This is a genomic window from Pseudomonas sp. P9_31 (genome assembly GCF_034008235.1).
In the GTDB taxonomy this organism is placed as follows: domain Bacteria; phylum Pseudomonadota; class Gammaproteobacteria; order Pseudomonadales; family Pseudomonadaceae; genus Aquipseudomonas.
The window spans coordinates 5,033,795-5,091,251 of sequence record NZ_CP125375.1; the positions used below are offsets into that span (position 1 = coordinate 5,033,795).

Below are 57,457 nucleotides of genomic sequence, written 5' to 3' on the forward strand. Positions count from 1 at the left end.
AGTTTGCGCGCAAAATAGGCGGCGGTGGGAAGGTTCTCTACTTGCCGTGAGACGAACGAAAAAGCAAACGAAGGACGCTCCAGAAAACGCCCCTCAAGGGCCGCCGCCACGGTGCCGGAATACAGCACATCATCTCCCAGGTTCGCCCCCAGGTTGATACCGGAAACCACCATGTCCGGCTCGAACTCCAGCAAACCATTAAGGCCCAGGTGTACGCAGTCGGTGGGTGTGCCGTTGAGGCTGATAAAGCCGTTGGCCAGGGTTTGCGGGTGCAACGGACGGTCGAGCGTCAGCGAGCTGCTGGCGCCACTTTTGTCCTGGTCAGGGGCAATAACCACGCATTCGGTGTAATCCGCCAGCGCAGCATAAAGCGCGGCGAGACCGGGTGCGGCTACCCCATCGTCGTTAGAAATCAGAATACGCATGGGCTGTCCGTCTGCCCCACCGGCACCAGATCGACGAGTTCACGCACCAATACGGTGGCGAAGCATCCGGCCGGCAGGACGAATTCCAGTTGTAGAATGTCCAGCGAGGGATAATGCCACGTCAACCCGCCAATGGGCAGCCGCAGGATGCGACGTTCGTGGCTCATTCCGGCGTTGATCAACCAATCGCGCAGATCCGCTTCGCGCGCGGCGATCGCCTGTTCCAATTCATGGACAGCGCCCGCTGCGGGCGAGTCACCTTCGCCCCACTGCGGGCCGGTTGGGTGCAGGTCGAGAATCGCCAAACGCGGGTCGCTGCACTCGGCTTCACCCGCCGGGAAGAAGCTGCGGCTGTCGGTGAACGCCAACAGATCGCCCACCTGAGCGCGCTGCCAGGTGCCATCGGCGACGCGCGCCGCCAACACTTGATTGAACAGAAAACTGCGCGCAGTGGAAAGCAGCCGCGAACGCACATTGCGTTGCTCCGGCAGGGCCTTGCGCGCCGCCCAGGCACGGGCATCGACGACGTTGCCGCCGTCAAAGCCGAACCGCTGGGCGCCGAAATAATTGGGAATACCTTTCGTGGCGATCAGTTGCAGACGCTCTTCGATCGCCGCCTTGTCACCGCTGAACTGGGTCAAACGCAAGGTGAAACCGTTGGCCGAATGGGCTCCGCGTTGCAGTTTGCGTTTATGCCGACCGGTCTTGAGGATTTTCAGCGTATCGTTTTCCGCCGCCGACAGATCTGGATCGGCCTTGCCCGGCAGTTGCACGCTGAACCACTGGCGAGTCAGCGCCTGACGGTCCTTGAGCCCCGCATAGCTGACGGTACGCAACGGCACGCCCGCCGCCTTGGCGATCCACCGCGCCGCTTCTTCGGTATTCAGACCGCGCTTTTCCACCCAGATCCACAGGTGTTCGCCGTCGCCGCTCAGGGGAATATCGAGGACTTCGTCGACCTGGAAATCTTCCGCCGTGGCTTTCAGAACCGCGCTGCCGAGGGCTTGACCATAGGCCCGCGGGCCGAGCAATTGCGCCTCGTTCATGCGCGCAGCAACAAGGCAACGGAGTGCACGGCAATGCCCTCTTCGCGACCGACAAAGCCAAGCTTTTCGGTGGTGGTAGCTTTCACATTCACTTGATCCAACTCAACTTGAAGATCTGCGGCAATCAGCGCGCGCATCGATTCGATATGCGGGGCCATTTTCGGGGCCTGGGCGACGATGGTGTTATCGACGTTGCCGACTTTCCAGCCCTTGGCGTGGATCAGTGCGACGACATGACGCAACAGCGCACGGCTGTCGGCGCCCTTGAATTGCGGGTCGGTGTCCGGGAAGTGCTTACCGATATCACCCAATGCGGCAGCACCGAGCAAGGCATCGCTCAAGGCGTGCAGCAGGACATCACCGTCGGAATGGGCAAGCAGCCCGAAGCTGTGTGCAATCCGCACACCGCCCAGCGTGATGAAATCGCCTTCACCGAAACGGTGCACATCATAGCCGTGGCCAATACGCATAAAAAAACGCCCCGATTTTTGTCAGGGCGTGATTCTACCTGCTTTGTCGGACATTAGGGTCTGTTGACGTTTGGTGGCGCGCAACGCGGCCGTCACCGAACGTCAACAGCCCCTACGCGCTTAGCGCGCGCCCATGATGTTGCAAGTGGTCCTCGACAAAGCTGGCAATGAAGAAATAGCTATGGTCGTAGCCGGGTTGCAAGCGCAACGTCAGCGGATGACCAGCCAGTTTGGCCGTCTGTTGCAAGGCCTCAGGCTTGAGCTGGGTAGCCAGGAAATCGTCTCGATCACCTTGGTCGACCAACAGCGGCAGCTTCTCGTCAGCCTCGGCGATCAGCGCGCAGGCATCCCATTCGCGCCATTTCGAACGGTCTTCCCCCAGGTACCGGGAAAAGGCTTTCTGACCCCATGGGCAATCCATCGGATTGTTGATCGGCGAGAACGCCGACACCGACAGATAGCGCCCCGGATTGCGCAACGCGCAGACCAGCGCGCCGTGGCCGCCCATGGAATGGCCGCTGATGCCACGCTTGTCCGATGCCGGGAAATGCGCTTCGACCAATGCCGGCAATTCCTGCACGACATAGTCATGCATCCGATAGTGCCGGGACCACGGTTCCTGCGTGGCATTCAGATAAAACCCGGCACCGAGACCGAAGTCCCAGGCGCCGTCCGGATCACCCGGCACGTCGGGACCGCGTGGGCTGGTGTCCGGTGCGACGATGATCAGCCCAAGCTCGGCGGCCATGCGCATGGCGCCGGCCTTCTGCATGAAGTTCTCGTCGGTGCAGGTCAGGCCGGACAACCAGTACAGCACCGGCAATTTGCCGCCCTGTTCCGCCTGCGGCGGCAGGTACACGGCAAACACCATGTCGCAGCCAAGTACATCGGAGCGGTGCCGGTAGCGTTTGTGCCAGCCGCCGAAGCTTTTCTGGCAGGAGATATTTTCCAGGCTCATGACCGACCTCAGAAATGGATGACGCTACGGATGCTTTTGCCTTCATGCATCAGGTCGAATGCCTTGTTGATATCTTCCAGCCCCATGGTGTGGGTAATGAAGGTATCCAGCGGGATCTCGCCGGTCTGGGCCATTTCAACATAGCTTGGCAACTCGGTACGCCCGCGCACACCACCGAACGCCGAACCGCGCCAGACGCGACCGGTCACCAATTGGAACGGACGGGTGGAGATTTCCTGACCCGCACCGGCCACGCCGATGATCACCGACTCCCCCCAACCTTTGTGGCAGCACTCAAGTGCAGCACGCATCAACTGAACGTTGCCGATGCACTCGAAGGAAAAGTCAACGCCGCCATCGGTCATATCGACGATCACTTCCTGAATCGGACGATCGAAATCTTTCGGGTTTACACAATCGGTAGCACCCAACTGCCTGGCGATCTCGAACTTGGCCGGGTTGATATCGATAGCGATGATCCGCCCGGCCTTGGCTTTGACCGCACCGATCACAGCCGACAGACCGATGCCGCCCAGACCGAAGATGGCAACCGTGTCGCCCGGCTTGACCTTAGCGGTGTTGATCACCGCGCCAATGCCGGTGGTGACGCCACAGCCCAGCAGGCAGACCTTTTCCAGCGGCGCTTCTTTAGGAATTTTGGCCACGGAGATTTCCGGCAGCACGGTGTACTCGGAAAATGTCGAGGTACCCATGTAGTGGAAAATCGTTTCGCCCTTGTAGGAAAAACGCGAAGTGCCATCCGGCATCAGGCCTTTACCCTGCGTCGCACGAATGGCCTGGCAGAGGTTGGTTTTGCCCGACAGACAGAATTTGCACTTGCCGCATTCCGGGGTGTACAGCGGGATTACATGGTCACCGACCGCGACCGACGTCACACCCTCGCCGATCGCTTCGACCACCGCGCCACCTTCATGCCCCAGAATCGAAGGAAAAATGCCTTCCGGGTCCGCGCCCGAGAGGGTGTAGGCATCGGTATGGCAGACACCGGAAGCGACCACGCGCAGCAGAACTTCACCGGCCTTGGGCATGGCGACATCGACTTCAACGATCTCGAGGGGTTTCTTGGCCTCGAAGGCTACGGCGGCGCGCGACTTGATCATGCTGACTCTCCAGTGAATAAAAACAAGACAGGGAGTGTAATACAGCTGCTTGCGATGAATAATCGACACAAAAGCAAAACATTATTGCCATACAGGGATAATCCTGATGTCCGAAAACCGCTGGGAAGGTATCGACGAGTTCGTCGCCGTCGCCGAATGCAGCCAATTCACTGCCGCGGCTGAACGCCTTGGGGTGTCGTCCTCCCACATCAGTCGCCAAATCGTACGGCTGGAAGAGCGCCTGCAAACCCGTTTGCTCTATCGCAGCACCCGTCGGGTCACGCTGACCGAGGCCGGGCAAACCTTTCTGCAACATTGCCAGCGCTTGCAGGACGGTCGCGAAGAAGCGTTGCGAGCCGTCGGTGATTTGACCAGCGAACCCAAAGGTATGTTGCGCATGACCTGCGCCGTGGCTTACGGCGAGCGATTCATCGTGCCTCTGGTCACTCGTTTCATGGGGCTGTATCCGCAACTGCGCGTTGACATCGAACTGAGCAATCATCCGCTCGATCTGGTGCATGAAGGCCTGGACCTGGCCATCCGTCTCGGCCGTCTGCAGGATTCAAGATTGGTCGCAACCCGTCTGGCGCCACGGCGCATGTACCTGTGCGCCTCGCCGTCTTACCTGGAGCGGTATGGTCGCCCACACAGTTTGTCGGAACTGAGCCGCCACAACTGCCTCATCGGCAGTTCGGATATCTGGCAACTGGAACAGAACGGGCGGGAATTTTCCCAGCGAGTACAGGGAAACTGGCGCTGCAACAGTGGGCAAGCAGTGCTGGATGCGGCGCTACAAGGGGTTGGTTTGTGTCAGCTGCCGGATTATTACGTCTTGGAGCACCTGAAAAACGGCGAATTGATTTCGCTGCTGGAAGCCCACCAACCGCCGAATACAGCCGTGTGGGCGCTTTACCCACAGCAACGGCATCTGTCGCCGAAGGTGCGCAAGTTGGTGGATTACTTGAAGGCGGGGTTGGCCGAACGGCCGGAGTATCGAACTTAAGATAAAAAGATCGCAGCCTGCGGCAGCTCCTACAGGTATCGAGTACACCCGTTAATCCGAGGCGCACACGATCAATGTAGGAGCTGCCGAAGGCTGCGATCTTTTAACGGCGGTTAGCCCAACGCTGCCGCAACCACTCAAGGTCTTCGGGGCGAGTGACCTTGACGTTATCGGATCGACCTTCGATCAGGCGCGGCGCCTGGCCCGACCACTCCATGGCCGAGGCTTCATCGGTGATCACAACGTCCGCCACCAGACTGTCTGCCAATGCCCGATGCAACGCGCCAAGGCGAAACATCTGCGGTGTGTAGGCCTGCCAGATCACACTGCGATCCACCGTCTCCAGCACACGCCCATGCTTGTCGACCCGCTTGAGGGTGTCACGCGCAGGCACCGCCAACAGCCCACCCACCGGATCGTCGACCAGCTCACTGAGCAATTTATCGAGATCATCACGCGCCAGATTCGGTCGCGCAGCATCGTGAACCAACACCCAATCCTCATCGTCAGCGCCTTGGGCATGCAGATGCAGCAAGGCATTGAGCACCGACCCGGAACGCTCGGCGCCACCTTCAACCCGCTGAATACGCGGATCGGCAGCACACGCCAGGTTCGGCCAGTAAGGATCGTCGATAGCAAGACTGACCACCAACCCCTTCAGGGAAGGATGATCGAGAAAACAGCCAAGGCTGTGTTCCAGAATAGTGCGCCCGCCCAGCTGCAAGTATTGCTTGGGACGGTCCGCGGCCATACGGGCACCGACACCCGCGGCAGGAATCACGGCCCAGAAGGCCGGTAACGACTCCATCATTGGGCCAACTGGTAAAGGGTTTCACCGTCCTTGACCATGCCCAACTCATGGCGAGCCCGCTCTTCAACGGTCTCCATGCCTTTTTTCAATTCACTGACTTCGGCGTCCATCACCCGATTGCGCTCCAGCAACGCCTCGTTCTCGGCATGTTGGTCCGCAATCTGCTGCTTCAGCTCGGCCACTTGCGCCAGACTGCCATTACCCACCCACAGGCGGTACTGCAGGCCAGCCAGCAGCAAGAGCAAGACGAGGAACAACCAATTGGGACTGCGCATCGAATATCAGGTATCCAGTGAAAAAAGACAGCCATGCCAAAACTTTGAAGCGTCTGATAGCACGAAGCCTGGAAGAACCAGGCTTGTGCTCTTAAGGCATCAGATTAGTGGCAAATCCATCGCTGCTGCGATTTCTCCGACACAATCCGGTGTCTTTTTATCGTTTACCACTCAGCCGCGGAACTCGCTACGGCCGTTGTACTTGGCTTTGCCATTCAACTGCTCTTCGATACGCAGCAGTTGGTTGTACTTGGAAACGCGGTCGGAACGGCACAGAGAACCGGTTTTGATCTGGCCAGCCGAGGTGCCCACGGCCAGGTCGGCAATGGTCGAATCTTCGGTTTCGCCGGAGCGGTGCGAGATCACGGCGGTATAACCAGCGGCCTTGGCCATCTGGATGGCTTCCAGGGTTTCGGTCAGAGTGCCGATCTGGTTGAACTTGATCAGGATCGAGTTGGCGATCTTTTTGTCGATGCCTTCTTTCAGGATCTTGGTGTTGGTCACGAACAGGTCGTCACCAACCAGCTGAGTCTTCTCGCCGATCTTGTCGGTGAGGATTTTCCAGCCAGCCCAGTCGGACTCGTCCAGACCGTCTTCGATGGAGATGATCGGATAACGCTCGGTCAGACCTTTCAGGTAGTCGGCGAAACCTTCAGCGGTGAACACCTGGCCTTCGCCGGACAGGTTGTACTTGCCGTCTTCGTAGAATTCGCTGGCCGCGCAGTCCAGCGCCAGGGTCACGTCGGTGCCCAGCTTGTAACCGGCGTTGGCCACGGCTTCGGAGATCACTTTCAAAGCGTCTTCGTTGGAGGCCAGGTTCGGCGCGAAACCACCTTCGTCACCAACGGCAGTGCTCAGGCCACGAGCCTTCAGAACGGCTTTGAGGTGATGGAAAATCTCGGTGCCCATGCGCAGACCTTCCGAGAAAGACTTGGCGCCAACCGGCTGAACCATGAATTCCTGGATGTCGACGTTGTTATCGGCGTGCTCGCCACCGTTGATGATGTTCATCATCGGAACCGGCATCGAGTAGACGCCTGGGGTGCCGTTCAGGTTGGCAATGTGTGCGTACAGCGGCAGGTCCTGGTCCTGTGCTGCTGCCTTGGCCGCGGCCAGGGAAACGGCGAGGATCGCGTTGGCGCCCAGGGTCGCTTTGTTTTCGGTGCCGTCGAGCTTGATCATCGCGTGATCCAGCGCTTTCTGGTCGCTTGGGTCTGTACCCAGCAACAGGTCGCGAATCGGACCGTTGATATTGGCTACAGCCTTGAGCACGCCCTTGCCCAGGTAACGGCTCTTGTCGCCATCACGCAGCTCGAGCGCTTCACGCGAGCCAGTGGAAGCACCGGACGGCGCGCAAGCGCTGCCGATGATGCCGTTATCGAGAAGCACGTCTGCTTCCACAGTGGGATTGCCACGGGAGTCGAGAACTTCACGACCTTTGATGTCGACGATTTTTGCCATTGTTGTAAACACTCCAAAGTTGACGAAAACGACGCAGCTGAAGGAAATCTTTTATCGTCGGCAAGTGACAGACAGCGGGCAAGCTTGCGGACGATAAGGCTCAAGCCCGAGGGCCTGAGCATTAAACCGTGCGGTACTTTACCGGAGAATCGAGGTTTACGCGGTTTCTACCGTCGGAAAACTCTTCACCAGTTCGTCCAGTGCTTTGAGCTGGGCCAGGAAGGGTTCCAGTTTGTCCAGACGCAAGGCGCAAGGGCCGTCGCATTTGGCGTTGTCCGGGTCCGGGTGGGCTTCGAGGAACAGCCCGGCCAGGGACTGGCTCATGCCGGCCTTGGCCAGGTCGGTGACCTGGGCACGACGACCGCCAGCGGAATCGGAGCGACCGCCAGGCATTTGCAGCGCGTGGGTCACGTCGAAGAACACCGGGTATTCGAACTGCTTCATGATGCCGAAGCCGAGCATGTCGACGACCAAGTTGTTGTAGCCGAAGCTCGAACCACGCTCGCAGAGGATCAACTGATCGTTACCGGCTTCTACGCATTTGTTCAGGATGTGTTTCATTTCCTGAGGCGCGAGGAACTGGGCTTTCTTGATGTTGATCACCGCGCCGGTCTTGGCCATCGCAACCACGAGGTCGGTCTGACGCGAAAGGAAGGCCGGCAGCTGGATGATGTCGCAGACTTCAGCCACGACCGCAGCCTGATCAGGCTCGTGGACGTCGGTGATGATCGGCACGCCGAAGGCTTGCTTGATGTCCTGGAAAATTCGCATGCCCTCTTCCAGGCCAGGGCCACGGTAAGAGGTCACAGAGGAACGGTTGGCCTTGTCGAAACTGGCCTTGAACACGTAAGGGATACCGAGTTTCTCGGTCACCTTTACGTACTCTTCGCAGACCTGCATCGCCATGTCGCGGCTTTCCAGTACGTTCATGCCACCGAACAGCACCATCGGCTTGTCGTTAGCGATCTCGATGTTGCCTACACGGATGATTTTCTGCGCCATGAAGTTCAAGCCTTCTTCTGATGTTGAGCCAAAGCGGCTTTGACGAAACCGCTGAACAACGGGTGACCGTCGCGTGGAGTAGAGGTGAACTCAGGGTGGAACTGGCAAGCGACGAACCATGGGTGATCCGGTGCTTCGACCACTTCAACCAACGCGCCATCACCGGAGCGACCGGAGATTTTCAGACCGGCTTCCATTATTTGCGGCAGCAGGTTGTTGTTCACTTCGTAGCGATGACGGTGACGCTCGACGATCACGTCCTTGGCGTAGCAATCGTGCACCAGGGAACCTGGCTCAAGCAGGCAATCCTGAGCGCCGAGGCGCATGGTGCCGCCCAGATCGGACGTTTCGGTACGGATTTCGACTGCGCCGGTGGCGTCTTCCCATTCGGTGATCAGACCCACGACCGGGTGACCGCTGGTGCGATCGAACTCGGTGGAGTTGGCGTCTTTCCAGCCCATGACGTTACGAGCGAACTCGATGACGGCCACTTGCATGCCCAGGCAGATGCCCAGGTACGGAACCTTGTTTTCGCGAGCGTATTGAACGGCAGTGATCTTGCCTTCGACACCACGCAGACCGAAGCCGCCTGGTACCAGAATCGCGTCGACGCCTTCCAGCAGCGCGGTGCCCTGGTTTTCGATGTCTTCGGAATCGATATAGCGCAGGTTGACCTTGGTGCGGTTGCTGATGCCGGCGTGACTCATCGCTTCGATCAGCGACTTGTAGGCGTCCAGCAGTTCCATGTACTTGCCGACCATGGCGATGGTGACTTCGTGCTCCGGGTTCAGCTTGGCGTCAACCACCGCTTCCCACTCGGACAGATCGGCGCTGTCGCATTGCAGGCCGAAACGCTCGACGACGAAATCATCCAGGCCCTGGGAGTGCAGAATGCCCGGGATCTTGTAGATGGTGTCGGCGTCTTCCAGCGCGATCACCGCACGTTCTTCAACGTTGGTGAACTGCGCGATCTTGCGACGCGAAGAGATATCGATCGGGTGATCGGAACGGCATACCAGCACGTCTGGTTGCAGGCCAATCGAACGCAGTTCCTTGACCGAGTGCTGGGTCGGCTTGGTTTTGGTTTCGCCGGCAGTGGCGATGTACGGCACCAGCGTCAGGTGCATCAGCATCGCGCGCTTGGCGCCCACTTCGAAACGCAATTGACGGATCGCTTCGAGGAACGGTTGCGACTCGATGTCACCCACGGTGCCACCGATCTCGACCATGGCCACGTCGGCATCGCCGGCGCCCTTGATGATCCGGCGCTTGATTTCGTCGGTGATGTGCGGGATCACCTGAATGGTTGCGCCAAGGTAATCACCACGGCGCTCTTTGCGCAGGACGTGTTCGTAGACACGGCCGGTAGTGAAGTTGTTGTTCTGGGTCATGGTCGTGCGGATGAACCGCTCGTAGTGGCCCAGGTCCAGGTCGGTCTCGGCGCCGTCGTGGGTGACGAACACTTCACCGTGCTGGAACGGGCTCATGGTGCCCGGGTCAACGTTGATGTACGGGTCCAGCTTCAGCATGGTGACCTTAAGTCCCCGCGCCTCCAGGATGGCCGCCAATGAAGCCGAGGCAATGCCTTTCCCCAATGAAGAAACAACACCGCCCGTGACGAATATGTAGCGCGTCATGAAAAACCCTAGAAGTCTGCGTTAAAGCGGTCCGAGCCGCCGGGGAAAGCGAAGGAAGGCCGAAGCCCCCGATCACCTGCATTAATCACAGTGCACCTTTCAAAAAAACCGCCGCGTTGGGACAGACCGGCAGATGAAACACCGGTAGGTTGCTCGCTACACATTTTTTGGAATCGCCCAGCAAAGACTGCTTGGTAATCGGCAACTCCTGCGATTCAGGCGAATCCACAGAAGTTGTATCAAGAAGGGAGCGTAGTCTACCGGAAAGCCCCTTTCAGCTCAAACCTAGATCTTCGATCAGCGGCTGCCAATGCAAATACCAGCCACCCTGTACATCGCCATTTAGCCCCCGCAGGTTCGCCACCGCCAGCAATTGCTCGCCTCTGTAGACCAGCGGCAATCTGCCACGGGCGAAGCTCGGCAGGCCGCTTTCGTTGAGCAAACGCTTCAAGTCACGGTGGCCGCGATCAGGCAGATTCATGACCTCGCCGCCCTCACGATAGCGAATCTGCAACGGGCCATCGGGGATCTGACCGGTGAGTGTGAGCACACCGTTATCCGGCAACGCCAGTGATACCGAGGGATCAGCCCAGGATACCGGAGAGGATAGCGTACGCAGCCAACCACCTGACAACCACCAGAGACGCCCACCGGCCCGATGCAGCTCACCCGTCGCCAGCCGCCAGACGGGACGCGCATCACCGGTCGCATCGCGCAAACTCTCCCAACCCGACCAATGGTCACTGTCTGGCAAAGATGTCAGCGGTTTGAGCCAATGACTTAACGCGTTGCGCTGGCGCGCATCAGAGAGTGTTTCCAGTGGCGCCAGCTCCAGCGATGGCAAACCCAGCCAATCGAAATCACTGACGGTACTGGCGTGGGCCAGATCGATTTGTGCCAAGTCGTCGAGTAAGCCCTGGGCTTCACTCAGATGCGCGGCGCTGCGAGCCATGGTCGCCACCGCTTGCGGCCAGCGTGCGGTCAACACGGGGAACACCTGATGGCGCAGGTAATTGCGCGAGAACTGTCGGTCCTGGTTCGAAGGATCTTCGATCCAGCTCAACTGATGTTCAGTTGCGTAGGCCTGAAGCTCGGCGCGAGTGACATCAAGCAGCGGCCGTAGCAGATGCCCCCGCCCCAACGGACGCTCGCTCGGCATTCCCGACAAACCTCTCACTCCAGCCCCACGCAAGAGCCGAAACAACAGGGTTTCCGCCTGATCGTCACGGTGCTGGCCAGTGAGCAGCATTTCACCGGCGCAAGTTGCCGCGATGAAGGCGCCATAACGCGCATCCCGCGCCGCACGCTCAAGGCTTGCGCCAGGCTCAACCTGAACGCGCACAACCTCCAGCGGCACTCCCAACGCATCACAGACCGACTGACAATGATCCGGCCACGCATCAGCCGCAGCCTGAAGGCCGTGGTGGACATGAATGGCGGTCAGCGCCGGCAGGGATTGGGCTTTCGCAAGGTGCGCGAGAAGGTGCAGCAGGACGGTGGAATCAAGACCACCGGAGAAAGCGACGCGCCAGGTTGTAGCGTTGCGCCACAGAGCCAGATTCAGGAGAAGCTTGGCTGGCAGATCAATCTTCTTTGGACTCATAGACATCAGTCACTTCACATAGACCCACTGTGGGAGCGAGCCTGCTCGCGAAGGCTGCTTAACACTCAACATATTTGTTGAGTGTTATACTGCAATCGCGAGCAGGCTCGCTCCCACATTGGTTTTGCGTCGTTTGCCCAAGCAGTCAGATCAGAGACCGTAGCTCATCAGACGCTCGTAACGGCGGGCCAGCAGCGCGTCGTTGTCGAACTTCTTCAGCATCGCCAGTTGCGAGCTCAGCTCGGCACGGATCGAGGCAGCGGCAGCGGCCGGATCACGATGAGCGCCGCCCAACGGCTCGCTGATCACTTTATCGACAATGCCCAGGCCTTTCAGGCGCTCGGCAGTGATGCCCATGGCTTCAGCGGCATCCGGAGCTTTCTCGGAAGTTTTCCACAGAATCGAGGCACAACCTTCCGGCGAAATCACCGCGTAGGTCGAGTATTGCAGCATGTTCAGCTGATCGCAGACGCCGATTGCCAGTGCACCACCGGAACCACCCTCACCGATCACGGTGGCGATGATTGGGGTTTTCAGGCGAGCCATGACGCGCAGGTTCCAGGCAATCGCTTCGCTCTGGTTGCGCTCTTCGGCGTCGATGCCCGGGTAAGCGCCCGGGGTGTCGATGAAGGTCAGGATCGGCATTTTGAAACGCTCGGCCATTTCCATCAGGCGGCACGCCTTGCGGTAGCCCTCAGGGCGCGGCATGCCGAAGTTGCGGCGAACTTTCTCGCGCACTTCACGGCCTTTCTGGTGACCGATGATCATCACCGGCTGGTCGTCCAGACGGGCAACACCGCCAACAATGGCAGCGTCGTCGGAGAAGTGACGGTCGCCATGCAGTTCATCGAACTCAGTGAAGATGTGTTCGATGTAGTCCAGGGTGTACGGACGTTTCGGGTGACGCGCCAGACGCGCGATCTGCCAGCTGGTCAGCTTGCCGAAGATGTCTTCGGTCAGCGTGTTGCTCTTGTCCTGCAGGCGGGAAATCTCATCGCCGATATTCAGCGAATTGTCATTACCGACCAAGCGCAACTCTTCGATCTTGGCTTGCAGGTCGGCGATCGGCTGTTCGAAATCCAGGAAATTCGGGTTCATAGGCGTCCGTCTTGGGTCGACGTCCAAGAGAGCTTGGGCCGGCCGGTTGTCTATTCGCGCCCTACCTTAAGGGACAGGCGCGTTCAGGTCGAGATTAAAAATTCGGGTCGGGATCAGGCGCGTTCCAATGGTAAAGAATGGCACCTGACCGTCAACGGTATTGGAGGAAGACGTTGTCTCGCCCGAACTGGTCACGCAGGGCTTGAATCAAGGCATCCGCCGGGTCGATCCGCCAGGTCTCGCCGAACTGCAACAAGGCCTTCGCATCGGGACTGGTGTACTCCATGGTGATCGGACACGCGCCGCGGTGACGCTTGAACAGCTCCCCCAGCCAGCGTAGCTGATCGCCTTTCAAATCCTTGGTGTGCAATTTCAGGCGCAGGCTTTCGGCCAGGTTGGTGCGCGCATCTTCCATGCTCATCACCCGCTTGACCCGCAGCCGCAGGCCGCCAGAGAAGTCGTCGTTGCTGACTTCACCTTCCACTACCACCATCGCATCGGTCTGCAACAGCGACTGCGCGGAATGGAAGGCGTCGGCAAACAACGAAGCTTCAATCCGCCCGGAGCGGTCGTCGAGGGTGATAAAGCCCATCTTGTCGCCCTTTTTGTTCTTCATCACTCGCAGGGCGATGATCATGCCCGCGACCGTCTGGGTATCGCGAGCCGGCTTCAGGTCGATGATGCGTTGACGGGCGAAGCGACGAATCTCGCCTTCGTATTCGTCGATCGGGTGGCCGGTGAGGTACAGGCCCAAGGTGTCTTTCTCGCCTTTCAGACGTTCCTTGAGGGTCAGTTCCTTGGCCTTGCGGTGATTGGCGTAGACATCGGCGTCTTCTTCAACGAACAGACCGCCAAACAGATCGGCATGACCACTGTTGTGAGTGCGAGCGGTTTGTTCGGCTGCCTTGATCGCTTCTTCCATGGCCGTCAACAAGACCGCGCGGTTACGATCGATGTTGGCCTGATAGGCTTTCTGCTCATCGTGAAAATACGGGCCAAGGCGGTCCAGGGCACCACTGCGGATCAAGCCGTCGAGGGTTCGTTTATTGATGCGTTTGAGGTCGACCCGCGCGCAGAAATCGAACAGGTCCTTGAACGGCCCGTCCTGCCGCGCCTCGGTAATCGCTTCGACCGGCCCCTCGCCCACCCCCTTGATAGCGCCCAGACCGTAAATGATGCGGCCTTCGTCGTTCACCGTGAACTTGAACTCCGAGGTGTTCACGTCCGGTGCGTCGAGGCGCAGCTTCATGGTCCGCACTTCTTCGATCAAGGTCACGACCTTGTCGGTGTTGTGCATATCCGCCGAGAGCACCGCGGCCATGAACGGCGCCGGGTAGTGGGCTTTCAGCCACGCGGTCTGGTACGACACCAGGCCGTAGGCGGCGGAGTGGGATTTGTTGAAGCCGTAACCGGCGAATTTTTCCACCAGGTCGAAAATGTTACCGGCCAGGTCAGCGTCGATATTGTTGGTGGCGCAACCTTCAATAAAACCGCCGCGCTGCTTGGCCATTTCTTCGGGTTTTTTCTTACCCATGGCTCGACGCAGCATGTCCGCGCCGCCGAGGGTGTAACCGGCCATGACCTGGGCAATCTGCATCACCTGTTCCTGATACAGGATGATGCCGTACGTCGGCGCCAGGACGGGCTTGAGGCCTTCGTACTGGTAGTCCGAGTGCGGGTACGCGAGCTCCGCGCGACCGTGCTTACGGTTGATGAAGTCGTCCACCATGCCCGATTGCAACGGGCCCGGACGGAACAGGGCCACCAGTGCGATCAAGTCTTCCAGGCAGTCGGGCTTGAGCTTTTTGATCAGCTCTTTCATGCCGCGCGACTCGAGCTGGAACACCGCGGTGGTTTCGGCTTTTTGCAGCAACGTGTAAGTCGGTTTGTCGTCCAGCGGAATAAAGGCGATATCCAGCGGCGGTTCGTTGACCTTGGCGCGCTCGCGGTTGATGGTTTTCAGCGCCCAGTCAATGATCGTCAGGGTCCGAAGCCCCAGGAAGTCGAACTTCACCAGACCGGCAGCCTCGACGTCGTCCTTGTCGAACTGGGTCACCAGACCGTCGCCCGCTTCGTCGCAATAGATCGGCGAGAAGTCGGTCAGCTTGGTCGGCGCGATTACCACACCACCGGCGTGTTTACCGACGTTACGCACAACGCCTTCGAGCTTGCGCGCCATTTCCCAGATTTCCGCGGCTTCTTCATCGACCTTGATGAAGTCGCGCAGGATTTCTTCCTGCTCGTAGGCTTTTTCCAGGGTCATGCCGACTTCGAACGGAATCATCTTCGACAGACGATCCGCCAGGCCGTAGGACTTGCCCTGAACTCGCGCCACGTCACGGACCACAGCCTTGGCCGCCATGGAACCGAAGGTGATGATCTGGCTTACCGCATTACGGCCGTACTTCTCGGCCACGTAATCGATCACGCGGTCGCGACCGTCCATACAGAAGTCGACGTCGAAGTCGGGCATGGAAACCCGTTCCGGGTTAAGGAATCGTTCGAACAGCAGGTCATATTCCAGCGGGTCGAGGTCGGTGATCTTCTGCACGTAGGCCACCAGCGACCCGGCACCCGACCCACGGCCAGGACCGACCGGCACGCCGTTGTTCTTGGCCCACTGGATAAAGTCCATCACGATCAGGAAGTACCCGGGGAAGCCCATCTGGATGATGATATCCAGCTCGAAATTCAATCGATCGACATAGACCTGACGCTTGGCTTCGTAGTCTTCGGTGGTGTCTTTGGGCAGTAGAACGGTGAGGCGCTCTTCCAGACCGTCGAACGAAACCTTGCGGAAATACTCATCGATGGTCATGCCATCGGGAATCGGGAAGTTGGGCAGGAAGTGCTTGCCCAGTTTCACTTCGATGTTGCAGCGCTTGGCGATCTCGACCGTGTTCTCCAGCGCCTCGGGCAGGTCGCTGAACAGCTCGGCCATTTCCTCGGCGCTTTTGAGGTATTGCTGATCGCTGTAATTTTTCGAACGCCGCGGATCGTCGAGGGCGCGGCCCTCACCGATGCAAACGCGGGTTTCGTGGGCTTCGAAGTCTTCCTGCTTGATGAAGCGCACGTCGTTGGTCGCTACCAGTGGCGCGCCGATTTTCTCGGCCAGGGCCACGGCGCCGTGCAGTTGTTCTTCATCATTGGGGCGGTTGGTGCGCTGGACTTCCAGATAGAAACGATCCGGGAACACCGACATCCATTCGCGAGCCAGGGTTTCGGCTTCGTCCGGGTTGCCACCGAGCATGGCCAGACCGATTTCGCCCTCTTTCGCCGCCGACAGCATGATCAAGCCTTCGCTGGCTTCGGCCACCCACTCGCGCTCGATGATGATCGAGCCATTGCGCTGGCCGTCGATGAAGCCGCGGGAGATCAGTTCGGTGAGGTTGCGATAACCCGTGGCGTTCATCGCCAGCAGGCTGATCCGGCTCAAGGGGTTGTCCGGATCCTTGTTCGACAGCCACAGGTCGGCGCCGCAGATCGGCTTGATCCCGGCGCCCATGGCGGCTTTATAGAATTTGACCAGGGAACACATGTTGTTCTGGTCGGTGACCGCCACGGCAGGCATGTTCATGCCGACCAGGGTCTTGACCAGCGGTTTGATCCGCACCAGACCGTCGACCAGGGAATATTCAGTGTGCAGGCGTAGATGAACGAATGATGCCGGCATAGTGATCCTGTCTAGAAACTAGAAACGTGAAGACAACAAGGCCCGGATTGTACCGGGCCTTGAGTAAAACATCAGCCTGCGACTAACCCTCGATCAGGTTTTCCCGCGCTTCATACGCCAAGCGTACCGGGGCGAACGAGCGCCGATGAATCGGTGTCGGCCCCAGACGCGTCAGCGCTTCCAGATGAACGGGCGTCGGGTAGCCTTTGTGGCCACCGATGCCGTAACCCGGGTAAATCAGTTCGAACGCCGCCATTTCACGATCACGGCTGACCTTGGCCAGAATCGACGCCGCGGCGATGGCCGGCACTTTGCCGTCACCCTGCACCACCGCTTCGGCACGCATCGAGAGTTTCGGGCACCGGTTGCCGTCGATCATCGCCAGTTTCGGCTGAATGTGCAGGCCTTCGACCGCGCGCTGCATGGCCAGCATCGTGGCATGGAGAATGTTCAGCTCGTCGATTTCTTCAACTTCGGCACGAGCGATGCACCAGCTCAGAGCTTTTTCGCAGATTTCGTCGTAGAGCTTTTCGCGGCGGGCTTCGGTGAGTTTCTTCGAATCGTTGAGGCCGAGAATCGGCCGGCTCGGATCGAGGATCACCGCCGCCGTCACCACGGCACCGCACAGCGGGCCACGACCGACTTCATCAACACCCGCCACCAGATCTTCAACTTCATCGACCAGCATAAAATCCAGGCCCAGCTGCTTGCTTGCTTTGCTCATTATGCTCCGCCAATCAGGTTCAGCACCGCGTCCGCTGCCTGATTGGAGGCGTCCAGGCGCAGGGTTCGGTGGATTTCGTCGAAGCCTCGGGTCTGCTCCTGGCCACCTTCGATCAGTGGCGACAGGGTCTGGGCCAAGGCTTCGACCGTCGCATCGTCCTGCAACAACTCCGGCACCAGCAGGCGCTGGGCCAGCAGGTTCGGCAAGGACACGTAAGGACTTTTCACCATCCGCTTGAGAATCCAGAACGTCAGCGGTGCCAAGCGATAAGCGACCACCATCGGCCGCTTGTACAGCAGTGCTTCCAGCGTCGCCGTTCCTGAAGCGATCAATACCGCATCGCACGCCGCCAATGCCTGGTGGGATTTGCCGTCGAGCAAGGTCAACGGCAAGTCGCGACCGACCAGCAGCTCTTCAAGCTGGGCCCGGCGCTCCGGGCTGGCGCACGGCATGACGAACCGCACGCCTGGACGCATGGCCCGCAGGCGCTCGGCGGTATCGAGGAACAACGCACCGAGGCGCCCGACTTCACCGCCACGGCTGCCCGGCATCAGAGCGACCAACGGCCCGCCTGGCAAACCGAGTTCGGCCCGCGCAGCGGCGCGATCGGCCTCAAGCGGGATTGCATCGGCCAGGGAATGCCCGACAAACCGCACCGGCACGCCCTTCTCTTGATAAAATTTAGCTTCGAACGGGAACAGCGTCAGCATCAGGTCGCAACCTTCGCGAATCTTCAGCACCCGTTTTTGCCGCCAGGCCCAGACCGACGGGCTGACGTAATGCACCGTCTTGATCCCGGCCTGACGCAGCTTGAGTTCGATATTGAGATTGAAGTCCGGGGCATCGATACCGATGAACACGTCCGGTTTCTCGGCAATCAGGTCCGCAACCAATTTCTTGCGACGTGCCAACAGCTCGCGCAAACGGCCCAGCACTTCCACCAGCCCCATGACAGAAAGGCGTTCCATCGGGAAATATGAGGTCAGGCCTTCGGCCTGCATCAGCGGACCGCCGACACCCATGAACTCGACCGCAGGATGCTGTGCCTTGAGCGCACGCATCAGACCCGCGCCCAGAATGTCACCGGAAGCCTCACCCGCCACCAGCGCAACACGCAGATTGGCCATGATTAGCGGGTGATGCCGCGGGTCGAAGACTGGATGGAATCACGGAATACCGCGACTTCCGGGAACTGCAGCGAAGGTTCCGCCAGCTCGGCAAGCGCTTGTTCGACCGTCAGGCCCTGGCGGTAAACCACCTTGTAGGCACGACGCAGCGCGTGGATCGCGTCTTCGCTGAAACCGCGACGGCGCATGCCTTCGAAGTTCATGCTGCGGGCTTCGGCCGGGTTGCCGAATACCGTGACGTAGGCTGGAACGTCCTTACCAATGGCGGTGCCCATGCCGGAAAAGCTGTGGGCACCAATGTGGCAATACTGGTGAACCAGGGTAAAACCGGACAGGATCGCCCAGTCCTCGACATGCACATGGCCCGCCAACGCGGTGTTGTTGACCAGAATGCAGTGATTACCGATGACGCTGTCATGGCCGATGTGGGCATAGGCCATGATCAGGTTGTGATCGCCCAGGGTCGTTTCCGAACGGTCCTGAATGGTCCCACGGTGAATCGTCACACCTTCGCGGATGACGTTGTGATCACCGATGACCAGACGGGTTTCTTCGCCTTTGTATTTCAAATCGGGCGTGTCCTCGCCTACCGAAGAAAACTGGTAGATGCGGTTGTGCTTACCGATTCGGGTCGGGCCCTTGAGAATCACATGCGGCCCGATCACTGTTCCCTCGCCGATTTCCACACCTGCGCCGATGATCGACCAAGGGCCGACTTCGACGTCGTCGGCCAGAACGGCCGTCGGATCGATGATTGCGCGAGGGTCAATCAAACTCATAGCTTGCGTTCCGCGCAGATGATTTCAGCGGAGCAGACGGGTTTGCCATCGACCGAAGCCTGGCATTCGAATTTCCAGATCTGACGCTTGCAGCTGATGAACTTGGCTTCAAGGATCAGTTGGTCGCCCGGCAGCACTGGCTGACGAAAGCGCAATTTGTCGGAGCCGACGAAATAGTAAAGGGTGCCGTCGGCAGGTTTCACGTCGAGCATTTTGAAACCAAGGATCCCGGCAGCCTGAGCCATCGCTTCGATGATCAATACGCCCGGCATGATTGGATGCGCAGGGAAGTGACCATTGAAGAACGGCTCGTTGATGCTGACATTCTTGTAGGCGCGAATGCGCTTGTCTTCCACATCCAGATCCACGACCCGGTCCACCAGCAGGAACGGGTAACGGTGAGGCAGGTATTCGCGAATCTCGTTGATGTCCATCATTTCGGGGGGAAGCCTATGTAAAGATTGGGAGCGCGCGACTGACGCGCACTCCTCTAGCAAATCAAGGAGGCAGTCTAGTGGCTGTGCACACTTGATATGGAAATGGTATCAGCCATCTGATGAAGCATTACCGTCAGGGGTCACGTCCCCTACACGCTTTTCCAGCTGTCGCAGACGTCGCGCGATGTCATCGAGCTGACGGATACGTGCCGCGCTTTTGCGCCATTCGGCTGCCGGTTGCATCGCCGTACCGGAAGAATAAGAGCCCGGCTCGGTAATCGAGTGGGTCACCATGGTCATCCCGGTCAGGAAAACGTTATCGCAAATATCGATATGCCCCACCAGCCCTACGCCACCGGCGAGCATGCAATGCTTGCCGATTTTGGTGCTGCCGGAAATCCCCACACATGCGGCCATGGCAGTGTGGTCACCGACCTGGACGTTGTGGGCGATCTGAATCTGGTTGTCGAGCTTCACTCCATTGCCGATGACGGTATCGGCCAGCGCACCGCGATCGATAGCGGTATTTACACCTATTTCAACGTCGTCACCAATCGAGACGCCGCCGATCTGGGCGATTTTCTGCCAGACACCTTTCTCATTGGCAAAACCGAAGCCTTCACCGCCGAGCACGGCACCGGATTGAATCACGACCCGTTTGCCGACGCGCACGTCGTGATACAGCGTAACGCGCGGGGCCAGCCAGCCGCCCTCGCCGATTTCGCTGCGAGCGCCAATGAAGCAATGAGCCCCAACGGTCACACCAGCACCAATTCGCGCTGCGCTTTCGATCACCGCAAAGGCACCGATGCTCGCTGCCGGATCAACCACCGCATCCGCTGCCACCACGGCTGTCGGATGAATACCGGCAGGTGCCTTGGGCTTGGGATCGAACAAATGGGAAATGCGCGCGTAGGCCAGATACGGATCAGGCACCACCAGGGCATCACCGGCAAAACCTTCAGCGTCGGCGGCCTTCAGCAATACAGCTGCGGCCTGACTGCCAGTCAGGTATTTACGGTATTGGGGGTTTGCCAGAAAGCTCAACTGAGCTGGGCCAGCCTCTTGCAAAGTGGCTAGCCCAGTAATTTCCTTCTTCGGGTCGCCACGTAAGGTGGCGCCGAGGAACTCGGCCAGCTGGCCGAGCTTGATAGTCGCTGTCATGGGTTACTTCAGCTGATTCATGCGCTCGATAACCTGGCGAGTGATGTCGTACTGAGGTTTGACATCAATCACTGCGCCACGCTCGAAGACCAGGTCAAAAGCACCTTTCTTGATGACTTCTTCCACAGCGCTGTCCAGTTTCGGCTTGAGCTGCTTCAGCATTTCACGGTCGGCAACGGCTTTGGCTTCGTTCAGCTCCTTGGACTGGAACTGGAAATCACGGGCCTTTTGCTTGAACTCAAGCTCCAGGCGCTCACGCTCGCCTTGCTGCATTTTGTCGCCACCGGCCATCAGACGGTCCTGGATACCCTTGGCGCTGCTTTCCAGGCTCTTGAGCTTGGTCAGTTGCGGACCGAATTTCTTCTCGGCATCCACGGCATACTTCTTCGCCGCGTCGGATTCCAGCAGCGCCATTTGATAGTTCAGAACGGCGATTTTCATGTCGGCAAAAGCCGGTCCTGCAACCAGTACGGTCGCCAGGAGAACCAATTGAGTCAACTTACGCACGATGCACTCCTACAAAATTCATTGTCGTTATCTTGGGTCAGACGCTTAGAACGTCTGGCCGAGGGAGAATTGGAACACTTGAGTCTCAGCGTTATCCGGCTTCTTGACCGGCATGGCCAACGCGAAGCTCAAAGGACCCAGTGCGGTGACCCAGGTCACGCCGACACCGACGGAACTGGCCATGTTGCTCAGACTGATGTCGTTGCACTGTGTCGAAGAACTCGAACTGGCATTGGCATTCGTCGTCTTGTCGCATTTAGAGTCGAATACGTTACCGACATCCCAGAATACAGAAGTACGCAGGGAACGCTGATCCTTGACGAATGGCAGCGGGAACAGAACTTCAACGCCGCCCTGGATCAACACGTTACCACCGAACGGCAGTGGATCCTGATCCGGGTCAGCCAGTGTGCCGGTGTTCCCCGTCACAGCCGCGCCGCGACTAGGAGTACTGCGAGGCCCCAGAGTACTGTCCTTGAAGCCACGGACCGAGTTGAAACCACCCGCATAGTAGTTCTCATAGAACGGCAAGCCATCGGTCGAACCGTAACCGTCGCCATAACCCAGCTCGGTGTGCAGGCGCATGGTGTAGTTTTCGGTCAACGGCTGGAACAGCTGGCCACGGTAATCGAGCTTGAAGAACGACAGGTCACTGCCAGGCGTCGTGGTTTCCAGGGTCAGACTCTGGGAATGACCGCGGGTCGCCAGTACGCCCTTGTTCAGGGTGGACTCGGACCAACCGGCCGAAGCCTTGAAGTTCAGGTAGCTGTCGCCTTCCTTGTTAACGAAGTCAAAGATCTCGTCAACGGTGTACTGGCCAGTCTTGATCTTGTCCTGTTGCGCAGACAGACCGAAGGTCAGACGCGAAGTCTCGCTGATCGGGTAACCGACGTTCACGCCCGCACCCAAGCTGTCTACGGCATAGCTGGCCACGTCGGCATCGAGCTTGTCGTAGTCGGTGGTGCGGTAGAAAGCGTTGTAACCCAGGCTCACACCGTCAGCAGTCCAATAGGGGTCGACATAACCGAAGTTATAACGGCTCTGGTATTGGCTGCGGGTCAAACCAATACTGACCTTGTTACCGGTACCCAGGAAGTTGTTCTGGGTGATCGAACCACCGAGGATCAGGCCGGCGCTCTGGGCGAAACCGACGCTGGCGGTAATCGAACCGGAGGCCTGTTCTTCAACGCTGTAGTTCACGTCAACCTGGTCATCGACACCGGGTACGGCTGGTGTTTCGACGTTGACTTCCTTGAAGAAGCCCAGGCGTTCCAGGCGCGTCTTGGATTGATCGATCAGGTAGGTCGAAGCCCAGCCGCCTTCCATCTGACGCATTTCACGGCGCAGCACTTCGTCTTCTGACTTGGTGTTGCCACGGAAGTTGATGCGGTTCACATAAGCACGCTTGCCTGGATCGACAGCGAACGTGATATCGACCGTGTGGTCTTCATCGTGAGGCTGAGGCACGCCGTTGACGTTGGCGAAGGTGTAACCCTCGTTACCCAGGCGGCGGGTGATCAGTTCGGAGGTGGTAGTCATCAGCTTGCGCGAGAACACCTGGCCTTTCTGAACCAGCAGCAGGGACTTGACCTGGTCTTCAGGGACTTTCAGGTCACCGCTGAGCTTCACGTCACGAACGGTGTACTTCTCGCCTTCGTTGACGTTGACGGTGATATAGACGTGTTTCTTGTCCGGGGTGATGGACACCTGGGTCGAAGCGATATCCATATTGATATAGCCGCGGTCCAGATAGTAGGAACGCAGACGCTCCAGGTCACCGGAGAGTTTTTCACGGGCGTACTTGTCATCGTTCTTGAAAAACGACAGCCAGTTGCTGGTCTTGAGTTCGAACAGGTCGATCAGGTCTTCATCAGGGAAGACGGTGTTGCCCACCACGTTGATGTGCTGGATCGCCGCAACGGTGCCTTCGTTGATATTGACCTTCAGGGCAACGCGGTTACGCGGCTGTGGCACCACTTCGGTGTCGACGGTAGCCGAGTAGCGGCCCTGAGCGACGTATTGACGCTGCAGCTCGTTACGCACACCTTCGAGGGTGGCGCGCTGGAAGATCTCGCCTTCGGCCAGACCGGATTGCTTGAGGCCCTTCATCAGGTCTTCAGTGGAGATCGCCTTGTTGCCTTCGATCTCGATACTGGCGACCGACGGCCGCTCGACTACCGTGATGACCAGGACGTTGCCTTCACGGCCCAGCTGGATATCTTGAAAGAACCCGGTTTTGAACAGCGCACGAGTGGATTCCACCAGGCGACGATCATCCGCCTGTTCGCCGACGTTCAACGGCAAGGCACCAAAGACACTACCCGCGGAGACCCGCTGGAGGCCATTGACGCGAATATCAGAGATAGTGAAGGACTCGGCGTGAACTTCGGCGATCATCAATACGGTGAGAACCGCAGTTAGCAGCAGACGTTTCATGAAGTCCTTTCTTATTCCAACTGGCAATAAAAACTGCCGCAAAATGCGGCAGATTCGCAATTCAGCGAAGCGTTACAGTCGACCCAGATCATTGACCAGAGCAAGCAACATCACCCCGACCACCAAACTGATACCGATCTGTATCCCCCAACCTTGCACCCGATCCGACAAGGGACGACCACGCGCCCACTCGATCAGATAAAACAACAAATGCCCCCCATCCAGCACAGGAATGGGCAGCAAATTCAGAACCCCCAGGCTAATACTCAGATAAGCAAGGAAATTCAGGAAATCAGCGAAGCCCGACTGGGCAGAAGCGCCCGCCACTTTAGCAATGGTTATCGGTCCACTCAAGTTTTTTACCGAGAGCTCGCCGAACAACATTTTCTTGAGCGAATCGAGGGTCAGTACGCTCATGGTCCAGGTGCGTCGGGCACCCTCCCCAATCGCAGCCACCGGACCGTAACTGACTTCGCGAATCATCTCTGGTGGCCAATCGACCGCTTTCACCCCCGCGCCCAGATAACCACTGGGTGCCTTGCTCTCGCCGCGAGCAGCCAGTGTCACAGGGACATCGATTTGAGCACCATCGCGCTCGACGCGCAGCATGATTTTGGTATCCGGATGCAGGCGGACGATGTCGACCACCTGCTGCCAGTCATCCAGCGCCTTGCCATCGAGGGCCAACAAGCGGTCGCCGGCTTTCAGGCCCGCAGCCTTCGCCGGCCCTTTCGGATCGAACTCGGCCAGGACCGGCGGCAACGCCGGACGCCAAGGCCGAATACCCAGCGAACGAATCGGATCCGGCTCATCAGCGCCCTTGAGCCACTTTTCCAATACCAGCTCACGAGGCGAATCCACCGTGGAGCCCTGTTCGCGGACCAACAATTGAAGGGAACCGCTTTCCCCCAGGCGACGGACCAGCTGCAAATTCACTGCAGCCCAGCCGGAGGTTGGCTCGCCATCGATGGCAACAATTTCCTGACCCGGGCTCAAACCGGCCTTGGCGGCAATACTGCCGGACTCAACCGCGCCGATAACCGGGCGCACCTGCTCGCTGCCGAGCATTGCCAACGCCCAGAAAAACACCATCGCCAATAGAAAGTTGGCGATCGGACCGGCTGCCACGATAGCAATGCGCTGGCGGACGGACTTGCGATTGAAGGCTTGATCGAGCTGATCGGCCGGGACCTCGCCCTCGCGCTCGTCGAGCATTTTCACGTAGCCACCCAGCGGAATGGCGGCGACCACGAACTCAGTGCCCTTGCTGTCGTGCCAGCGCAGCAGCGGCATGCCGAAGCCCACAGAGAAACGCAGCACTTTGACCCCACAGCGACGCGCGACCCAGAAATGGCCGAACTCGTGGAAGGTGACCAGCACGCCCAGCGCTACCAGGGTGCCGACAATCATATAGAGCGCGCTCATCTACTTTCTCCGCAATCCTATCAGTGCTGCATGGGGCGACGTATTGCAGCACTTATCGCCCGTGACGACTCAGCCATTGCCCGGCCAGTACCCGTGCCTTCGCATCGGCCGTAAACACTGCCTCGAGATCATCTACCGCAACCACAGGCTCGAGGTTCAACACTTCCTCGATGATACTCGCGATTTCCAGATAGCGAACCCGTCCGTCGAGAAAGGCCGCCACAGCCACTTCATTCGCCGCATTGAGCATGGCCGGCGCACTGTTGCCGACCTCGGCGGCCTGACGCGCAAGGCGCAGGCAAGGGAAACGCTCTTCATCGGGCGCCTGGAAGTCCAGGCGAGCGATGGCGAACAGGTCCAGGGGTGCAACACCCGAGTCGATCCGCTCTGGCCAGGCCAGGGCATTGGCGATCGGCGTGCGCATGTCCGGATTGCCCAACTGCGCCAGTACCGAACCATCGATGTAGTCGACCAGCGAATGAATCACGCTCTGCGGGTGAATCACCACTTCGACCTGAGAAGGCGTAGCGTCGAACAGCCAGCAGGCTTCGATCAGCTCGAGCCCCTTGTTCATCATGCTGGCCGAATCCACCGAGATCTTGCGCCCCATGGACCAGTTCGGGTGGGCACACGCTTGCTCAGGGGAAACATGCGCCAGTTCGGCCATGGGTGTCTGTCGGAACGGGCCGCCAGAGGCTGTCAGTAAAATCCGGCGTACACCGACCGCACCCAGTCCAAGGGCGAAGTCCTGCGGCATGCACTGGAAAATCGCGTTGTGCTCGCTATCAATCGGCAGCAACACCGAACCGCTTTTACGCACGGCCTGCATAAACAACGCACCGGACATCACCAGTGCTTCTTTATTGGCCAGAAGAATCTTCTTGCCGGCTTCGACCGCCGCCAGAGTCGGACGCAAGCCTGCCGCACCGACGATGGCTGCCATCACCGCATCGACTTCCGGATCGGAGGCGATCTGGCACAACCCTTCCTCCCCCACCAGAACGCGGGTCGACAGACCGGCCGCGCGCAAGTCGTCCTGCAAGCCTCGGGCAGCGCCAGCTTCCGGCACGACCGCGAAGCGCGGTGCATGACGCACACACAGCGCCAGCAAATCACTCAAGCGAGTGAAACCGCTCAAGGCAAAAACCTGATACCGCTCGGGATGACGAGCGATGACGTCGAGGGTGCTCAGACCAATCGAACCGGTCGCCCCCAGCACGGTAATCTGCTGCGGGCGGCTCACGGCGCCGCCATCCACAGCAACACGGCGAACACCGGAATCGCCGCCGTCAGGCTGTCGATGCGGTCCAGCACGCCGCCGTGACCCGGCAGCAGATTACTGCTGTCCTTGATCCCCGACTGGCGCTTGAACATGCTTTCGGTGAGGTCGCCCACCACCGAGATGAACACGATTACTGCAGCACCAAACAGGCCCATCAGCATCTGAGCGAAACTCCAGTCCCGCACAAAACCGACGACTGCCGTGATTACCAGACTCAGCAGCAAACCGCCGTATACGCCTTCCCAGCTCTTGCCAGGGCTGACCTGTGGCGCCAGCTTGCGCTTGCCGAAGGCCCGGCCGGAAAAATACGCACCGATATCGGCGCCCCAGACCAGCACCATCACCGCCATGATCAGCCAGTTGCCCAAGGACGCCTGCTTGATCAGGATCAGACCTTGCCAGGCTGGTAACAGAATCAACAAACCGATCACCAGTTTGCAAGCTGCACTGGCCCAGTGCTCGCTAGACCGTGGATAGGTCAGCACCAGGTACGTGGCCACGCCCCACCAAAGCACCGAAGCGCCCAATACCCAAGGCGCGAGCCCCGGCAGGATGTGCATGACAAACAGCATCAACGCGACCACAGCCGCATAGGCGACACGGATCGACTGGGCAGCGAAACCTGCCAGGCGCGCCCATTCCCACGCACCAAGCGTCACCACCAGCCCGATGAACAGCGCAAAACCGGAGCCTTCGAGCAGGAAAAACCCGCACAGGGCAATCGGCAGCAGGATCAGCGCCGTGATGATTCGTTGTTTAAGCATTAAACCCGGGCTCCAGCCTCGACCTGCTCGCTCGTTTTACCGAAGCGACGCTGGCGAGAAGCGAAATCGGCTAGCGCGTTGCGCATGGCGTCGTGTTTGAAGTCCGGCCAGAACAGGTCGGAGAAGTACAACTCGGCGTAAGCCAGTTGCCACAGCAGGAAGTTACTGATGCGATGCTCACCACCGGTACGGATGCACAAGTCCGGCAACGGCAGATCACCGGTCGCCAGGCAGGTTTGCAAAAGTTCGGGGGTAATGTCTTCCGGACGCAGATGCCCGGCCTGAACTTCGCGCGCAAGACGCTGCGCGGCTTGCGCGATATCCCACTGGCCGCCGTAGTTGGCGGCGATCTGCAGAACAAAGCGGTTGGCGCCGACGGTCATCGCCTCGGCTTCGCGCATGGCGGCCTGAAGCTCCGGGTGAAAACGCGAACGATCGCCAATGATGCGCAAACTGATGTTGTTGTCGTTGAGGCGCTTGGCCTCACGACGCAGAGCCTTGAAGAACAGATCCATCAAGGCGCTGACCTCATCGGCAGGGCGCTGCCAGTTCTCGCTGGAAAAGGCGAACAAGGTGAGTACTTCGACCTTGGCCTCGGCACACACCTCAATCACCGCGCGCACCGCATCCACGCCCGCTTTATGCCCGGCGACACCCGGCATAAAGCGTTTCTTCGCCCAGCGATTATTGCCATCCATGATGATCGCGACATGGCGCGGCACCGCGGACGGCGCAGTCTGCTTGGTCTTATCCATGAAAAAACGACCCTTATACGGCCATCAGGTCTTTTTCTTTCTGCTTCACAGCCACTTCGATGTCTGCAATGAACTTGTCGGTCAGCTTCTGGATATCGTCAGCCGCACGACGCTCTTCGTCTTCACTGATCTCTTTCTCTTTGACCAGATCCTTGTACTGACCCAGCGCATCACGACGGATGTTGCGCACGGCAACACGGGCGTCTTCAGCGGCATCACGAGCTTGCTTGGTGAAGCCCTTGCGGGTTTCTTCGGTCAGGGCCGGCATGCTGATCAGCAGCAGTTCACCGAGGTTGGTCGGATTGAGGTTCAGGCCAGCGCTGCCGATCGCTTTATCCACAGCCCCCAACATGTTGCGCTCAAAGGCAACGACTTGCAGGGTACGAGCATCTTTAACAGTGATGTTGGCCACTTGCTTGATTGGGGTGTCGGAACCGTAATACGGCACCATCACGCCTTCCAGAATGCTTGGGTGCGCCTGGCCGGTACGGATACGACCGAAGTTGTGCGCCAGCGATTCCAGGGATTTCTGCATGCGCTCTTGAGCGTCTTTCTTGATTTCGTTGATCATTGTTGGCCTTCCTCGATCAGGGTCCCTTCAGCGCCGCCATGCACGATGTTCAGCAGGGCGCCGGGCTTGTTCATGTTAAATACGCGCAGCGGCATTTTGTGGTCGCGGCACAGACAAATGGCCGTCAGATCCATTACACCCAGCTTGCGATCCAGCACTTCATCGTAAGTCAGATGATCGAACTTCTCGGCATGCGGGTCTTTGAACGGGTCAGCGGTGTAGACGCCATCGACCTTGGTCGCCTTGAGCACGACATCGGCATCGATCTCGATCGCTCGCAGGCAGGCTGCCGAATCCGTAGTAAAGAACGGATTACCGGTACCGGCGGCGAAAATCACGACTTCCTTGGCGTTCAGGTGGCGCATGGCTTTGCGGCGATCGTAGTGATCGGTCACACCGACCATGGAAATGGCCGACATCACGATGGCCGAGATATTGGCACGTTCCAGCGCATCGCGCATCGCCAGGGCGTTCATCACAGTGGCCAGCATGCCCATGTGGTCGCCAGTAACCCGATCCATGCCCGCCGCACTGAGCGCCGCGCCACGGAACAGGTTGCCGCCACCGATCACCAGACCGACCTGAACACCGATGCCGACCAGTTGGCCAACTTCCAGTGCCATGCGATCCAGAACCTTGGGGTCGATCCCGAACTCTTCCGAGCCCATCAGGGCCTCGCCGCTAAGCTTGAGTAGAATGCGTTTATAGCGAGCCTGATAACCACTGCCCTGCTGAGCCATTGCGAATCTCTCCTGCGGCGTATTTTAAAAATTCTTTGCGAGCCGTTTACAGCTGGCGTTCACTCTAGCTTGGCGCTGCTTCAGCGCCATCGGAACATGGCTTTGTAAGCCAGTTCCAAAAGGAAACCAAATAAAATTGGCAACCCCATCTGAAAAGAGGCTGCGCGCGTAAGCGGGCAGCCTCTTCAGGGCGACAGTTAAAAAACTGTCTTATTGCTTGGCGGCAGCCAGCTGTGCAGCAACTTCTTCGGCGAAGTTGTCAACTGGCTTCTCGATGCCTTCGCCAACCTTGAAGTAGGTGAAGGAAACGATTTCAGCGCCGGCTTTCTTGGCCAGAGCACCTACGGTGACTTCCGGGTTCATGACGAAAGCCTGCTCGACCAGACTGGCTTCAGCCAGGAACTTGGTGATACGACCGGCGATCATCTTCTCGACGATTTCAGCTGGCTTGCCTTTCATCTTGTCTTCGTTCAGAGACAGGAAGACGCCCTTCTCACGCTCGATGGCTTCTGGCGAAACCTGCGATGGCAGCAGGAACTCAGGATTGCTTGCCGCCACGTGCATGGCGATCTCTTTGGCGAGCTGAACATCACCACCCTTGAGAACAACAGCAACACCGATCTTGTTACCGTGCAGGTAGGTGCCGACAACGTCACCCTCTACGCGCGCCAGGCGACGGATGTTGACGTTTTCGCCAACCTTGGCCACCAGGGCTTCACGAGCCGATTCCTGAGCGGCGATCAGCGGAGCTGCGTCGGTCAGTTTTTCAGCGAAGGCTTTGTCTACGCTGGCAGCAACGAAGTTCTTGAAGTCATCTTGCAGAGCCAGGAAGTCGGTCTGCGAGTTGACTTCCAGCAGCACGGCTGATTTGTCGTCGGCCTTGATAGCGATCGCGCCTTCAGCAGCAACGTTGCCTGCTTTTTTGGCGGCCTTGATGGCGCCCGAAGCACGCATGTCATCAATGGCTTTTTCGATGTCGCCGCCAGCCTTGGTCAAGGCCTTTTTGCAATCCATCATGCCTTCGCCAGTACGCTCGCGCAGTTCTTTGACCAACGCTGCAGTAATCTCTGCCATTTTCAAATTCCTCTTGGATAGGTTTTCAACCATTCCACCCGATCGAACGGGCGTTCAATTCTTCCCGAACCACCCTTGTTAGCCGCTGCACGTTACAGATGCTGTAGCTGCGCTGCTCACAAATGGTTTTCGAGGTGGCAAAAAGGGGGCCAAGCCCCCTTTTTGCTTACTGAGTCAACGCCAGGGCGTCAATTACTCAGCTGCTGCTACCGGAGCTTCTTCAACGAACTGCTCGGTGCCGCCAGCAACGTGGTTGCGACCGCGGATTACAGCGTCAGCCATCGAACCCATGTACAACTGGATAGCGCGGATTGCGTCATCGTTGCCTGGGATGATGTAGTCAACGCCTTCCGGGCTGCTGTTGGTATCGACTACGCCGATAACCGGGATGCCCAGCTTGTTGGCTTCGGTGATCGCGATGCGCTCGTGATCAACGTCGATAACGAACAGAGCGTCTGGCAGACCGCCCATGTCCTTGATACCACCCAGGGAACGATCCAGCTTCTCAAGATCGCGAGTGCGCATCAGCGCTTCTTTCTTGGTCAGCTTGGCGAAAGTACCGTCTTCGGCTTGAACTTCAAGGTCACGCAGACGCTTGATGGAAGCACGGATGGTTTTGAAGTTGGTCAGCATGCCGCCCAACCAGCGGTGATCGACGTACGGCGAACCGCAACGTGCTGCTTCTTCAGCAACGATCTTGCCAGCGGAACGCTTGGTGCCGACGAACAGAATCTTGTTTTTGCCCTGGGCCAGACGCTCTACGAAAGTCAGAGCTTCGTTGAACATTGGCAGGGTTTTTTCAAGGTTGATGATGTGAATCTTGTTACGCGCGCCGAAAATGTACTTACCCATTTTCGGATTCCAGTAACGGGTTTGGTGACCGAAGTGCACACCGGCCTTCAGCATATCGCGCATGTTGACTTGGGACATGATAGTTCCTTAATAAGTCGGGTTTGGCCTCCACGTATCCCAATGACCAACCAGCAGCATCAGCTGAAGGCACCCAGGTCATCGTGTCGACACGTGTGTGGATTTAAGCTTTTCAGGGTATCCCCGGAAAGCGGCGCATTTTATATCACAAGACAGGAAAAAACGGAACCCGGATTCTGAAAACCTGGCGAACGCTTTCGGCCCGCCCCTTGGAATCCCCCCAGAATGCGCCATTCTATAGAGAGAAGCGATGCACAGAGGCTCAGATTTGCGCTGATCGTCTGGTAGAATCGCGTTTTTCAGGGCCGCGACGATCGCTCGCGCAGTGCCCATTTCGTTTTAGAAGGCGCCATTGAGCGCAGAGAGAGCCTGTATGACCGTCACCCTCAAAACCCCAGAGGACATCGCAAAAATGCGTATCGCCGGCAAATTGGCCGCCGATGTGCTGGAAATGATTGCCGATTATGTCAAACCGGGCGTCACCACCGAAGAGCTGGACCGCATCTGCCACGACTATATCGTCAACGAGCAGAAAGCCATCCCTGCCCCGCTCAACTACAAGGGCTTCCCGAAGTCGATCTGCACCTCGATCAACCATGTGGTCTGCCACGGCATCCCGAACGAGAAGCCGTTGAAGGATGGCGACACCCTGAACATCGACGTCACCGTGATCAAGGACGGCTACCACGGCGATACCAGCCGCATGTTCCACGTCGGCACCGTGCCGGTCTGGGCCGAGCGTCTGTCCCAGGTGACTCAGGAATGCATGTACAAGGCCATCGAACTGGTCAAACCCGGCTGCCGCCTGGGCGATATCGGTGAAGTGATCCAGAAGCACGCGGAAAAGAACGGCTTCTCGGTGGTTCGCGAGTTCTGCGGCCATGGCATCGGCAAAGTGTTCCACGAAGAGCCGCAGATCCTGCACTACGGCCGCGCCGGCACCGGCATGGAACTGAAAGCCGGCATGACCTTTACCATCGAACCGATGATCAACCAGGGCAAGGCCGACACCAAGGTGCTGGGCGACGGCTGGACCGCCATCACCAAGGACCGCAAGCTGTCGGCGCAGTGGGAACACACCCTGCTGGTGACCGAAACCGGCTACGAGATCTTCACCCTGCGCAGCGACGACACCATCGCGCGCGTTTCGGCCTGATCCCGCCAGTTCCGTTCCCAGCCTTATAGAAAGGAAAGTCAATCGATGCCGCAGGTGGATCCCGAACTCTTCGACCGCGGCCAGTTCCAGGCTGAACTGGCCCTGAAGGCAAGCCCTATCGCTGCTTTCAAGAAGGCGATCCGTCAAGCCCGCGAGGTGCTCGACGAGCGGTTTCGCAGCGGCCGGGACATTCGCCGGCTGATCGAGGATCGTGCCTGGTTCGTCGATAACATCCTGCAAAAGGCCTGGGAACAATTCAACTGGAACTTCGATGCCGACATCGCGCTGGTCGCGGTCGGCGGCTACGGTCGTGGCGAGCTGCACCCCTACTCAGACATCGACCTGTTGATTCTGCTGGACAGCGCCGATCACGAAATTTTTCGTGATTCCATCGAGCGTTTTCTGACGTTGTTGTGGGACATTGGCCTGGAAGTCGGCCAGAGCGTGCGCTCGGTAGACGAATGCGCCGAGGAAGCCCGCGCCGACCTGACGGTGATCACCAACCTGATGGAAAGCCGCACCATTGCCGGCCCCGAGCGCCTGCGCCAGCGCATGCTGGACGTGACCAGCACCGCGCATATGTGGCCCAGTAAGGACTTCTTCCTGGCCAAGCGCGCCGAGCAGAAGGCCCGCCACCACAAGTACAACGACACCGAATACAACCTGGAACCCAACGTCAAGGGCTCCCCCGGCGGCTTGCGGGATATTCAGACGATCCTGTGGGTCGCCCGTCGCGAGTACGGCACCTTGAACCTGCGGGCTCTGGCGGGTGAAGGTTTCCTGGTAGAGAGCGAAAACGCCCTGCTGGCCTCGTCCCAGGAGTTTTTGTGGAAAGTGCGTTACGCCCTGCACATGCTCGCCGGCCGTTCCGAAGACCGCCTGCTGTTCGATCACCAGCGTACGATTGCCGGGCTGCTTGGATTCAACGGCGATGACGCCAAGCACGCCATCGAAAACTTCATGCAACAGTACTACCGGGTGGTGATGAGCATCGCCCAACTCAGCGACCTGATCATCCAGCACTTCGAAGAAGTGATCCTGGCCCCCGAAGACGAAGCACCGCCGCAGCCGATCAACTCGCGGTTCCAGCTGCACGACGGCTACATCGAGGCGCGCAGCGACAACGTTTTCCGCCGCACGCCGTTCGCCATGCTTGAAATATTCGTGCTGATGGCCCAGCAGCCGGAGATCAAGGGCGTGCGCGCCGACACCATCCGTCTGCTGCGCGAGAACCGCCATTTGATCGATGACGACTTCCGCAATGACATCCGCAACACCAGCCTGTTCATCGAGCTGTTCAAGTGCAAGATCGGCATCCACCGCAACCTGCGGCGGATGAACCGTTACGGCATCCTTGGGCGTTATCTGCCGGAGTTCGGCTTCATTGTCGGGCAGATGCAGCACGACCTGTTTCACATCTATACGGTCGACGCCCACACCCTGAATCTGATCAAGCATCTGCGTAAATTGCAGTACACCCAGGTGTCGGAAAAATTCCCGCTGGCCAGCAAGCTCATGGCCAAACTGCCCAAACCCGAGCTGATCTATCTGGCCGGTCTGTATCACGACATCGGCAAGGGTCGGCATGGCGATCACTCGGAAATCGGCGCAGTGGATGCCGAAGCCTTTTGCCAGCGCCACCAGTTGCCGGTCTGGGACAGCCGCCTGATCGTCTGGCTGGTGCAGAACCACCTGATGATGTCGACCACCGCCCAGCGCAAGGACTTGTCCGACCCGCATGTGATCCACGATTTCGCGCAGATCGTCGGCGATGAAACCCGCCTTGATTATCTGTATGTGCTGACCGTTGCCGACATCAACGCGACCAACCCGTCGCTGTGGAATTCCTGGCGCGCGAGTCTGTTGCGCCAGCTTTACACCGAGACCAAGCGCGCCTTGCGTCGCGGCCTGGAAAATCCGGTGGATCGCGAAGAGCAGATCCGTCAGACCCAGAGCGCGGCGCTGGACATCCTGGTACGCGGCGGCACCGACCCGGACGACGTCGAGCAGCTCTGGGCGCAATTGGGCGATGACTACTTCCTGCGCCACACCGCTGGCGACGTGGCCTGGCACACCGAGGCAATCCTGCAGCAACCGGCCGACGGTGGTCCACTGGTGCTGATCAAGGAAACCACCCAGCGCGAGTTCGAGGGCGGCACACAGATTTTCATTTACGCACCGGATCAACACGACTTCTTCGCCGTGACCGTGGCCGCGATGGACCAGCTCAACCTGAACATTCACGACGCCCGGGTCATCACCTCCAGCAGTCAGTTCACCCTCGACACCTATATCGTGCTCGACACCGATGGCGACTCGATCGGCGACAACCCGGCGCGGGTCAAGCAGATCCGTGAAGGTCTGACCGAAGCCCTGCGCAATCCGGACGACTACCCAACGATTATTCAGCGCCGAGTACCGCGCCAACTCAAGCATTTTGCCTTTGCACCACAGGTAACGATCCACAACGACGCCCAGCGTCCGGTGACCGTGCTGGAACTCAGTGCGCCCGACCGTCCTGGCCTGCTGGCGCGAATCGGCACGATCTTCCTCGAGTTCGACCTGTCGTTGCAGAACGCCAAGATCGCCACCTTGGGTGAACGCGTGGAAGACGTGTTCTTCATCACCGACGCGAACAATCAGCCGCTGTCCGACCCGTTGCTGTGCAGCCGCTTGCAGGATGCAATCGTCGAACAGCTGAGCGTCAGCCAGGAACCCGATATCAAACTGTCGCGCATCAACATCTGAACCAACAATTTTCCCTGTGGGAGCGGGCTTGTGTGGCGAGGGAGCTTGCTCCCGCTGGGTCGCGAAGCGGCCCCAAAAGCTTTGCGACTGCTGCGCAGTCGAACGGGAGCAAGCTCCCTCGCCACAAGCCCGCTCCCACATAAATAGAGGCCCCCATGAACAACGCTCTGAACCAGTTGCAGCCCTACCCGTTCGAAAAGCTCCGCGCCTTGCTCGGCAGCGTCACGCCAAATCCGGACAAACGCGCCATCGCGCTGTCCATTGGTGAACCGAAGCACCGCTCGCCAGGCTTTGTCGCCGAAGCCCTGGCAAGCAATCTGGATCAGATGGCCGTGTACCCGACCACCCTCGGCATCCCGGCCTTGCGCGAAGCTATCGCCGCCTGGTGCGAACGCCGTTTCAGCGTTCCTGCCGGCTGGCTCGACCCGGCGCGTAACGTGCTGCCGGTCAACGGCACCCGCGAAGCGCTGTTCGCCTTCACCCAGACCGTGGTCAACCGTGGGGACGATGCGCTGGTGGTCAGCCCGAACCCGTTCTATCAGATCTACGAAGGCGCGGCGTTCCTGGCCGGAGCCAAGCCACATTACCTGCCATGCCTGGACGAAAACGGCTTCAACCCGGATTTCGACGCCGTTTCGCCAGACATCTGGAAGCGCTGCCAGATCCTGTTCCTGTGCTCGCCGGGCAACCCGACCGGCGCGCTGATCCCGGTTGAAACCCTGAAAAAACTGATCGCCCTGGCCGACGAATACGACTTCGTGATCGCCGCCGACGAGTGCTACAGCGAACTGTACTTCGACGAACAGACCCCGCCGCCGGGCCTGCTCAGCGCCTGCGTGGAACTTGGCCGCAAGGATTTCAAACGCTGCGTGGTATTCCACAGCCTGTCCAAGCGCTCCAACCTGCCGGGCCTGCGCTCGGGGTTTGTCGCCGGTGATGCCGACATCCTCAAGGGCTTCCTGCTGTATCGCACTTACCACGGTTGCGCGATGCCAGTGCAGACGCAATTGGCCAGCGCTGCCGCGTGGAACGACGAAGTGCATGTGCGCGCCAACCGTGCGCTGTATCGCGAGAAATACGATGCGGTACTGGAAATCCTCAGCCCGGTGATGGATGTGCAGCGCCCGGATGGCGGTTTCTACCTGTGGCCGAACGTACAAGGCGACGACGCGACATTCTGCCGGGATCTGTTTGCCGAAGAGCATGTGACCGTGGTGCCGGGTTCCTACCTCTCCCGCGAAGTGGATGGTGTCAACCCGGGCGCCGGACGCGTGCGCATGGCGCTGGTCGCGCCGCTAGCGGAGTGCGTGGAAGCGGCTGAACGGATTCGCGCTTTCATTACTCGCCACAAGTAACCCGTGTATGCCCGTGCCAGGCAATCTGGCGCGGGCACTTTTCATATCAAGTTACAGTTCATATAACTTTATACCTCACCTGCCTGCTGACCGGACATTAGCCTTGTTGCAGCGCACCTTGCTGCGCCTGAATAACTCTTTACTCTGAACTTCACGGAAGAAGTCAACGATGAACGACCTTCAACACTGCAAGCTTATACAGTGGCCGGACGATCAAGCGGCTTATGACGCTGCCATTAACGAGAACCCTGCCAATGCCGGTTTCACCGGTACAACTCGCCGCAAACGCTCGGTGGTCAACTACTCGAAACTGTGGGCCAACGGTCGCACGTTGAAAATCGCCTTCATGGACAGTCCTGAGGCCGACCATAAGCGGAAGATCATCGGCGCAGCCAGCCAGTGGTTGCCATACATCAACCTGAGCTTTGATTTTGTCGATGGCTTGCAAGGCGACATTCGGATCGCCACCAAGAACAACGACAACAGCTCAATGCTGGGCACCGATGCGCTATTGATTCACCCCGACTGGCCCACCATGAACCTGGGCGTCAAACCCGACCATGAAGACTTCGAGGTGATTGTGACTCACGAATTCGGCCATGCACTGGGGGCGATGCATGAACACCAGCATCCACAGGCAAACATCCCTTGGGACAAGCCGAAAGTGTATGAGTTTTACCAGAACCGCGAGATGAACCCGCTCACTCGGGAGGAAGTGGACAGAAACCTGTTCGCGCCATTCAACACGGTGGATGCGATTTATACCTCCTACGACAGAAGATCCATCATGCACCACCCGGTGGCGAATACGTTGACGCTGGGCGACTGGGAAGTCTCGATCAACCGCAAGATCAGTAAAAAAGACAAGCGTTTGATGAAACTACTCTACCCAAAATAAACCAATCGACTCCCTCACCCTTATCGAGCTTCATTAACAGTGTCCGCACGGCGCAATGCTCTGCGGGCAGCATTGAAGTGCCATATTAGCCCCTTAGACTGCTGGCTGACCGTCGCACCCATGTCGCACGGAACATCTGATGGCCAAGTCAAAAAGACAAACCCGACCACAGCCGACGCGAAACCGTCCGGTCATGGCATAATCCTTCACCTTTTATTTCCAGCACCTGCAAAGGGGGCAATTCCTTGACCGTTTCAAGCAAAACGTTGCACCTTTTCGGCATCAAAGCCTGCGACACCATGAAAAAGGCGCGCACCTGGCTCGATGAACACGCTGTCGGCTATGACTTCCATGATTACAAAACGGCCGGAATCGACCGTGAACACCTGACTCAGTGGTGCGACGAGCACGGCTGGCAAGTGGTGTTGAACCGTGCAGGCACGACCTTTCGCAAGCTCGACGACGAACGCAAAGCCGATCTCGACCAGCCGAAAGCCATCGAACTGATGCTCGCACAACCTTCGATGATCAAGCGCCCGGTGCTCGATCTCGGTGACCGAACCCTGATTGGCTTCAAGCCAGATATCTACGCGGCAGCGCTCAAGTGAGGCCGCCCGTTCCATTTTGTTAGAGGTATCAACATGTCCACTACTCTGTTCAGCCTGGCCTTTGGTGTCGGCACTCAAAACCGTCAAGGCGCATGGCTGGAAGTGTTTTACGCGCAGCCACTGCTCAACCCGTCGGCCGAACTGGTCGCTGCCATTGCGCCGGTTCTGGGCTACACCGAAGGCAATCAGGCCATCGCGTTCAGCACCGCTCAGGCTTCGCAACTGGCTGAAGCCCTGAAAAGCGTCGACGCTGCACAAGCGGCACTGCTGACCCGTCTGGCCGAGAGCCACAAGCCGCTGGTCGCCACACTGCTGGCCGAAGACGCGCAACTGACCTCCACGCCTGAGGCTTACCTCAAGCTGCACCTGCTGTCCCACCGCCTGGTCAAGCCGCACGGTCTGAACCTGGCCGGGATCTTCCCGTTGCTGCCGAACGTGGCCTGGACCAGCCAGGGCGCGATCGATCTGGCCGAACTGGCCGAACATCAACTGGAAGCCCGTCTGCGCGGCGAGTTGCTGGAAGTGTTCTCGGTGGACAAGTTCCCGAAAATGACCGACTACGTGGTTCCGGCCGGCGTGCGTATCGCTGACGCGGCCCGTATTCGTCTGGGGGCTTACGTGGGTGAAGGCACCACCGTGATGCACGAAGGTTTCGTCAACTTCAACGCCGGCACCGAAGGCCCGGGCATGATCGAAGGCCGTGTGTCGGCAGGCGTGTTCGTCGGCAAGGGCTCGGACCTGGGCGGCGGCTGCTCGACCATGGGCACCCTGTCGGGTGGCGGCAACATCGTGATCAAGGTCGGCGAAGGCTGCCTGATCGGCGCCAACGCCGGTATCGGTATTCCATTGGGCGACCGCAACACCGTTGAGTCGGGCCTGTACGTGACGGCCGGCACCAAGGTTGCGCTGCTGGACGAGCACAACAAACTGGTCAAAGTGGTTAAAGCCCGTGAACTGGCCGGTCAGCCTGACCTGCTGTTCCGCCGCAATTCGGAGACCGGTGCCGTGGAGTGCAAAACCCACAAATCGGCCATCGAACTGAACGAAGCGCTGCACGCTCACAACTAAGCGTCGCATGATCACCTGTGGGAGCGGGCTTGCTCGCGAAGAGGCCCTTGAGGCCGCCAAAAGCTTCGCGGGCAAGCCCGGCTCCCACTGGGTTCGGCGTACCCCCACCAGGGCCCGATAGCATGATGATTCCCTCTCCCTGGCGCGCCGATTTTCCGGCCATCGCCGCATTGCAACGGCAAGACCAGACCTATCTGGACAACGCCGCCACCACGCAAAAACCTCAAGCCCTGCTGGATGCCCTGGCGCATTACTATGCCAACGGCGCGGCCAACGTGCATCGGGCGCAACACTTGCCCGGCGCCCATGCCACCCAGGCATTCGAGGACAGCCGCAGCAAAGTTGCTCAATGGCTCAATACCGGCGATTGCGGGCAGATTATCTTTACCCACGGCGCGACATCCGCGCTGAACCTCCTGGCCTATGGTCTGGAACACCTGTTCAATCCGGGCGATGAAATTGTCATCAGCGCGCTGGAGCATCACGCCAACCTGTTACCGTGGCAGCAACTGGCCCACCGTCGCGACTTGAAACTGGTGATTCTGCCGCTGAATGTCGACGGTTTGATTGACCTTGATGCCGCCGCGCAGTTGATCGGTCCGCGAACCCGTTTGCTGGCGGTCAGTCAGCTGTCCAACGTGCTTGGCGCCTGGCAACCGTTGCCCGCGCTGCTGGCGCTGGCCAAAGCGCACAACGCGCTGACCGTGGTCGACGGCGCTCAAGGCGTGGTCCATGGTCGGCACGACGTGCAGGCGCTGGGTTGTGACTTCTATGTATTTTCCAGCCACAAGCTCTACGGGCCCGATGGCCTGGGCGTGCTGTTCGGGCGTAACGAAGCGCTGCGGCAACTGCGCCCCTGGCAGTTCGGCGGCGAAATGGTGCTGGATGCCAACTACCACGACGCACGCTTTCGTCCAGCGCCGCTGGGGTTCGAGGCCGGTACGCCGCCGATCGCCAGTGTGATCGGTCTGGGCGCGACCCTGGACTACCTCGCAGGGCTGGATCAGGACGCCGTGTCCGCCCACGAAGCGGCGCTGCATGACTATTTGCTCAAAGGCCTTGAAGCGCGCAACGGCATTCGCCTGCTGGGCAAACCGCAACTGGCGCTGGCCTGTTTTGTCGTCGAAGGTGTGCATAACGCTGATCTGGCGCATTTGCTGACCGAACAGGGAATCGCCGTGCGCGCCGGTCATCATTGCGCCATGCCGTTGCTTAAAAGCTTTGAACTGGCCGGAGCGATTCGGGTGTCGCTGGCGTTGTACAACGACTCCGAAGACCTGGAGCGCTTCTTTGAAGCACTGGATCAGGCGCTGGAGTTGTTGCGATGACCTTGCCCGCCGATGCCGTCACGGCGCTGGACACATTTCAGAAAGCTGCGAGCTGGGAACAGCGGGCTCGGTTGCTGATGCAATGGGGCGAGCGTCTGCCTGCATTGAGCGATGTGGATAAAGTCGAGGCCAACCGGGTGCATGGCTGTGAAAGCCAGGTGTGGCTGGTCGGTGCGTTGCAGGATGGGCATTGGCAATTCAGCGCCAGCAGCGATGCGCGCTTGATTCGCGGGTTGGTGGCGTTGTTGCTGGCGCGGGTTAACGGGTTGTCAGCGGTTGAGTTGCAGCAGGTGGATTTGCCGGAGTGGTTCAATCAGCTTGGACTGAGCCGGCAGCTTTCCCCGTCGCGCAGTAATGGCCTCAATGCCGTGCTCCAACGGATGCGGAGCCTGAGCGACATGTAGGCGCTGCCGAAGGCTGCGATCTTTTGATCTTTGGCGTCAGTGTTCACGCTAAGAAATCAAAAGATCGCAGCCTTCGGCAGCTCCTACGCGGGTTTATGCTTCAGCTTGGGTTTTAACCCGATCCGCCGGCCGTCGAACGCCTGCCACAATCTTATCCACAGCCTTGGTCGCCGCGACCATCCCGAACGTCGCCGTCACCATCATCACCGCGCCAAAGCCCCCGGCGCAGTCGAGCTTCACGCCATCACCGACAAAGCTCTTCTGCAGGCAAATGCTGCCATCGGGTTTCGGGTAGCGCAGTTGCTCGGTGGAAAACACACACGGCACACTGTAGTGACGGGTCACGGTACGGGAGAAGCCGTAGTCGCGGCGCAGCGTGGAACGCACTTTCGACGCCAGCGGGTCGTTGAACGTACGGTTCAGATCACAGACCTGAATCAGCGTCGGATCAATCTGCCCGCCCGCGCCGCCGGTGGTGATGATCTGGATCTTGCGCCGCTTGCACCAGGCGATCAGCGCCGCCTTGGCGTTGACGCTGTCAATGCAGTCGATCACGCAATCGATGTTCGGTGTGATGTACTCGGCCATGGTTTCGCGAGTGACGAAGTCCGCCACCGCGTGCACCGTGCAGTCCGGGTTGATCCCACGCAGGCGCTCAGCCATCACCTCGACCTTGGGTTTGCCGACGGTGCTGTCCAGCGCATGCAGCTGGCGATTGGCGTTGCTGACGCAGACGTCGTCCAGGTCGAACAGCGAAATCTCGCCCACACCACACCGGGCAACGGCTTCCGCCGCCCAGGAACCGACGCCACCGACGCCAACGATCGCCACATGGGCTGCGCGCAAGCGCTCCAGGCCGTCGATGCCATACAAACGGGCGATGCCAGCAAACCGCGGATCTTCTGTACTCATGACCATTACCCTAAAAACCGGCGCGCATTATAGGGCCGTCGGCGGTCAAGAGCACCTTTGGGCTGTGGACGGCAGTCTTGACGGCTTCAATTGACTACAAATTTATTGGAATTGAGCTACAGCGTCCCGGTCGAAGAACTTAAGTCGACCTGGATTGCCCAATGTCGGGCGTTTCCCTGTTCGCTGTACGGTCAGAGAACCTCCAGTGTAGGATGCGCGCCCCTGCCACCTGGCAGCCGGCCGCCAACCGTTCCTTCGTTCCACAGCCTTTGGAACCCGAAAAAGCTATGTCATCGCGTAAATTTGGACTCAACCTGGTCGTGGTGCTCGCCATCGCTGCCTTGTTTACCGGCTTCTGGGCGCTGGTCAATCGCCCGGTCACCGCCCCCAACTGGCCTGAACAGATCTCCGGCTTTTCGTACTCGCCGTTCCAGCAAGGCCAGTACCCACAGAAAGAGCAGTATCCGACCGACGATGAAATGCGTCGTGACCTGGAGATCATGAGCAAGCTGACGGACAACATCCGTACCTACTCAGTCGACGGCACGTTGCAAGACATCCCGAAACTGGCCGAAGAGTTCGGCCTGCGGGTCACCCTGGGGATCTGGATCAGCCCGGACCAGGAACGCAATGAGCGCGAGATTCTGCGCGCCATCGAACTGGCCAACACTTCCCGCAGCGTGGTTCGCGTGGTTGTAGGTAACGAGGCGATCTTCCGTAAGGAAATCACCGCCAAGGACCTGAGCGTGATCCTTGATCGTGTCCGTGCCGCCGTTAAAGTGCCGGTGACCACGTCCGAGCAGTGGCACGTCTGGGAAGAGCACCCTGAACTGGCCAAGCACGTCGACCTGATCGCTGCTCACGTTCTGCCCTACTGGGAGTTCATTCCGGTGGACAAGGCTGGTCAGTTCGTTCTCGACCGCGCCCGTGACCTGAAAAAAATGTTCCCGAAAAAGCCGCTGCTGCTCTCCGAGGTCGGCTGGCCGAGCAACGGCCGCATGCGCGGTGGCGCCGATGCGTCGCCGGCGGACCAGGCGATTTACCTGCGTACCCTGGTCAACAAGCTCAATCGCCAGGGCTTCAACTACTTCGTGATCGAAGCCTTTGACCAACCGTGGAAGGCCAGTGACGAAGGTTCGGTGGGCGCTTACTGGGGCGTTTTCAACGCCGCGCGCCAGCAGAAATTCAACTTTGAAGGCCCGGTCGTCGCGATCCCGCAATGGCGGGTGTTGGCTATCGGTTCGGTAGTGTTGGCTCTGCTGTCCCTGACCCTGCTGATGATCGACGGCTCGGCCTTGCGCCAACGTGGCCGCACCTTCCTGACCTTTATCGCGTTCCTGTGCGGTTCGGTGTTGGTATGGATCGGTTACGACTACAGCCAGCAATACAGCACCTGGTTCAGCCTGACGGTGGGTTTCTTGCTCGCCCTCGGTGCACTCGGGGTGTTTATCGTGCTGTTGACCGAGGCCCATGAATTGGCCGAAGCGGTCTGGACTCACAAGCGTCGACGTGAATTTCTGCCGGTGGTCGGCGATTCGGACTACCGACCGAAAGTGTCGATTCACGTACCTTGCTACAACGAGCCGCCGGAGATGGTCAAACAGACCCTCAACGCCCTGGCCAACCTCGACTATCCGGACTTCGAAGTCCTGATCATCGACAACAACACCAAGGACCCGGCGGTCTGGGAACCCGTGCGCGATTATTGCGAAACCCTCGGCCCGCGCTTCAAGTTCTTCCACGTGGCGCCATTGGCCGGTTTCAAGGGCGGGGCGCTGAATTACCTGATTCCGCACACCGCCAAAGATGCCGAAGTGATTGCGGTGATCGACTCGGACTACTGCGTGCACCCGAACTGGCTCAAGCACATGGTGCCGCACTTCGCCGACCCGAAAATCGCCGTGGTGCAGTCACCGCAGGATTATCGCGACCAGAACGAAAGCACCTTCAAGAAGCTCTGCTACGCAGAATACAAAGGCTTCTTCCACATCGGCATGGTCACCCGCAACGACCGTGACGCGATCATCCAGCACGGCACCATGACCATGACCCGGCGCTCGGTGCTCGAGGAACTGGGCTGGGCCGACTGGTGCATCTGTGAAGACGCCGAGCTGGGCCTGCGGGTGTTCGAAAAAGGCTTGTCGGCGGCGTATTACCACGACAGCTACGGCAAAGGCCTGATGCCCGATACCTTTATCGACTTCAAGAAACAGCGTTTCCGCTGGGCCTATGGCGCGATTCAGATCATCAAGCGTCACACCGCCAGCCTGCTACGCGGCAAAGACACCGAGCTGACCCGTGGCCAACGCTACCACTTCCTCGCGGGCTGGCTGCCGTGGGTGGCGGACGGCATGAACATCTTCTTCACCGTCGGCGCGCTGTTGTGGTCGGCGGCGATGATCATCGTGCCGCAACGGGTCGATCCACCGCTGCTGATTTTCGCGATCCCGCCGTTGGCGCTGTTCGTGTTCAAGGTCGGCAAGATCATCTTCCTGTACCGCCGTGCAGTCGGCGTCAACCTGAAGGATGCGTTCTGCGCGGCATTGGCCGGGCTGGCGTTGTCGCACACCATCGCCAAAGCGGTGCTGTATGGCTTCTTCACCAGCAGCATTCCGTTCTTCCGTACGCCGAAAAATGCCGATAACCACGGCTTCTGGGTGGCCATCTCGGAAGCACGCGAAGAGGTGTTCATCATGCTGCTGTTGTGGGGCGCAGCGCTGGGGATCTTCCTGGTGCAGGGCTTGCCGAGCAACGACATGCGCTTCTGGGTGACCATGTTGCTGGTGCAGTCGCTGCCGTACCTGGCCGCGCTGATCATGGCGTTCCTGTCGTCGCTGCCCAAACCTTCGACCGAAGCCGCGCCACTGCCGGCCGTCTAAATCAACACAGATGCACTAAACGGCGGCCAATGGCCGCCGTTTTGCTTTAAGATAACCGCCATTTTGCAGGCCTTGGCCTTTATGGCCTGACCCAATACCTGTGGGAGCGAGCCTGCTCGCGATAGCGGTCTGGCAATCAACATCAATGTTGAACGTACCGACCTCATCGCGAGCAGGCTCGCTCCCACATTTACAGTTTTCGGAGTTTCCCATGACGGCCCACGCCGACCTTTCGCCGACCCTTCAACTCGCCATCGACCTGATCCGCCGTCCGTCCGTGACGCCGGTCGACGCCGATTGCCAGAAGCAGATGATGCAGCGCTTGGGCGATGCCGGTTTTACGCTTGAACCGATGCGCATCGAAGATGTGGATAACTTCTGGGCGACCCACGGTAAACACGACGGTCCGGTGCTGTGCTTCGCCGGTCACACCGACGTTGTCCCGACCGGTCCGGTGCAAGCCTGGCAGATCGACCCGTTCGACGCGGTGATCGACGAGCACGGCATGCTGTGCGGCCGTGGCGCGGCGGACATGAAAGGCAGCCTCGCCGCCATGACCGTGGCAGCCGAGCGTTTCGTCGTCGACTATCCGGATCACAAGGGCAAGGTGGCATTCCTGATCACCAGCGACGAAGAAGGCCCGGCGCACCACGGCACCAAGGCTGTGGTCGAACGCCTCGCCGCCCGCAAGGAGCGCCTGGACTGGTGCATCGTCGGCGAACCGTCGAGCACGACCCTGGTGGGTGACGTGGTCAAGAACGGCCGTCGCGGTTCCCTCGGCGCCAAATTGACCGTGCACGGCGTGCAGGGCCACGTGGCCTATCCGCACCTGGCGAAGAACCCGATCCACCTCGCCGCGCCGGCCCTGGCCGAACTGGCCGCCGAGCACTGGGACCACGGCAACGATTTCTTCCCGCCGACCAGTTTCCAGATTTCCAACGTCAATTCCGGCACCGGCGCGACCAACGTGATTCCAGGTGAGCTGGTGGCGGTGTTCAACTTCCGCTTCTCCACCGAGTCCACTGTCGAAGGCCTGCAAAAGCGCGTCGCCGATATCCTCGACAAGCACGGTCTGGACTGGCACATCGACTGGGCGCTGTCCGGTCTGCCGTTCCTCACAGAGCCAGGCGCGCTGCTCGATGCAGTGTCGGCGAGCATCAAGGACATCACTGGTCGTGACACCAAGGCGTCCACCAGCGGCGGCACGTCCGACGGACGTTTCATCGCGACCATGGGTACCCAAGTGGTCGAACTCGGGCCGGTCAATGCGACGATCCATCAGGTCAACGAGCGCGTACTGGCGGCCGACCTCGACGTGCTGACCGAAATCTACTACCAGACTTTGATCAAGTTGCTCGCCTGATGCTCGCCTGCCCAATCTGCAGCGAACCGCTGAACGCGGTGGACAACGGCGTGGCCTGTCCCGCCGGGCATCGTTTCGACCGCGCACGGCAGGGTTACCTGAACCTGCTGCCGGTGCAGCACAAGAACAGCCGTGACCCTGGGGATAACCAGGCGATGGTCGAAGCCCGACGCGACTTTTTGAACGCCGGCCATTACGCGCCAGTGGCCAAGCGTCTGGCGGAACTGGCCGCGCACTACGCGCCCCAGCGCTGGCTGGACATCGGTTGTGGCGAGGGTTATTACACCGCGCAAATCGCCGACGCCTTGCCCAACGCCGATGGCTATGCGCTGGACATCTCCCGGGAAGCGGTCAAACGCGCCTGCAAACGCAACCCGGCGCTAACCTGGTTGATCGCCAGCATGGCCAGGGTGCCGTTGGCCTCTGGCAGTTGCCAGTTTCTCGCCAGCGTGTTCAGCCCGCTGGACTGGGAAGAAGCCAAACGCCTGCTCAGCCCCGGCGGCGGCTTGATGAAAGTCGGACCGACCAGCGGCCACCTGATGGAATTGCGCGAGCGGCTATACGACGAAGTGCGCGAGTACACCGACGACAAGCATCTGGCTTTGGTGCCGGAAGGCATGGCGCTGGCGCACAGTGAAACCCTGGAATTCAAACTGACGCTGGTTAATGGTCAGGATCGCGCGAACCTGTTGGCCATGACGCCCCACGGCTGGCGCGCCAGTGCCGAACGCCGGGCGGCAGTCATTGAGCAGATCGAACCATTCGAGGTCACTGTGTCGATGCGCTACGATTATTTCGTTCTGCAATAACTCTTAATTTTTTGGTCTTGAGCAAACAGCTTGAGGCCGGCTAAATCCGCGAATGGATTTTTCAGACCCGCAGTGAGGACATCCATGCGCCAACCCGATATCGAGATTTACCTGAAAGACGCCGACGTCGACTATAAAGCCATCGCGGCCTGGCTCGGCGCGGCTTTAGGCCCCTGCACCGACTGGGTTCAGAAAGGCCAGACCTACAAGTGCAAGGCCGGCAACGTGCCGGTGACCTGGCTGCCGAAAGCCGTCGGCAAGTGGAACAGCCTGTATCTGGAAAGCGACCAGACCCCGTGGGAAGACGACATCGCCTGCGCCCGTGCAGCCTTTGCCGCGCTGAACGTCGAAGTACGTTGTGCGCCGGGCAGTTGGGTCGAGGAAGAAGGTGAGGAGACGGCCGATCGCTGGATGCGCATCAGCGCCGATGGTGAAGAAGAAATCACCTGGAAAACCGTCTGACACTGATCGTTCCCACGCGCCGCAAAGGAATGCCTCCACGGACGCTCCGCGTTCGGCTGTGAAAGGGACGCAGAGCGTCCCGGGCTGCATTCCCACGCAGAGCGTGGGAACGATCTTCAGAGACCCACCACATCCTCAGCCTGCAACCCCTTCTCCCCGGTCACCACCGCATACTCAACCTGCTGACCTTCAGTCAACGAGCGGTGCCCTTCGCCGCGGATCGCGCGGTAGTGCACGAACACATCCACCCCATCCTCGCGTTGAATGAAGCCATAACCCTTGGCGTCATTGAACCACTTCACATTGCCGGTTTCGCGCGTAGCCATGAATCAGTACCCCCTTCTTTTTATTGTTGAGCGGCCGAGTATATGACAGGCGCGAAAACTCTCAACTCAACTTTACTTAGGTGCTTTTTTGCCGATTTTCGGTGAATACGGCACACTATCGCCCGCCCGAGCAAACGCTCGGTTTTATTCACTTATGCAGATGCCGTATGACCCGTTCCCCGTTTCGCCGTCTTGTGTTTGGCACCCTGCGCCGACTGTTGTACCTCTGGGTTCGCTCAGAGACGATCAACCAGTCGTCGTTCACCCTCAACCTCGACCGCAGCCGGCCGGTGTTCTACGTCCTGCAAAACCCTTCACTGACCGACCTCGCCGTGGTCGATGCCGAATGCAGCAAGGCCGGCCTGCCCCGCCCGGTATTGCCGGTATCGGTGGGTGCGCTGGCAGAACCCGCCGCGTTCTTTTACCTGACGCCAGAGCCCGACTGGCTCGGCCGTCAGGACAAACGCGGCGCGCCGCCAACCCTGACCCGCCTGGTCAGCGCCCTGAGCCAGAACGCCGCCGAAGATGCGCAGATCATTCCGGTCAGCGTGTTCTGGGGCCAGTCGCCGGACAGCGAGTCGAGCCCGTGGAAACTGCTGTTCGCCGACAGCTGGGCGGTTACCGGGCGTCTGCGCCGCTTGCTGAGCATCGTTGTGCTGGGCCGCAAGACCCGCGTGCAGTTTTCCGCGCCGATTCACCTGCGTGAACTGATCGAACACAACAAAGGCCACGAGCGCACCGTGCGCATGGCCCAGCGCATCCTGCGGGTGCACTTTCGCAACCTGAAAGCCGCGGTGATCGGCCCGGACATTTCCCACCGCCGCAATCTGGTCAAAGGCCTGCTCAATCAGCCCTTGGTCAAGCAAGCGATCCTCGATGAAGCCGAGCGCGAGAACATCTCCCCGGAGAAAGCCAAGGCCCAGGCCCTGCGCTACGGCAACGAGATCGCCTCGGACTACACCTACACCGCGATCCGTTTTCTGGAAGTGGTGCTGAGCTGGTTCTGGAACAAGATCTACGACGGGATCAAAGTCAACCACATCGAAGGTGTGCAGAAAGTCGCCCAAGGTCACGAAGTGATCTACGTGCCGTGCCATCGCAGCCATATCGACTACCTGCTGCTCTCCTATCTGCTGTTCCGCAACGGCCTGACCCCGCCCCACGTTGCCGCCGGGATCAACCTCAACATGCCGGTGATCGGCAGCCTGCTGCGCCGTGGCGGGGCGTTCTTCATGCGCCGCACCTTCAAGGGCAACCCGCTCTACACCTCGGTGTTCAACGAATACCTGCATACCCTGTTCACCAAGGGCTTCCCGGTCGAGTACTTCGTCGAGGGCGGCCGTTCGCGCACCGGGCGCATGCTGCAACCGAAAACCGGGATGCTCGCGATCACCCTGCGCAGCTTCCTGCGTTCATCGCGCATGCCGATCGTCTTCGTGCCGGTGTACATCGGCTATGAGCGTGTGCTGGAAGGCCGCACCTACCTCGGCGAATTGCGTGGCGCGAGCAAAAAGAAAGAATCGATCTTCGACATCTTCAAAGTCATCGGCGCACTCAAACAGCGCTTCGGTCAGGTCGCGGTCAACTTCGGTGAGCCGATCAAACTGGCGGAGTTCCTCGACAGCGAACAACCCGACTGGCGCCAACAGGAACTCGGCCCGCAATTCAAACCCGCCTGGCTCAACGAAACCACCAACCGCCTCGGCGAAAAAGTCGCACAGCATCTGAACGAAGCGGCGGCGATCAACCCGGTGAACCTGGTGGCCCTGGCGCTGCTATCCACCAGCCGCCTGGCGCTGGACGATCGCGCCATGGCGCGGGTGCTCGACTTGTATCTGGCGCTGTTGCGCAAGGTTCCTTATTCGCCGCACACCACCCTGCCGGACGGTGACGGTCGGGCACTGATCGAGCATGTGAAGGACATGGACCTGCTGTCCGAGCAGAGCGATGCGCTGGGCAAGATTCTGTACCTGGACGAACAAAACGCCGTCCTGATGACCTACTACCGCAACAACGTGCTGCACATCTTCGCGTTGCCGGCGTTGCTGGCGAGTTTCTTCCAGAACGCGTCGCGCATGAGCCGCGAGCAGATCCTGCGCTACACCCGTGCGCTGTATCCGTACTTGCAATCGGAACTGTTCATTCGCTGGACGCTGGACGAACTCGATGGCGTGATCGATCAATGGCTCGAAGCCTTCGTCGAGCAGGGCCTGCTGCGCTTCGAGAAGGGCGCGTACCTGCGTCCGGCACCGAGCTCGCGGCATTTCGTGCTGCTGACGCTGCTGTCGAAAAGCATCGCCCAGACTTTGCAGCGCTTCTACATGACCGTTTCCCTGCTGCTCAACAGCGGCCAGAACAGCCTCAGCGCCGAAGAACTCGAAGACCTCTGTACGGTCATGGCCCAGCGCCTGTCGATCCTCCACGGCCTGAACGCCCCGGAGTTCTTCGACAAGAGTCTGTTCCGTCACTTCATCCAGACGATGCTGGACCTCGACGTGCTGCGCCGCGACGAAGCCGGCAAACTCAGCTATCACGAACTGCTCGGCGAACTGGCCGAAGGCGCAGCCAAACGGGTGTTGTCAGCGGAGATTCGCTTGTCGATCCGTCAGGTAGCCTTGCATCGCAGTGAAGATGCGGCGGATCAAGTCGCGGCTGCGGTGCAGACCGACTAAATTTCTACATCCGCCAACTCTCTTTTCTGAACCTTTTTCCGAACAAGGAAGCCGCCATGCTCCGCCCTACCCTTCGCTTCGCCGGCCTGTGCGCAGGCTTGATGATTTGCGCTAATGCCCTGGCACTGTCACTCAGTGACCTGTCGCAACAAGACGCCACCGGCGGTCTCAAGGACGCCCTGACCCAAGGTGCGCAACTGGCCGTCAAACAACTTGGCACGCCCGGCGGCTTCAGTAATAACCCGGACGTGAAAATCGAACTGCCGGGCAAACTGGGCAAAGTCGCGAAGAAAATGAAACAGTTCGGCATGGGTGACCAGGTCGATCAACTGGAAACCAGCATGAACAAAGCGGCTGAAGCGGCGGTGACGCAGGCCCAGCCGATTCTGGTGGATGCTGTGAAGAAGATGACCGTGGAAGATGCCAAGGGGATTCTCAGCGGCGGCAAGGATTCAGCCACCCAGTACCTGAGTAAAACCAGCCGCGAACAGATCCGCACCAAATTCCTGCCGATCGTCAAGCAAGCCACCGACCAGGTCGGCCTGGCCCAGCAGTACAACGCGTTCGCCGGACAAGCCGCGACACTGGGTGTGCTGGATGCGAAAAGTGCCAACATCGAAAGCTACGTGACCGAGCAGGCGTTGAACGGTTTGTTCGAGATGATTGGCAAGCAGGAAGAAAGCATTCGCCAGAACCCTGCGGCGGCGGCGACCAGTTTGGCGAAGAAAGTTTTCGGCACACTCTAAACCCTGTGGGAGCGGCGCACCGCCGCTCCCACATGGATTGCGTTTGACTGACGGGCATGACCGTCACACTTTGTCTCATCTTCAGTTATGCTCGCCGTTCGTCGTGAACGCTGGAGCCGCTGATCTTATGTCCCCCACTCGCCTGCTTGTCCCCCTCGCCCTTGCTCTGCTGAGCGCTTGCGCCACGCAGCCAAAACAGAACGTGACGGTGGAAAAACAAAGCGAATGCCCGGCGAAACTGCACAACGGGCAAAACCTGATCCTGACCCTGCCAAGCAACCCGACCACGGGTTACCGCTGGGCGATCCAGGATTCGGCCGGCGGCGTGTTGCGCGCGCTCAGCCCCGAGGTTTACAGCAACCCGGAAGACGCCGGGATCGTCGGCAGTGCCGGCCTCTCGACCTGGCGCTTCCAGGCCTTCGCCACCGGCACTGGCCGCTTGCGGCTGACTTACTCACAACCGTGGGCACCGGAAGTACCGGCCGTGAAAACCTTCGACTGCGCCATCGCGGTTAACTGATTGTGGGCTGGCTGATCCTGGCGCTGATGGGCGCGGTGACCTTTCTGTATGGCCTGAGCGTGCATGCCGCGTTGCTCTGCCTGCTGGTCAAACCGCTACCGGTGCTGGCCCTGCTCGGCTGGTTGCACGACGCACCGCCCAGCGACTATCGGCGCTGGATCAGCCTGGGTTTGATTTTCTCCTTGGTCGGCGATGTGTTGCTGGCATGGCCGCAAGACTTGTTCGTGTTTGGACTTGGAGCATTTTTGCTCGCGCATTTGGCGTATCTGAAGGCTTATTTGAGCGATTGCCGGCGTCTGGCTGTGTTGCCGCTGATCCTCGCCTTCGGCGTGGGGGCCGTGCTGCTGGGGATTCTGATTTCCAATGGCTTGGGCCGCTGCTGGTCCCGGTGATCGTCTACGGTCTGGCCATCAGCGCCATGCTCTGGCGCGCCCTGGCCCGACTCGGCACCGATGTGCCCAAACGCTCGGCGCTGCTGGCAGCGGCGGGAGCGGTGGCATTCGTGTTTTCTGACAGCGTGATTGGCATTAACCGGTTTGTGATGCCATTTCATGCCGCGCCGTACGTGATCATCCTCAGTTACTGGTTGGGGCAATGGGGGATTGCGGCTTCGGCGTTCGCCCAGAAACCGCGCTGAATTCTTCGCGAGCAAGCCCGCTCCCACATTTGATCAATGCTGAACATCTTTCTTGCGTCCGACTCAGAACCACTGTGGGAGCGGGCTTGCTCGCGAAAGCGGTATAGCTGAAGACACAGACCTCAACGCCCCACCACGGCGGTTTATCAGACAATCCGCGCATCCACGCGCCAACTTGGCTAAAATGCCGGCCTTTTCCACCTATGCCGCTGGAACCGCCGTGAGCAAAGAATCCGATCGCCTTTTCGCCCAGCCCTTGGCCCAGGTACCTGACTTCGCCTTTAACGAGGACGTGGTGCGGGTGTTCCCGGACATGATCAAGCGCTCGGTGCCGGGTTATCCGACCATCGTTGAAAACCTCGGCGTGCTCGCCGCGCAGTTCGCTCAGCCCAACAGCGTGCTCTACGATTTGGGCTCGTCTTTGGGCGCCGTGACTCAGGCCTTGCGCCGTCACGTACGCACCGACGGTTGCCGGGTGATCGCTGTGGATAACTCCGCGGCCATGGTCGAACGTTGCCGCGAATACCTCAACGGCCAGGACTCGATGTTCCAGGAGTTGCTGCCGGTGGAAGTGATCGAGGGCGACATTCTTGCCCTGCAATTCCAGCCAGCTTCGGTGGTGGCGTTGAACTTCACCCTGCAATTCATCGCCCCGGACCAACGCACCGCACTGCTCTCGCGCATCCACCAATCGCTATTGCCCGGTGGCGCGCTGATCCTCTCGGAGAAGCTGCGCTTCAACGACCCCGAAGAACACGCGCTGCTCACCGACCTGCACGTGGCCTTCAAGCGCGCCAACGGCTACAGCGAACTGGAAATCGCCCAGAAGCGCAGCGCCATCGAAAATGTCATGAAGCCCGACAGCCTCGAAGAACACCGCGAACGCCTGCTGGCCGCCGGGTTCTCGAAAGTCGTGCCGTGGTTCCAGTGTCTTAACTTTGCCTCGTTGATTGCCTTGCCATGATTGATCTGTCCCCCCTCGCCCGCCGTTTGGCCGGTACTCCGCTGGCCGAATGGGCCAATACCCTGCAAGCGCAACTCGACAAGAAAATGGAAAAAGGTCACGGCGACCTGGAACGCTGGCAAAGCGCGCTGGACGCGCTGCCGAAGATCCGGCCAAGCGAAGTCGACTTGTTGAACGGTTTGAAACTGGACACCGATTGCGACTTTGAGACCCGCGCGCAAATGCGCACCGCGCTGATGGGCTTGTCGCCCTGGCGTAAAGGGCCGTTCGACCTGTTCGGCGTGCATGTCGACACCGAATGGCGTTCGGACTGGAAGTGGTCTCGGGTAGCTCCGCACCTGGACCTGAAAGGCAAACGCATCCTCGATGTCGGCTGTGGCAACGGTTACTACATGTGGCGCATGCTCGGCGCCGGGGCCGACAGCGTGATCGGCGTCGACCCGAACTGGCTGTTTTTCTGTCAGTTCCAGGCGGTGCAGCGTTACTTGTCCGAGCCCAATGCCTGGCATCTGCCCTTCCCTTTCGAAGACCTGCCGCCGAATCTGGAAGGCTTCGACACAGTGTTTTCCATGGGCGTGTTTTACCACCGCCGCTCGCCGATCGAGCATTTGCTGGCGCTGAAGGATTGCCTGGTCAAGGGCGGTGAACTGGTGTTGGAGACGCTGGTGATCGAAGGCGATCAGCAGCAGGTGTTGGTGCCGGAAGACCGTTACGCGCAGATGCGTAACGTCTGGTTCCTGCCGTCGGTGCCGGCGCTGGAACTGTGGCTGCGCCGCGCTGGCTTCAGCGATGTGCGATGCGTGGATGTCAGCGTGACCACGGTCGAGGAACAACGCGGGACGGAGTGGATGAAGTATCAGTCGTTGAGCGATTTCCTTGACCCGCAAGATCACAGCAAGACGATTGAAGGGCTGCCGGCGCCGATGCGTGCGGTGATTGTCGCCCGCAAATAAAACACCGGTCTCCCAAACAATGGAGATCACTTGTGGGAGCGAGCCTGCTCGCGATGAGGGCCTTTCAGCCAACGAAGATGTTGGATGTTAGTCCGCTATCGCGAGCAGGCTCGCTCCCACAATGGTTCGGTGTTTAGTCTGCTGGCTTGGCTCTACGGGCCTTGAAGAACTCACTCAACACCGCACCGCATTCCTCCGCCAACACCCCCCCTTCATACAACACCCGGTGATTCAAAAAGCCCTGGGTAAAGAACTGCCCCTGGCTCTGCACAATCCCGGCCTTGGGTTCCAGCGCGCCATACACCACCCGCGCGATCCGCGAATGCACGATCAGCCCGGCGCACATGCTGCACGGCTCAAGCGTCACGTAAAGCGTACTGCCCGGCAGGCGATAGTTGCTGGCGGCCTGGGCAGCGGCGCGGATCGCGACCATCTCGGCGTGGGCACTCGGGTCGTTGCCGCTGATCGGGCAATTGAAACCGCGCCCGATGATTTCACCGTCCTGCACCAGCACCGCGCCCACCGGCACTTCACCCAGCGCCGCGCCTTGAGCGGCCAGGGCCAGGGCTTCGCGCATGAAATCACGATCACGGCTGCGGTCGATAATCGCTGCGGGGCGAATCTGACGCATCACGCCACCTCGATGGCGGCCATCAGGCCGGTTTCCATGTGATCGATCACATGGCAATGGAACATCCACACCCCTGGGTTATCCGCCACCAGCGCCACTTGCGCGCGCTCGTTCTTGCCCAACAGGTACGTGTCGGTGAAGTACGGGATGACCTTGTGCCGGTTCGAGGCAATGACCTTGAAGCTCATGCCATGCAGGTGGATCGGGTGCTGATACTGAGTCATGTTCTTCAATTCGAAAATATAGCTTTTGCCCTTTACGAGCTTGGCAATCGGTCGATCGGCGCAGGTCTTGTCGGTGATGTCCCAGGCCTTGCCGTTGATTTGCCACAGGCTGGGTGGCTTGCCGTTGTCGACGTTGACCGACACCGAGCCCACCCATTCAAAATTGAAGTTGAGTTTCTCGGCATTGGCCAGGTCCGGCTCGGCCACCGGGTTGGCGGGCAGCGCCGGCGGCCATTCGGTCGGCGCGTCGGTATTGGCCACCGTGCGGAAGGTGCCCAGGCGTACCGGGCCGTTGCGCAGGGACAGTTCTTCGCCGGCTGGCGGGGCCTTGATCGCAAGGCAAATGCGCATGCCGGGGCCGAGCCAGTATTCCTTGCCCAGTGGGCGCGGTTCGATGGGATTGCCGTCCAGTGCGTAGATCTGCGCTTCGACGCCGGGGATGTTGAGGCGATAAGTCAGGGTGTTGTCGAGGTTGAGCACGCGTACGCGGGTGATCTGCCCGGCGGGCAAGTCGATCACCGCTTGCGAGACGCCATTGATGGTCGACAGGCGCCCGGCCGTACCGCCACGGGCCGCTTCGCGAGGAATGCTGAACGGCACGAAAGCGCCTTCTTCATCGACATGCCAGCTCTTGAGGCTCAAGATCTTTTCGTACTTGAACCCGGTGGGCTCGCGCTCTTCGATGATCAACGGGCCGACCAGCCCGCGACCGAGTTCTTCGCTGCTGTTCACGTGCGGGTGATACCAGTAACTGCCGGCGTCGGGCACGCGGAATTTGTAGTCGAAGTATTCGCCCGGCAGCACCGGCAATTGCGACACGTACGGCACGCCGTCCATCTCCAGCGGCAGGCGGATGCCGTGCCAGTGAATGGTGGTCGCTACCGGCAGGTGGTTGATGAAGCGCACCCGCAGCCATTCGCCCTGACGCACGCGCAATTCAGTGCCCGGCGCCGATGGACCGAACGCCCAGGCCTGGGTCTTGTGCCCGGCCACCAGCTCGACGTCCAACGGTGCGGCGATCAGCTCATAGTCGTGGCCGGCGTCAGCGTCAGCCATTTTGCCCAGCCAGTAACGCGACGCGCCACCGGCTCCGACACCAACGACAACAAGACCGGCCAGGCCACCGAGGATTTGGCGACGGGTAAAGGACATGAAATCAACTACCTCACGTATCAACCACAGGCGAGGAGCCTGCAAAAGGCGAATACGATACACCTGCGGTTGAGAAACAGTAAGGGCAGCGCGGCGGATGGTCACAGACCTTGGCGAGGCCCTTTGAAAGATCGCAGCCTTCGGCAGCTCCTACATTTGATCGGCGTACACCCTGTAGGAGCTGCCGAAGGCTGCGATCTTTTCGGGGTCGCGCGGTATGTCTGATGCAATGCGATTGCAGAATGTGTGGCCGCTTCACTGATCGTTACTTAGTCGCCGCCAATCAGGGAATCGCCCTACATCCATTTCCACCTTTCCCGACTTCTTTCCTGATCGATCCCCCGCAAAGTCCCCGCGCCTAATTTTCATGCGTTGTTGGAGCACGTCGCACGCATCGAACAAGAACTCGCTGTTATCTCTGAGACGGATAGATTTTATGACCGCTTCGCGCTCAATCGCGGGCAAGCCACGCTCCCACAGGATTGAAGTTGTTCCCCTATTTGGCGGTCTGCCTCGATTCCGTAGGAGCGAGGCTTGCCCGCGAAGGCGGTCTTACAGTCGGCGAAATTTCTGGGCAATGTCGTCGGAAGTTTCCTTCAAAACGTATCGGTCTCCATGAACTGGTGTGAAGTGAGATCCGTGGATAGTCTTTGGCTGTCACTGCGAATGCAGTGGCAGGGTGTAGGAGCCCTCTCTCATGGTGCAACAGCTTTGTCGTTTGATTGTGGCGCTTAATTCGTGTCCGTAAGATCGTTCGCGGCGGCTGTGCGCGGGACACGCTTCGGCGTGGCCGAGGTCCATGAGTGCTCGGCACTCCTACTCCTGCGCATGGCTGCCACCCAAACCTGTAGGAGGGTGCGTTGGCAGCTCATATTCATACTCATGGAAATTACAAATGACGACGCTAACGCCAGACCCACCCTACGAAAAACCAATTCCCCACCCCGACAACCGCTTCATGGCGCTCACCAGCAACTGCACCGACATGCCCACGCTGTTCGTCGATACCCACGCGCCGATCGATGTTTTGACCGACTCCGCCAGCTATCGAATTCGCGCAGTCACTCAAGTGCTTGAGAACCTGTCGATGCGCGGTTCGGTCGAGTGCGAATCCTTCATTCTCAGTGACTTCGCCTTGCTCTGCGCCATTCCGTTACGGGATGGGTGTGATGTGCTGGATGTGATTGGGCGGCGGTTGCGGGCGCGGTCAGCAGCGGATTAGTTTCAGAGATTTCGGGCTTCTGATCCGGCGTCTTCGCAGGCAAGCCTTAATGCCATCCAGTTAAGCCGCTCCCACAGGGATTTCGCTTAACTGACTGGCATTAGGGGCGCCCCTCACCACAA

Annotated in this window: 51 protein-coding genes and 1 pseudogene (1 of these 52 only partly in view); 20 read left to right on the plus strand and 32 right to left on the minus strand. The window is 59.4% G+C overall.

The window, feature by feature from the left end; translation table 11 throughout:
- The 5 genes from surE to QMK51_RS22825 all read right to left on the minus strand — a co-directional run.
- A protein-coding gene (gene surE / locus QMK51_RS22805) for a 5'/3'-nucleotidase SurE (protein WP_258697345.1) crosses the window boundary here: on the minus strand, nt 1-425 show its 5' portion. 328 nt of this gene lie to the left of the window's left edge; the window shows 425 of its 753 coding nt (coding positions 1-425); it begins with the start codon at nt 423-425; its stop codon lies off the left edge, out of view.
- A complete protein-coding gene (gene truD / locus QMK51_RS22810) occupies nt 413-1,471 on the minus strand; it encodes a tRNA pseudouridine(13) synthase TruD (protein ID WP_320392026.1) in 1,059 nt (352 codons plus the stop codon). The genes surE and truD overlap by 13 nt, the downstream gene beginning before the upstream one ends.
- Nucleotides 1,468-1,941 (minus strand): 2-C-methyl-D-erythritol 2,4-cyclodiphosphate synthase, encoded by a 474-nt coding sequence (gene ispF / locus QMK51_RS22815; protein WP_018927000.1) that lies wholly within the window; start codon nt 1,939-1,941, stop codon nt 1,468-1,470. The genes truD and ispF overlap by 4 nt, the downstream gene beginning before the upstream one ends.
- A 112-nt stretch (nt 1,942-2,053) precedes the next feature.
- Nucleotides 2,054-2,899 (minus strand): S-formylglutathione hydrolase, encoded by an 846-nt coding sequence (fghA, locus tag QMK51_RS22820; protein ID WP_258697347.1) that lies wholly within the window; start codon nt 2,897-2,899, stop codon nt 2,054-2,056.
- Between the two features lie 8 nt (nt 2,900-2,907).
- Nucleotides 2,908-4,020: an S-(hydroxymethyl)glutathione dehydrogenase/class III alcohol dehydrogenase gene (locus tag QMK51_RS22825; protein ID WP_018927002.1), complete on the minus strand. Its 1,113-nt coding sequence runs from the start codon at nt 4,018-4,020 to the stop codon at nt 2,908-2,910.
- 106 nt (nt 4,021-4,126) lie between these two features.
- Between QMK51_RS22825 and QMK51_RS22830 the strand changes: the two genes are divergently transcribed.
- Nucleotides 4,127-5,023 (plus strand): LysR substrate-binding domain-containing protein, encoded by an 897-nt coding sequence (locus tag QMK51_RS22830; protein WP_258697348.1) that lies wholly within the window; start codon nt 4,127-4,129, stop codon nt 5,021-5,023.
- 103 nt (nt 5,024-5,126) lie between these two features.
- Here QMK51_RS22830 and ispD read toward each other — a convergent pair whose 3' ends face one another.
- The 23 genes from ispD to rpsB all read right to left on the minus strand — a co-directional run bounded on the left by ispD (nt 5,127) and on the right by rpsB (nt 31,298).
- Nucleotides 5,127-5,834: a 2-C-methyl-D-erythritol 4-phosphate cytidylyltransferase gene (ispD, locus tag QMK51_RS22835; protein ID WP_320392034.1), complete on the minus strand. Its 708-nt coding sequence runs from the start codon at nt 5,832-5,834 to the stop codon at nt 5,127-5,129.
- The gene (ftsB, locus tag QMK51_RS22840) at nt 5,831-6,109 is read right to left on the minus strand and encodes a cell division protein FtsB (RefSeq protein WP_007907178.1); all 279 of its coding nucleotides are present in this window, start codon (nt 6,107-6,109) and stop codon (nt 5,831-5,833) included. The genes ispD and ftsB overlap by 4 nt, the downstream gene beginning before the upstream one ends.
- A 171-nt stretch (nt 6,110-6,280) precedes the next feature.
- On the minus strand, nt 6,281-7,570 hold the full coding sequence (eno, locus tag QMK51_RS22845) for a phosphopyruvate hydratase (RefSeq protein ID WP_093436567.1): 1,290 nt from the start codon (nt 7,568-7,570) through the stop codon (nt 6,281-6,283).
- A 156-nt stretch (nt 7,571-7,726) separates the two neighbouring features.
- Entirely contained in the window at nt 7,727-8,572 is an 846-nt protein-coding gene (gene kdsA, locus QMK51_RS22850) for a 3-deoxy-8-phosphooctulonate synthase (protein ID WP_258697350.1), read from the minus strand.
- A 5-nt stretch (nt 8,573-8,577) separates the two neighbouring features.
- Nucleotides 8,578-10,209 carry a CTP synthase gene (locus tag QMK51_RS22855; RefSeq protein ID WP_320392038.1) on the minus strand — a complete coding sequence of 544 codons (1,632 nt, stop codon included), beginning with the start codon at nt 10,207-10,209 and terminating at the stop codon, nt 8,578-8,580.
- A gap of 274 nt (nt 10,210-10,483) precedes the next feature.
- Nucleotides 10,484-11,812 carry a tRNA lysidine(34) synthetase TilS gene (tilS, locus tag QMK51_RS22860; RefSeq protein ID WP_320394554.1) on the minus strand — a complete coding sequence of 443 codons (1,329 nt, stop codon included), beginning with the start codon at nt 11,810-11,812 and terminating at the stop codon, nt 10,484-10,486.
- A 150-nt stretch (nt 11,813-11,962) separates the two neighbouring features.
- Nucleotides 11,963-12,910 (minus strand): acetyl-CoA carboxylase carboxyltransferase subunit alpha, encoded by a 948-nt coding sequence (locus QMK51_RS22865; RefSeq protein WP_258697353.1) that lies wholly within the window; start codon nt 12,908-12,910, stop codon nt 11,963-11,965.
- Nucleotides 12,911-13,061: 151 nt separating this feature from the next.
- Entirely contained in the window at nt 13,062-16,583 is a 3,522-nt protein-coding gene (gene dnaE, locus QMK51_RS22870) for a DNA polymerase III subunit alpha (RefSeq protein ID WP_320392041.1), read from the minus strand.
- 82 nt (nt 16,584-16,665) lie between these two features.
- Nucleotides 16,666-17,307 carry a ribonuclease HII gene (gene rnhB / locus QMK51_RS22875; RefSeq protein WP_258697355.1) on the minus strand — a complete coding sequence of 214 codons (642 nt, stop codon included), beginning with the start codon at nt 17,305-17,307 and terminating at the stop codon, nt 16,666-16,668.
- The gene (gene lpxB / locus QMK51_RS22880; protein WP_320392043.1) at nt 17,307-18,434 is read right to left on the minus strand and encodes a lipid-A-disaccharide synthase; all 1,128 of its coding nucleotides are present in this window, start codon (nt 18,432-18,434) and stop codon (nt 17,307-17,309) included. Before lpxB ends, rnhB begins: the two co-directional genes overlap by 1 nt.
- A gap of 2 nt (nt 18,435-18,436) precedes the next feature.
- A complete protein-coding gene (lpxA, locus tag QMK51_RS22885) occupies nt 18,437-19,213 on the minus strand; it encodes an acyl-ACP--UDP-N-acetylglucosamine O-acyltransferase (RefSeq protein WP_205887353.1) in 777 nt (258 codons plus the stop codon).
- Nucleotides 19,210-19,650: a 3-hydroxyacyl-ACP dehydratase FabZ gene (fabZ, locus tag QMK51_RS22890; protein ID WP_258697357.1), complete on the minus strand. Its 441-nt coding sequence runs from the start codon at nt 19,648-19,650 to the stop codon at nt 19,210-19,212. The genes lpxA and fabZ overlap by 4 nt, the downstream gene beginning before the upstream one ends.
- Before the next feature lie 108 nt (nt 19,651-19,758).
- Nucleotides 19,759-20,814 (minus strand): UDP-3-O-(3-hydroxymyristoyl)glucosamine N-acyltransferase, encoded by a 1,056-nt coding sequence (gene lpxD / locus QMK51_RS22895; RefSeq protein WP_258697358.1) that lies wholly within the window; start codon nt 20,812-20,814, stop codon nt 19,759-19,761.
- A gap of 3 nt (nt 20,815-20,817) precedes the next feature.
- A complete protein-coding gene (locus tag QMK51_RS22900) occupies nt 20,818-21,321 on the minus strand; it encodes an OmpH family outer membrane protein (RefSeq protein ID WP_007907155.1) in 504 nt (167 codons plus the stop codon).
- Between the two features lie 45 nt (nt 21,322-21,366).
- A complete protein-coding gene (gene bamA / locus QMK51_RS22905) occupies nt 21,367-23,757 on the minus strand; it encodes an outer membrane protein assembly factor BamA (RefSeq protein WP_320392050.1) in 2,391 nt (796 codons plus the stop codon).
- Between the two features lie 72 nt (nt 23,758-23,829).
- Nucleotides 23,830-25,182 (minus strand): sigma E protease regulator RseP, encoded by a 1,353-nt coding sequence (gene rseP, locus QMK51_RS22910; RefSeq protein WP_320392051.1) that lies wholly within the window; start codon nt 25,180-25,182, stop codon nt 23,830-23,832.
- 52 nt (nt 25,183-25,234) lie between these two features.
- Nucleotides 25,235-26,425 carry a 1-deoxy-D-xylulose-5-phosphate reductoisomerase gene (gene ispC, locus QMK51_RS22915; RefSeq protein ID WP_320392053.1) on the minus strand — a complete coding sequence of 397 codons (1,191 nt, stop codon included), beginning with the start codon at nt 26,423-26,425 and terminating at the stop codon, nt 25,235-25,237.
- A complete protein-coding gene (locus tag QMK51_RS22920; protein WP_320392055.1) occupies nt 26,422-27,228 on the minus strand; it encodes a phosphatidate cytidylyltransferase in 807 nt (268 codons plus the stop codon). The genes ispC and QMK51_RS22920 overlap by 4 nt, the downstream gene beginning before the upstream one ends.
- Nucleotides 27,228-27,983, minus strand: a complete 756-nt coding sequence (gene uppS / locus QMK51_RS22925) for a polyprenyl diphosphate synthase (protein WP_008015050.1) — start codon at nt 27,981-27,983, stop codon at nt 27,228-27,230. The genes QMK51_RS22920 and uppS overlap by 1 nt, the downstream gene beginning before the upstream one ends.
- A gap of 13 nt (nt 27,984-27,996) precedes the next feature.
- Complete coding sequence (gene frr, locus QMK51_RS22930; protein WP_258697363.1) at nt 27,997-28,554, minus strand: ribosome recycling factor; 558 nt, start codon at nt 28,552-28,554, stop codon at nt 27,997-27,999.
- The gene (pyrH, locus tag QMK51_RS22935) at nt 28,551-29,294 is read right to left on the minus strand and encodes a UMP kinase (RefSeq protein ID WP_003172271.1); all 744 of its coding nucleotides are present in this window, start codon (nt 29,292-29,294) and stop codon (nt 28,551-28,553) included. Before pyrH ends, frr begins: the two co-directional genes overlap by 4 nt.
- A 210-nt stretch (nt 29,295-29,504) precedes the next feature.
- Complete coding sequence (gene tsf, locus QMK51_RS22940; RefSeq protein ID WP_320392058.1) at nt 29,505-30,368, minus strand: translation elongation factor Ts; 864 nt, start codon at nt 30,366-30,368, stop codon at nt 29,505-29,507.
- Nucleotides 30,369-30,560: 192 nt separating this feature from the next.
- Entirely contained in the window at nt 30,561-31,298 is a 738-nt protein-coding gene (gene rpsB, locus QMK51_RS22945) for a 30S ribosomal protein S2 (RefSeq protein ID WP_003219330.1), read from the minus strand.
- Nucleotides 31,299-31,671: 373 nt separating this feature from the next.
- On the opposite strand from rpsB, the gene map reads away from it, so the two are divergent.
- The 8 genes from map to QMK51_RS22985 all read left to right on the plus strand — a co-directional run bounded on the left by map (nt 31,672) and on the right by QMK51_RS22985 (nt 40,863).
- Nucleotides 31,672-32,454 carry a type I methionyl aminopeptidase gene (map, locus tag QMK51_RS22950; RefSeq protein WP_095631674.1) on the plus strand — a complete coding sequence of 261 codons (783 nt, stop codon included), beginning with the start codon at nt 31,672-31,674 and terminating at the stop codon, nt 32,452-32,454.
- 45 nt (nt 32,455-32,499) lie between these two features.
- Entirely contained in the window at nt 32,500-35,202 is a 2,703-nt protein-coding gene (locus tag QMK51_RS22955; RefSeq protein WP_320392062.1) for a [protein-PII] uridylyltransferase, read from the plus strand.
- A gap of 155 nt (nt 35,203-35,357) precedes the next feature.
- The gene (gene dapC / locus QMK51_RS22960) at nt 35,358-36,557 is read left to right on the plus strand and encodes a succinyldiaminopimelate transaminase (protein ID WP_258697366.1); all 1,200 of its coding nucleotides are present in this window, start codon (nt 35,358-35,360) and stop codon (nt 36,555-36,557) included.
- A 169-nt stretch (nt 36,558-36,726) separates the two neighbouring features.
- Nucleotides 36,727-37,455: a peptidase M12 gene (locus tag QMK51_RS22965; protein ID WP_320392064.1), complete on the plus strand. Its 729-nt coding sequence runs from the start codon at nt 36,727-36,729 to the stop codon at nt 37,453-37,455.
- A gap of 245 nt (nt 37,456-37,700) precedes the next feature.
- A complete protein-coding gene (locus QMK51_RS22970) occupies nt 37,701-38,063 on the plus strand; it encodes an ArsC family reductase (RefSeq protein ID WP_150709965.1) in 363 nt (120 codons plus the stop codon).
- Nucleotides 38,064-38,096: 33 nt separating this feature from the next.
- Nucleotides 38,097-39,131 carry a 2,3,4,5-tetrahydropyridine-2,6-dicarboxylate N-succinyltransferase gene (dapD, locus tag QMK51_RS22975; protein ID WP_258697369.1) on the plus strand — a complete coding sequence of 345 codons (1,035 nt, stop codon included), beginning with the start codon at nt 38,097-38,099 and terminating at the stop codon, nt 39,129-39,131.
- 122 nt (nt 39,132-39,253) lie between these two features.
- Nucleotides 39,254-40,459 carry an aminotransferase class V-fold PLP-dependent enzyme gene (locus QMK51_RS22980; RefSeq protein WP_258697370.1) on the plus strand — a complete coding sequence of 402 codons (1,206 nt, stop codon included), beginning with the start codon at nt 39,254-39,256 and terminating at the stop codon, nt 40,457-40,459.
- Nucleotides 40,456-40,863, plus strand: coding sequence for a SufE family protein (locus tag QMK51_RS22985; protein ID WP_258697371.1), 408 nt, complete (start codon nt 40,456-40,458; stop codon nt 40,861-40,863). Before QMK51_RS22980 ends, QMK51_RS22985 begins: the two co-directional genes overlap by 4 nt.
- 93 nt (nt 40,864-40,956) lie before the next feature.
- Here QMK51_RS22985 and tcdA read toward each other — a convergent pair whose 3' ends face one another.
- On the minus strand, nt 40,957-41,781 hold the full coding sequence (tcdA, locus tag QMK51_RS22990; protein WP_320392069.1) for a tRNA cyclic N6-threonylcarbamoyladenosine(37) synthase TcdA: 825 nt from the start codon (nt 41,779-41,781) through the stop codon (nt 40,957-40,959).
- A gap of 281 nt (nt 41,782-42,062) precedes the next feature.
- Here tcdA and QMK51_RS22995 point away from each other — a divergent pair, with 281 nt between their 5' ends.
- The 4 genes from QMK51_RS22995 to QMK51_RS23010 all read left to right on the plus strand — a co-directional run bounded on the left by QMK51_RS22995 (nt 42,063) and on the right by QMK51_RS23010 (nt 47,288).
- Nucleotides 42,063-44,654 (plus strand): glycosyltransferase, encoded by a 2,592-nt coding sequence (locus QMK51_RS22995; protein WP_258697373.1) that lies wholly within the window; start codon nt 42,063-42,065, stop codon nt 44,652-44,654.
- Between the two features lie 211 nt (nt 44,655-44,865).
- The gene (gene dapE, locus QMK51_RS23000) at nt 44,866-46,017 is read left to right on the plus strand and encodes a succinyl-diaminopimelate desuccinylase (RefSeq protein ID WP_320392073.1); all 1,152 of its coding nucleotides are present in this window, start codon (nt 44,866-44,868) and stop codon (nt 46,015-46,017) included.
- A complete protein-coding gene (locus QMK51_RS23005) occupies nt 46,017-46,826 on the plus strand; it encodes a putative RNA methyltransferase (protein WP_258697375.1) in 810 nt (269 codons plus the stop codon). Before dapE ends, QMK51_RS23005 begins: the two co-directional genes overlap by 1 nt.
- An 84-nt stretch (nt 46,827-46,910) precedes the next feature.
- A complete protein-coding gene (locus QMK51_RS23010) occupies nt 46,911-47,288 on the plus strand; it encodes a hypothetical protein (protein ID WP_258697376.1) in 378 nt (125 codons plus the stop codon).
- Between the two features lie 116 nt (nt 47,289-47,404).
- Here QMK51_RS23010 and QMK51_RS23015 read toward each other — a convergent pair whose 3' ends face one another.
- Entirely contained in the window at nt 47,405-47,614 is a 210-nt protein-coding gene (locus QMK51_RS23015) for a cold-shock protein (protein ID WP_007964248.1), read from the minus strand.
- A 167-nt stretch (nt 47,615-47,781) separates the two neighbouring features.
- Here QMK51_RS23015 and plsB point away from each other — a divergent pair, with 167 nt between their 5' ends.
- The 6 genes and pseudogenes from plsB to cmoB all read left to right on the plus strand — a co-directional run bounded on the left by plsB (nt 47,782) and on the right by cmoB (nt 54,106).
- Entirely contained in the window at nt 47,782-50,286 is a 2,505-nt protein-coding gene (plsB, locus tag QMK51_RS23020; protein ID WP_320392074.1) for a glycerol-3-phosphate 1-O-acyltransferase PlsB, read from the plus strand.
- A 56-nt stretch (nt 50,287-50,342) separates the two neighbouring features.
- A complete protein-coding gene (locus tag QMK51_RS23025; protein ID WP_258697378.1) occupies nt 50,343-51,032 on the plus strand; it encodes a DUF4197 domain-containing protein in 690 nt (229 codons plus the stop codon).
- Nucleotides 51,033-51,159: 127 nt separating this feature from the next.
- Entirely contained in the window at nt 51,160-51,552 is a 393-nt protein-coding gene (locus QMK51_RS23030) for a protease inhibitor I42 family protein (RefSeq protein ID WP_320392075.1), read from the plus strand.
- A 2-nt stretch (nt 51,553-51,554) separates the two neighbouring features.
- Nucleotides 51,555-52,189 (plus strand): annotated as a pseudogene (locus QMK51_RS23035) (lysoplasmalogenase).
- A 184-nt stretch (nt 52,190-52,373) separates the two neighbouring features.
- The gene (gene cmoA, locus QMK51_RS23040; protein WP_320394555.1) at nt 52,374-53,153 is read left to right on the plus strand and encodes a carboxy-S-adenosyl-L-methionine synthase CmoA; all 780 of its coding nucleotides are present in this window, start codon (nt 52,374-52,376) and stop codon (nt 53,151-53,153) included.
- A complete protein-coding gene (cmoB, locus tag QMK51_RS23045) occupies nt 53,150-54,106 on the plus strand; it encodes a tRNA 5-methoxyuridine(34)/uridine 5-oxyacetic acid(34) synthase CmoB (protein ID WP_320392077.1) in 957 nt (318 codons plus the stop codon). The genes cmoA and cmoB overlap by 4 nt, the downstream gene beginning before the upstream one ends.
- 133 nt (nt 54,107-54,239) lie before the next feature.
- Here cmoB and tadA read toward each other — a convergent pair whose 3' ends face one another.
- Nucleotides 54,240-54,737, minus strand: coding sequence for a tRNA adenosine(34) deaminase TadA (gene tadA, locus QMK51_RS23050; protein ID WP_008014671.1), 498 nt, complete (start codon nt 54,735-54,737; stop codon nt 54,240-54,242).
- Nucleotides 54,737-56,113 (minus strand): multicopper oxidase family protein, encoded by a 1,377-nt coding sequence (locus QMK51_RS23055; protein WP_320392081.1) that lies wholly within the window; start codon nt 56,111-56,113, stop codon nt 54,737-54,739. Before QMK51_RS23055 ends, tadA begins: the two co-directional genes overlap by 1 nt.
- 895 nt (nt 56,114-57,008) lie before the next feature.
- Between QMK51_RS23055 and QMK51_RS23060 the strand changes: the two genes are divergently transcribed.
- On the plus strand, nt 57,009-57,335 hold the full coding sequence (locus QMK51_RS23060) for a hypothetical protein (RefSeq protein WP_320392083.1): 327 nt from the start codon (nt 57,009-57,011) through the stop codon (nt 57,333-57,335).
- Nucleotides 57,336-57,457: the final 122 nt, after the last annotated feature.

What these genes read in the sequence shown, in the direction of transcription:
- truD (WP_320392026.1), bottom strand. Translation starts at nt 1,471, where the DNA reads ATGAACGAGGCGCAATTGCTCGGCCCGCGGGCCTATGGTCAAGCCCTC.
- ispF (WP_018927000.1), bottom strand. Translation starts at nt 1,941, where the DNA reads ATGCGTATTGGCCACGGCTATGATGTGCACCGTTTCGGTGAAGGCGAT.
- fghA (WP_258697347.1), bottom strand. Translation starts at nt 2,899, where the DNA reads ATGAGCCTGGAAAATATCTCCTGCCAGAAAAGCTTCGGCGGCTGGCAC.
- QMK51_RS22825 (WP_018927002.1), bottom strand. Translation starts at nt 4,020, where the DNA reads ATGATCAAGTCGCGCGCCGCCGTAGCCTTCGAGGCCAAGAAACCCCTC.
- QMK51_RS22830 (WP_258697348.1), top strand. Translation starts at nt 4,127, where the DNA reads ATGTCCGAAAACCGCTGGGAAGGTATCGACGAGTTCGTCGCCGTCGCC.
- ispD (WP_320392034.1), bottom strand. Translation starts at nt 5,834, where the DNA reads ATGATGGAGTCGTTACCGGCCTTCTGGGCCGTGATTCCTGCCGCGGGT.
- ftsB (WP_007907178.1), bottom strand. Translation starts at nt 6,109, where the DNA reads ATGCGCAGTCCCAATTGGTTGTTCCTCGTCTTGCTCTTGCTGCTGGCT.
- eno (WP_093436567.1), bottom strand. Translation starts at nt 7,570, where the DNA reads ATGGCAAAAATCGTCGACATCAAAGGTCGTGAAGTTCTCGACTCCCGT.
- kdsA (WP_258697350.1), bottom strand. Translation starts at nt 8,572, where the DNA reads ATGGCGCAGAAAATCATCCGTGTAGGCAACATCGAGATCGCTAACGAC.
- QMK51_RS22855 (WP_320392038.1), bottom strand. Translation starts at nt 10,209, where the DNA reads ATGACGCGCTACATATTCGTCACGGGCGGTGTTGTTTCTTCATTGGGG.
- tilS (WP_320394554.1), bottom strand. Translation starts at nt 11,812, where the DNA reads ATGAGTCCAAAGAAGATTGATCTGCCAGCCAAGCTTCTCCTGAATCTG.
- QMK51_RS22865 (WP_258697353.1), bottom strand. Translation starts at nt 12,910, where the DNA reads ATGAACCCGAATTTCCTGGATTTCGAACAGCCGATCGCCGACCTGCAA.
- dnaE (WP_320392041.1), bottom strand. Translation starts at nt 16,583, where the DNA reads ATGCCGGCATCATTCGTTCATCTACGCCTGCACACTGAATATTCCCTG.
- rnhB (WP_258697355.1), bottom strand. Translation starts at nt 17,307, where the DNA reads ATGAGCAAAGCAAGCAAGCAGCTGGGCCTGGATTTTATGCTGGTCGAT.
- lpxB (WP_320392043.1), bottom strand. Translation starts at nt 18,434, where the DNA reads ATGGCCAATCTGCGTGTTGCGCTGGTGGCGGGTGAGGCTTCCGGTGAC.
- lpxA (WP_205887353.1), bottom strand. Translation starts at nt 19,213, where the DNA reads ATGAGTTTGATTGACCCTCGCGCAATCATCGATCCGACGGCCGTTCTG.
- fabZ (WP_258697357.1), bottom strand. Translation starts at nt 19,650, where the DNA reads ATGATGGACATCAACGAGATTCGCGAATACCTGCCTCACCGTTACCCG.
- lpxD (WP_258697358.1), bottom strand. Translation starts at nt 20,814, where the DNA reads ATGACAGCGACTATCAAGCTCGGCCAGCTGGCCGAGTTCCTCGGCGCC.
- bamA (WP_320392050.1), bottom strand. Translation starts at nt 23,757, where the DNA reads ATGAAACGTCTGCTGCTAACTGCGGTTCTCACCGTATTGATGATCGCC.
- rseP (WP_320392051.1), bottom strand. Translation starts at nt 25,182, where the DNA reads ATGAGCGCGCTCTATATGATTGTCGGCACCCTGGTAGCGCTGGGCGTG.
- QMK51_RS22920 (WP_320392055.1), bottom strand. Translation starts at nt 27,228, where the DNA reads ATGCTTAAACAACGAATCATCACGGCGCTGATCCTGCTGCCGATTGCC.
- uppS (WP_008015050.1), bottom strand. Translation starts at nt 27,983, where the DNA reads ATGGATAAGACCAAGCAGACTGCGCCGTCCGCGGTGCCGCGCCATGTC.
- frr (WP_258697363.1), bottom strand. Translation starts at nt 28,554, where the DNA reads ATGATCAACGAAATCAAGAAAGACGCTCAAGAGCGCATGCAGAAATCC.
- pyrH (WP_003172271.1), bottom strand. Translation starts at nt 29,294, where the DNA reads ATGGCTCAGCAGGGCAGTGGTTATCAGGCTCGCTATAAACGCATTCTA.
- tsf (WP_320392058.1), bottom strand. Translation starts at nt 30,368, where the DNA reads ATGGCAGAGATTACTGCAGCGTTGGTCAAAGAACTGCGCGAGCGTACT.
- rpsB (WP_003219330.1), bottom strand. Translation starts at nt 31,298, where the DNA reads ATGTCCCAAGTCAACATGCGCGATATGCTGAAGGCCGGTGTGCACTTC.
- map (WP_095631674.1), top strand. Translation starts at nt 31,672, where the DNA reads ATGACCGTCACCCTCAAAACCCCAGAGGACATCGCAAAAATGCGTATC.
- QMK51_RS22955 (WP_320392062.1), top strand. Translation starts at nt 32,500, where the DNA reads ATGCCGCAGGTGGATCCCGAACTCTTCGACCGCGGCCAGTTCCAGGCT.
- dapC (WP_258697366.1), top strand. Translation starts at nt 35,358, where the DNA reads ATGAACAACGCTCTGAACCAGTTGCAGCCCTACCCGTTCGAAAAGCTC.
- QMK51_RS22965 (WP_320392064.1), top strand. Translation starts at nt 36,727, where the DNA reads ATGAACGACCTTCAACACTGCAAGCTTATACAGTGGCCGGACGATCAA.
- dapD (WP_258697369.1), top strand. Translation starts at nt 38,097, where the DNA reads ATGTCCACTACTCTGTTCAGCCTGGCCTTTGGTGTCGGCACTCAAAAC.
- QMK51_RS22980 (WP_258697370.1), top strand. Translation starts at nt 39,254, where the DNA reads ATGATGATTCCCTCTCCCTGGCGCGCCGATTTTCCGGCCATCGCCGCA.
- QMK51_RS22985 (WP_258697371.1), top strand. Translation starts at nt 40,456, where the DNA reads ATGACCTTGCCCGCCGATGCCGTCACGGCGCTGGACACATTTCAGAAA.
- tcdA (WP_320392069.1), bottom strand. Translation starts at nt 41,781, where the DNA reads ATGGTCATGAGTACAGAAGATCCGCGGTTTGCTGGCATCGCCCGTTTG.
- QMK51_RS22995 (WP_258697373.1), top strand. Translation starts at nt 42,063, where the DNA reads ATGTCATCGCGTAAATTTGGACTCAACCTGGTCGTGGTGCTCGCCATC.
- dapE (WP_320392073.1), top strand. Translation starts at nt 44,866, where the DNA reads ATGACGGCCCACGCCGACCTTTCGCCGACCCTTCAACTCGCCATCGAC.
- QMK51_RS23005 (WP_258697375.1), top strand. Translation starts at nt 46,017, where the DNA reads ATGCTCGCCTGCCCAATCTGCAGCGAACCGCTGAACGCGGTGGACAAC.
- QMK51_RS23010 (WP_258697376.1), top strand. Translation starts at nt 46,911, where the DNA reads ATGCGCCAACCCGATATCGAGATTTACCTGAAAGACGCCGACGTCGAC.
- QMK51_RS23015 (WP_007964248.1), bottom strand. Translation starts at nt 47,614, where the DNA reads ATGGCTACGCGCGAAACCGGCAATGTGAAGTGGTTCAATGACGCCAAG.
- plsB (WP_320392074.1), top strand. Translation starts at nt 47,782, where the DNA reads ATGACCCGTTCCCCGTTTCGCCGTCTTGTGTTTGGCACCCTGCGCCGA.
- QMK51_RS23025 (WP_258697378.1), top strand. Translation starts at nt 50,343, where the DNA reads ATGCTCCGCCCTACCCTTCGCTTCGCCGGCCTGTGCGCAGGCTTGATG.
- QMK51_RS23030 (WP_320392075.1), top strand. Translation starts at nt 51,160, where the DNA reads ATGTCCCCCACTCGCCTGCTTGTCCCCCTCGCCCTTGCTCTGCTGAGC.
- cmoA (WP_320394555.1), top strand. Translation starts at nt 52,374, where the DNA reads ATGCCGGCCTTTTCCACCTATGCCGCTGGAACCGCCGTGAGCAAAGAA.
- cmoB (WP_320392077.1), top strand. Translation starts at nt 53,150, where the DNA reads ATGATTGATCTGTCCCCCCTCGCCCGCCGTTTGGCCGGTACTCCGCTG.
- tadA (WP_008014671.1), bottom strand. Translation starts at nt 54,737, where the DNA reads ATGCGTCAGATTCGCCCCGCAGCGATTATCGACCGCAGCCGTGATCGT.
- QMK51_RS23055 (WP_320392081.1), bottom strand. Translation starts at nt 56,113, where the DNA reads ATGTCCTTTACCCGTCGCCAAATCCTCGGTGGCCTGGCCGGTCTTGTT.
- QMK51_RS23060 (WP_320392083.1), top strand. Translation starts at nt 57,009, where the DNA reads ATGACGACGCTAACGCCAGACCCACCCTACGAAAAACCAATTCCCCAC.